This is a genomic window from Rosistilla carotiformis (genome assembly GCF_007753095.1).
Lineage (GTDB): Bacteria > Planctomycetota > Planctomycetia > Pirellulales > Pirellulaceae > Rosistilla > Rosistilla carotiformis.
This window is the reverse complement of record NZ_CP036348.1, coordinates 4,556,049-4,613,719: the sequence shown is the minus strand read 5'-3', so window position 1 is coordinate 4,613,719 and position 57,671 is coordinate 4,556,049. Positions and strand designations below refer to the sequence as shown.

At 57.8% G+C, this 57,671-nt stretch carries 42 protein-coding genes (2 of these 42 cut by a window edge); 21 read left to right on the top strand and 21 right to left on the bottom strand.

The window, feature by feature from the left end; genetic code table 11:
- On the top strand, positions 1-2,213 hold the 3' portion of the coding sequence (rlmKL, locus tag Poly24_RS16685) for a bifunctional 23S rRNA (guanine(2069)-N(7))-methyltransferase RlmK/23S rRNA (guanine(2445)-N(2))-methyltransferase RlmL (RefSeq protein ID WP_145097802.1). The gene continues 43 nt to the left of window position 1, outside the view; 2,213 of the gene's 2,256 nt are visible here — the last part of the coding sequence; its start codon lies off the left edge, out of view; the stop codon is at positions 2,211-2,213.
- A gap of 350 nt (positions 2,214-2,563) precedes the next feature.
- A complete protein-coding gene (locus Poly24_RS16680) occupies positions 2,564-3,571 on the top strand; it encodes a fatty acid desaturase family protein (protein ID WP_197451968.1) in 1,008 nt (335 codons plus the stop codon).
- 22 nt (positions 3,572-3,593) lie between these two features.
- Here Poly24_RS16680 and Poly24_RS16675 read toward each other — a convergent pair whose 3' ends face one another.
- The 3 genes from Poly24_RS16675 to Poly24_RS16665 form a co-directional block, all read right to left on the bottom strand.
- Complete coding sequence (locus Poly24_RS16675; protein ID WP_145097799.1) at positions 3,594-4,556, bottom strand: type II secretion system F family protein; 963 nt, start codon at positions 4,554-4,556, stop codon at positions 3,594-3,596.
- Positions 4,557-4,654: 98 nt separating this feature from the next.
- Positions 4,655-5,623: a type II secretion system F family protein gene (locus tag Poly24_RS16670; RefSeq protein ID WP_145097796.1), complete on the bottom strand. Its 969-nt coding sequence runs from the start codon at positions 5,621-5,623 to the stop codon at positions 4,655-4,657.
- A gap of 20 nt (positions 5,624-5,643) precedes the next feature.
- Complete coding sequence (locus tag Poly24_RS16665; protein ID WP_197451967.1) at positions 5,644-6,969, bottom strand: CpaF family protein; 1,326 nt, start codon at positions 6,967-6,969, stop codon at positions 5,644-5,646.
- A 504-nt stretch (positions 6,970-7,473) separates the two neighbouring features.
- On the opposite strand from Poly24_RS16665, the gene Poly24_RS16660 reads away from it, so the two are divergent.
- The 3 genes from Poly24_RS16660 to Poly24_RS16650 all read left to right on the top strand — a co-directional run bounded on the left by Poly24_RS16660 (position 7,474) and on the right by Poly24_RS16650 (position 10,064).
- The gene (locus tag Poly24_RS16660) at positions 7,474-7,998 is read left to right on the top strand and encodes a hypothetical protein (protein WP_145097793.1); all 525 of its coding nucleotides are present in this window, start codon (positions 7,474-7,476) and stop codon (positions 7,996-7,998) included.
- Positions 7,999-8,363: 365 nt separating this feature from the next.
- A complete protein-coding gene (locus Poly24_RS16655) occupies positions 8,364-8,993 on the top strand; it encodes an RNA polymerase sigma factor (protein ID WP_145097790.1) in 630 nt (209 codons plus the stop codon).
- Positions 8,994-9,050: 57 nt separating this feature from the next.
- The gene (locus Poly24_RS16650) at positions 9,051-10,064 is read left to right on the top strand and encodes a hypothetical protein (protein ID WP_145097787.1); all 1,014 of its coding nucleotides are present in this window, start codon (positions 9,051-9,053) and stop codon (positions 10,062-10,064) included.
- Positions 10,065-10,107: 43 nt separating this feature from the next.
- Here the strand turns inward: Poly24_RS16650 and Poly24_RS16645 are convergent, their stop codons facing one another.
- Genes Poly24_RS16645 through Poly24_RS16635 form a run of 3 tightly spaced genes read right to left on the bottom strand, consistent with a single transcriptional unit; the run spans position 10,108 to position 13,150 of the window.
- Positions 10,108-11,811 carry a hypothetical protein gene (locus tag Poly24_RS16645; RefSeq protein WP_145097784.1) on the bottom strand — a complete coding sequence of 568 codons (1,704 nt, stop codon included), beginning with the start codon at positions 11,809-11,811 and terminating at the stop codon, positions 10,108-10,110.
- Positions 11,808-12,761: an ABC transporter ATP-binding protein gene (locus tag Poly24_RS16640; RefSeq protein WP_145097781.1), complete on the bottom strand. Its 954-nt coding sequence runs from the start codon at positions 12,759-12,761 to the stop codon at positions 11,808-11,810. Before Poly24_RS16640 ends, Poly24_RS16645 begins: the two co-directional genes overlap by 4 nt.
- Positions 12,758-13,150: a GntR family transcriptional regulator gene (locus Poly24_RS16635; RefSeq protein ID WP_145097778.1), complete on the bottom strand. Its 393-nt coding sequence runs from the start codon at positions 13,148-13,150 to the stop codon at positions 12,758-12,760. The genes Poly24_RS16640 and Poly24_RS16635 overlap by 4 nt, the downstream gene beginning before the upstream one ends.
- A 168-nt stretch (positions 13,151-13,318) precedes the next feature.
- Between Poly24_RS16635 and Poly24_RS16630 the strand changes: the two genes are divergently transcribed.
- The 5 genes from Poly24_RS16630 to Poly24_RS16605 all read left to right on the top strand — a co-directional run bounded on the left by Poly24_RS16630 (position 13,319) and on the right by Poly24_RS16605 (position 19,148).
- Positions 13,319-14,737 (top strand): DUF1501 domain-containing protein, encoded by a 1,419-nt coding sequence (locus Poly24_RS16630; RefSeq protein WP_197451966.1) that lies wholly within the window; start codon positions 13,319-13,321, stop codon positions 14,735-14,737.
- Positions 14,738-14,952: 215 nt separating this feature from the next.
- Positions 14,953-15,210, top strand: a complete 258-nt coding sequence (locus Poly24_RS16625; protein ID WP_145097775.1) for a hypothetical protein — start codon at positions 14,953-14,955, stop codon at positions 15,208-15,210.
- A 315-nt stretch (positions 15,211-15,525) separates the two neighbouring features.
- On the top strand, positions 15,526-16,341 hold the full coding sequence (locus Poly24_RS27455; protein ID WP_231753184.1) for a hypothetical protein: 816 nt from the start codon (positions 15,526-15,528) through the stop codon (positions 16,339-16,341).
- A gap of 384 nt (positions 16,342-16,725) precedes the next feature.
- A complete protein-coding gene (locus Poly24_RS16610) occupies positions 16,726-18,138 on the top strand; it encodes an aminotransferase class III-fold pyridoxal phosphate-dependent enzyme (protein ID WP_145097766.1) in 1,413 nt (470 codons plus the stop codon).
- Positions 18,139-18,140: 2 nt separating this feature from the next.
- Entirely contained in the window at positions 18,141-19,148 is a 1,008-nt protein-coding gene (locus Poly24_RS16605) for an arginine N-succinyltransferase (protein WP_145097763.1), read from the top strand.
- Between the two features lie 25 nt (positions 19,149-19,173).
- Here the strand turns inward: Poly24_RS16605 and Poly24_RS16600 are convergent, their stop codons facing one another.
- From Poly24_RS16600 to Poly24_RS16590, 3 genes are all read right to left on the bottom strand, one after another.
- Complete coding sequence (locus Poly24_RS16600) at positions 19,174-19,644, bottom strand: DUF2752 domain-containing protein (RefSeq protein WP_145097759.1); 471 nt, start codon at positions 19,642-19,644, stop codon at positions 19,174-19,176.
- A gap of 200 nt (positions 19,645-19,844) precedes the next feature.
- On the bottom strand, positions 19,845-21,062 hold the full coding sequence (locus Poly24_RS16595; RefSeq protein WP_145097756.1) for a glycosyltransferase: 1,218 nt from the start codon (positions 21,060-21,062) through the stop codon (positions 19,845-19,847).
- 158 nt (positions 21,063-21,220) lie between these two features.
- Positions 21,221-21,904 (bottom strand): redox-sensing transcriptional repressor Rex, encoded by a 684-nt coding sequence (locus Poly24_RS16590; RefSeq protein WP_145097753.1) that lies wholly within the window; start codon positions 21,902-21,904, stop codon positions 21,221-21,223.
- Between the two features lie 448 nt (positions 21,905-22,352).
- Here Poly24_RS16590 and Poly24_RS16585 point away from each other — a divergent pair, with 448 nt between their 5' ends.
- Complete coding sequence (locus Poly24_RS16585; RefSeq protein ID WP_145097750.1) at positions 22,353-23,993, top strand: hypothetical protein; 1,641 nt, start codon at positions 22,353-22,355, stop codon at positions 23,991-23,993.
- Positions 23,994-24,110: 117 nt separating this feature from the next.
- Here the strand turns inward: Poly24_RS16585 and Poly24_RS16580 are convergent, their stop codons facing one another.
- Positions 24,111-24,314, bottom strand: a complete 204-nt coding sequence (locus Poly24_RS16580; RefSeq protein ID WP_145097747.1) for a hypothetical protein — start codon at positions 24,312-24,314, stop codon at positions 24,111-24,113.
- Positions 24,315-24,530: 216 nt separating this feature from the next.
- Between Poly24_RS16580 and Poly24_RS16575 the strand changes: the two genes are divergently transcribed.
- Positions 24,531-25,676, top strand: coding sequence for an aminotransferase class V-fold PLP-dependent enzyme (locus Poly24_RS16575; RefSeq protein WP_231753183.1), 1,146 nt, complete (start codon positions 24,531-24,533; stop codon positions 25,674-25,676).
- An 86-nt stretch (positions 25,677-25,762) separates the two neighbouring features.
- On the opposite strand, the gene Poly24_RS16570 is transcribed toward Poly24_RS16575, so the two are convergent.
- Positions 25,763-26,014 (bottom strand): hypothetical protein, encoded by a 252-nt coding sequence (locus tag Poly24_RS16570; RefSeq protein WP_145097741.1) that lies wholly within the window; start codon positions 26,012-26,014, stop codon positions 25,763-25,765.
- A gap of 301 nt (positions 26,015-26,315) precedes the next feature.
- On the opposite strand from Poly24_RS16570, the gene Poly24_RS16565 reads away from it, so the two are divergent.
- Complete coding sequence (locus Poly24_RS16565; protein ID WP_145097737.1) at positions 26,316-28,130, top strand: peptidylprolyl isomerase; 1,815 nt, start codon at positions 26,316-26,318, stop codon at positions 28,128-28,130.
- A 69-nt stretch (positions 28,131-28,199) separates the two neighbouring features.
- Here Poly24_RS16565 and Poly24_RS16560 read toward each other — a convergent pair whose 3' ends face one another.
- Complete coding sequence (locus tag Poly24_RS16560; RefSeq protein WP_145097734.1) at positions 28,200-29,156, bottom strand: GNAT family N-acetyltransferase; 957 nt, start codon at positions 29,154-29,156, stop codon at positions 28,200-28,202.
- 193 nt (positions 29,157-29,349) lie between these two features.
- Here Poly24_RS16560 and Poly24_RS16555 point away from each other — a divergent pair, with 193 nt between their 5' ends.
- The gene (locus tag Poly24_RS16555; RefSeq protein WP_145097731.1) at positions 29,350-30,633 is read left to right on the top strand and encodes a PDZ domain-containing protein; all 1,284 of its coding nucleotides are present in this window, start codon (positions 29,350-29,352) and stop codon (positions 30,631-30,633) included.
- A 139-nt stretch (positions 30,634-30,772) separates the two neighbouring features.
- Here Poly24_RS16555 and Poly24_RS16550 read toward each other — a convergent pair whose 3' ends face one another.
- The 4 genes from Poly24_RS16550 to Poly24_RS16535 form a co-directional block, all read right to left on the bottom strand.
- Positions 30,773-31,264, bottom strand: a complete 492-nt coding sequence (locus tag Poly24_RS16550; protein ID WP_145097727.1) for a hypothetical protein — start codon at positions 31,262-31,264, stop codon at positions 30,773-30,775.
- On the bottom strand, positions 31,261-34,956 hold the full coding sequence (locus Poly24_RS16545; RefSeq protein ID WP_197451964.1) for a S1 RNA-binding domain-containing protein: 3,696 nt from the start codon (positions 34,954-34,956) through the stop codon (positions 31,261-31,263). The genes Poly24_RS16550 and Poly24_RS16545 overlap by 4 nt, the downstream gene beginning before the upstream one ends.
- A gap of 204 nt (positions 34,957-35,160) precedes the next feature.
- Positions 35,161-36,462, bottom strand: coding sequence for a DUF1552 domain-containing protein (locus tag Poly24_RS16540; protein ID WP_145097719.1), 1,302 nt, complete (start codon positions 36,460-36,462; stop codon positions 35,161-35,163).
- A 28-nt stretch (positions 36,463-36,490) separates the two neighbouring features.
- Positions 36,491-38,866, bottom strand: coding sequence for a DUF1592 domain-containing protein (locus Poly24_RS16535; RefSeq protein ID WP_145097715.1), 2,376 nt, complete (start codon positions 38,864-38,866; stop codon positions 36,491-36,493).
- A gap of 544 nt (positions 38,867-39,410) precedes the next feature.
- Between Poly24_RS16535 and Poly24_RS16530 the strand changes: the two genes are divergently transcribed.
- Positions 39,411-43,448, top strand: a complete 4,038-nt coding sequence (locus Poly24_RS16530; protein ID WP_145097712.1) for a GEVED domain-containing protein — start codon at positions 39,411-39,413, stop codon at positions 43,446-43,448.
- 61 nt (positions 43,449-43,509) lie between these two features.
- Here Poly24_RS16530 and glnA read toward each other — a convergent pair whose 3' ends face one another.
- Positions 43,510-44,934, bottom strand: a complete 1,425-nt coding sequence (gene glnA, locus Poly24_RS16525) for a type I glutamate--ammonia ligase (protein ID WP_145097709.1) — start codon at positions 44,932-44,934, stop codon at positions 43,510-43,512.
- A gap of 166 nt (positions 44,935-45,100) precedes the next feature.
- Positions 45,101-46,321, bottom strand: a complete 1,221-nt coding sequence (locus Poly24_RS16520; RefSeq protein WP_145097706.1) for a trans-sulfuration enzyme family protein — start codon at positions 46,319-46,321, stop codon at positions 45,101-45,103.
- 549 nt (positions 46,322-46,870) lie between these two features.
- On the opposite strand from Poly24_RS16520, the gene Poly24_RS16515 reads away from it, so the two are divergent.
- From Poly24_RS16515 to Poly24_RS16500, 4 genes are all read left to right on the top strand, one after another.
- The gene (locus Poly24_RS16515; RefSeq protein WP_145097701.1) at positions 46,871-48,154 is read left to right on the top strand and encodes a hypothetical protein; all 1,284 of its coding nucleotides are present in this window, start codon (positions 46,871-46,873) and stop codon (positions 48,152-48,154) included.
- A gap of 63 nt (positions 48,155-48,217) precedes the next feature.
- Complete coding sequence (locus Poly24_RS16510) at positions 48,218-49,570, top strand: NAD(P)/FAD-dependent oxidoreductase (RefSeq protein ID WP_231753182.1); 1,353 nt, start codon at positions 48,218-48,220, stop codon at positions 49,568-49,570.
- A 170-nt stretch (positions 49,571-49,740) separates the two neighbouring features.
- Complete coding sequence (locus tag Poly24_RS16505) at positions 49,741-50,661, top strand: DUF1559 domain-containing protein (protein ID WP_145097694.1); 921 nt, start codon at positions 49,741-49,743, stop codon at positions 50,659-50,661.
- 96 nt (positions 50,662-50,757) lie between these two features.
- Complete coding sequence (locus Poly24_RS16500; protein WP_197451963.1) at positions 50,758-51,252, top strand: hypothetical protein; 495 nt, start codon at positions 50,758-50,760, stop codon at positions 51,250-51,252.
- A 316-nt stretch (positions 51,253-51,568) separates the two neighbouring features.
- Here Poly24_RS16500 and Poly24_RS27105 read toward each other — a convergent pair whose 3' ends face one another.
- Positions 51,569-52,168 carry a hypothetical protein gene (locus Poly24_RS27105; protein WP_197451962.1) on the bottom strand — a complete coding sequence of 200 codons (600 nt, stop codon included), beginning with the start codon at positions 52,166-52,168 and terminating at the stop codon, positions 51,569-51,571.
- A gap of 272 nt (positions 52,169-52,440) precedes the next feature.
- Here Poly24_RS27105 and frr point away from each other — a divergent pair, with 272 nt between their 5' ends.
- Positions 52,441-53,001: a ribosome recycling factor gene (frr, locus tag Poly24_RS16490; RefSeq protein ID WP_145097683.1), complete on the top strand. Its 561-nt coding sequence runs from the start codon at positions 52,441-52,443 to the stop codon at positions 52,999-53,001.
- Positions 53,002-53,146: 145 nt separating this feature from the next.
- On the top strand, positions 53,147-54,541 hold the full coding sequence (locus Poly24_RS16485; RefSeq protein WP_145097680.1) for a hypothetical protein: 1,395 nt from the start codon (positions 53,147-53,149) through the stop codon (positions 54,539-54,541).
- 118 nt (positions 54,542-54,659) lie between these two features.
- Here Poly24_RS16485 and Poly24_RS16480 read toward each other — a convergent pair whose 3' ends face one another.
- Both Poly24_RS16480 and Poly24_RS16475 read right to left on the bottom strand, forming a co-directional pair.
- Entirely contained in the window at positions 54,660-57,038 is a 2,379-nt protein-coding gene (locus Poly24_RS16480) for an alpha/beta fold hydrolase (RefSeq protein WP_145097675.1), read from the bottom strand.
- Between the two features lie 380 nt (positions 57,039-57,418).
- On the bottom strand, positions 57,419-57,671 hold the end of the coding sequence (locus Poly24_RS16475; RefSeq protein ID WP_145097670.1) for a PQQ-binding-like beta-propeller repeat protein. 1,019 nt of this gene lie beyond the right edge of the window; 253 of the gene's 1,272 nt are visible here — the last part of the coding sequence; the start codon falls outside the window, past its right edge; the stop codon is at positions 57,419-57,421.

The following is a 57,671-nucleotide window of genomic DNA, read 5'->3' as shown; positions in this document are numbered from 1 at the left end:
TCGAAGCCGTGGTCCGCCGCGAGTTGTCGGACCTCGGTTATGTTGGCAAAGTGATCAGCCCAGGGCGGATCCTGTTTTCGGCGCCTCCCGAAGCGATCTGCCGTGCCAATCTCTGGTTGCGTTCGGCCGACCGCGTCTTGATCCGATTGGCGACGTTCGAAGCTGCCGATTTTGACGCCTTGTTCGATCAAACGCGCGATCTCTCCTGGAGCCAATGGCTGCCGCAGGACGCCTGTTTTCCGGTCTCCGCAAAGTCGCACGATTCGCAGCTTGAAAGTGTCCCCGCGATCCAACGGACGGTGAAGAAAGCCGCCGTGTTGGGGATGCAACGGGAATTCGGGACCGAAGTGCTGGACGAATCGGGGGCCCAGTACAAGATCGAAGCTTCGTTGATCAAGGATGTCGCGACGTTAACAATCGATACAACCGGTCCCGGACTGCACAAACGTCACTATTGCGATCGACCCGCGCTGGTGCTGGTCAAAGAGACGCTTGCCGCCGCGTTGGTGCAATTGAGTTTCTGGAACCGCGACCGCCCGATGGTCGATCCGTTTTGTGGCAGTGGGACGATCGTGATCGAAGCGGCAATGATCGGCCGTCGCATCGCTCCAGGGCTGGGACGCAGCTTTTCCGCCCAACAATGGCCCACACTGTCGCCAGCGATGTGGGAGAACGCGATCGAAGAAGCGATGCAGTTGCAATTGCCCGACTTGGAAGGCCGTATCATCGGCACCGATGTCGACGGGCGATCACTTGCGGCCGCGCGGGAAAGTGCGGTGCGCGCGGGCGTCGAAGGATCGGTCCACTTTCAAACCAAATCGTTTGGTGCCCTCTCCAGCAACAAACAATATGGTTGCGTGATCACGTATACGCCTTACGAAATGGGGGGCCGCCGGAATCCCGAACAGGATGCGCTCTACCGTTCGATCCCGTTGGTGCTGCGTCGTTTGACCACGTGGTCGCATTATGTGCTGACCCCGCACCCGCGGTTTGAACAGATTGTCGGCCGCGATGCCGATCGGCGACGGAAGCTTTATAACGCGCGGACCGAATGCACCTATTATCAATTCCACGGACCTAAGCGTCCCCGCGATGCGGCGGCAACGCGCGCGGCGGAGGCAGACTCTCCAGACGCCGCGGAAACCGAAGGCTCCATTCAGAACCCCCCAACGGAAAGTGTGGGGCCGATGCCAGCTGCGGTTGGCGTCCCCGCGGCGCGGCCCAAGCCAACGATTGCTCCTGCCTTCGGGCATCTCGACGCCAAGGCGCACGAACAAGCGGCGCTGTTCCGCACGCGGTTGACCAAACGGGCCAGGCACCTGCGCCGGTTGCCGACGCGCCAAGGGGTGACCTGTTTTCGGCTGTACGAACGGGACATTCCCGAGATTCCGTTGGTTGTCGACCGCTACGGAGATCACTTACACATTAATGAATACGAACGGCCGCACGATCGCGATCCGGCCCAGCACGCCAATTGGTTAGACCTGATGGCCAAGACGGCGGGGGAAACGCTGGAGATTCCCAAAGGGCAAACCTTTTTAAAGCGACGGTTGCGGCAATCGGGCTCCAGCCAGCACGAACACGTGGCCAGCGATCATTATGAAACGGAGGTCACCGAGGCGGGGCTGCGATTCATCGTCAATCTTTCTGATTACGTCGATACCGGCCTGTTTTTAGATCACCGTCTGACGCGGGGGATGGTTCGCGCTGAAGCTGAGGGCAAGTCGATGCTGAACCTGTTCGCCTACACCGGATCGTTTTCGGTCTACGCCGCCGCTGGCGGGGCCGCGCGGACGACAACCGTCGACTGGTCGAACACTTATTTGGATTGGGCCCGGCGGAACATGGCGCTGAACGGATTCGACGGCTTGGAGCACAAATACCACCGCGAAAGTGCGCTCGACTTCCTGGCCAATCAACCGCTGCAACCCGCCTACGACCTTGCCGTCGTCGACCCGCCGACCTTTTCTAACAGTAAGCGGACCGATGATGTGTGGGATGTCCAACAGGGCTACGTCGACCTGATCAACGCCGTATTGCCGCGGATGCAACCGGGCGGAGTGATCTATTTCAGCAGCAATTTCCGACGTCTAAAGTTCGATCCCGAAGCGATCGACGCAGACGAAATCCGTGAGATCTCCGCGCAAACGGTTCCGCCCGAGTACCGCAACCGACGGATTCACCGCTGCTGGCGGATCGTCAAACCGAAATAATCAGCGAACTTTAAGCCGCTTGTTTGCAGTGGGGACGCGGGTCCCATATTGGGGGTACTGTGGTCGGGTTGCCTCACGAAAGGTTGCCTTGGTGCCTGGTGGGGCTTTCTACAGCGCTGTTAAACCCCGTAATCTCTAGCGATCAGATGGGGAATCGCGAGCGAGCTGCCGCTTTTGGCATGGCTATCTTGGTAAATGCCCTGTGAGGTTTGTGGTCGAAGGGGTATATTCCGGCATCCGCAAACCGTGGAACGAATACCTGCGAGCCGCATGGCGAATGGGATCAGCCCCTTTCATCGCTCCGTTCGATTCGATTTACCAACTATTCTGAAACGACGGCTAGCAATTGAATGACCTGCGCTGACCCGATCGAAAACGGCTCTGCATTGCGAACTCCAAAGCAATTGCTGATCGCCAGCAAAGCGTTTGCAAGCGAACATCGAATGCTCAGCTGGTGGCATCTGTGGTCGTCCCTGGCCGTGATCTTTGTGCTGCTTGGCACATCGGTCAGTAGTCTGCCGCTGTGGATTCGCATTCCGGCCAGTATCACTGCCGGTTTGGTCACGGTGCGGTTGTTTATCATCTATCACGATTACCAACACAGTGCCATTCTTGGCGGTTCTTGGATCGCGCGTTGGATCATGAGCGTCTACGGGATGTGGGTGCTGGCCCCGACGAGCGTTTGGAAGCATTCTCACGATGTCCATCATCGCAAGAATTCACAGACGTTTGGTGACAACGTCGGTTCCTATCCGATCATGACGACGCACGCTTACGCAAACGCTGTCGCATCGGAACGATTTTCGTACGCCGCGTCGCGACATCCGTTAACGATCGTGCTGGGCTATTTCACCGTCTTCATTTGGCGGATGTGCTTGCAGGCGTTTATCTCGAATCCACGCGAGCATCTCGATGGCGGGCTTTCGATCGTTTTGCACATCGCATTGGCGATCGTTTTGGCAATGTTTGGCTTCGACGTCATGATGCTGGGGTTGATCGTGCCGCTGTTTGTGGCGTCGGGCTTGGGCGCGTACCTGTTCTATGCTCAGCACAATTATCCTTCGGCGAAGCTTTACCCAAGCGATGATTGGAGCCACGTCGATGCGGCATTGCAATCGTCCAGCTTCATCCCGATGAACCCTTTGATGAATTGGTTCACTGGCAACATCGGCTACCACCACGTTCACCATTTGAACGCGAGGATCCCGTTCTATCGGTTGCCCGAAGCGATGGCGGCGTTGCCAGAATTGCAAACGCCCGGAATCACGACGCTGAACCCCGGCGACATCGCCGCCTGTTTGCGGCTGAAATTGTGGTGTCCGGAGCAGGAAAAGTTCGTCGGCTTCAACGGCATCTAATCGCCGTCGACGCGATCGTCCGTTAGAACGAATCCTGGGCGATCATCGCGATGGCGGCCGGACCGACAAGCACGACGAAGATGCCAGGGAAAATGAAGATCACCAGCGGGAAGATCAACTTCACCGCACTCTTAGCCGCTTTCTCTTCGGCGATCTGACGTCGCTTGACCCGCATCGAATCGGATTGCACCCGCAACGCCTGGGCGATACTGCTGCCGAATTTATCGGCTTGGATCAGGATCGACGCGAGCGCTTTGAGGTCGTCGACATCGCTGCGGTTGCCGAGCAGTTTGAGGACTTCGTTCCGTGGCCGCCCCAGTTGAAGCTGCGCGTTGGCGACGCCAAACTCTTCGGCGATCACTTTGTAGGTTTTCCCCATTTCGGTCGAAACCTTCCGCATCGCTTGGTCCAACCCCAAACCGGCTTCGACGCAGACGACCATCAGGTCCAACGCATCGGGCAATCCGAGGAAAATGTTCTGTTTGCGGCAGCTGATGATCCACGAAAGGGCCAGTTCGGGCAGGAAGAACATGATCCCGCCGGCAATGACCAACTTCAGTAGGGCGTCTTGGCTGAAACCTTGCGCGATCACCGCGATACCCCCGCCGATCACCAAGCCGACGATCGCCGACAAGACCTTCAGGGTCAGGAACATCGTCGATGCACCTTGGTTGCGGAAACCCGCCTGCATCAATCGCAGCTTCAATTTCCCCTGGCTCACCTCGTCCTTGGGTTGCAGCGAATTCGCCAACGGCGCGGCGCGATTCAATACCGATGCGAGCGCTTCCTTTTTGGTCGCGTCGGGATCGTTGCGGGCCTCGTTCGAACGACGGATTTGTCGCATTTCGTCCAATCGCGATTCGGCGCGATTGGATTCATCGCCACCGCTCACGCGGCCCAGGATCAACCATGCGACAGCGGAAACGCCAACGAAGATGGCCCCGAAAACGATAAAGCCCGTGGTCTGTAGGTCGGCTGCGAACATCGAAAAGTCCTTGTACCAAAATCCAATTTGCAGTGACGCATGGCGGCGACCGAGGCCTGTGGCAGGGCCATCATGCGCTATGCGTTGGTCTCTTATTCTTAAACCCGAATGGTAATGATTTTGCGAATCACGACGGCACCCAACAACTGCATCACCAACGCACCGGCCATCATCTTGCGGCCCATCGGATCCGTAAACAGCATCATCGCGTAGTCGTAGTTCAGATAAAGCATCGTGAGAAACAACGTCGGAGGCATCGCTAACAACACGATACCGCTCATTCGACCTTCGCCGGTCAACGCCGCCACCTGCCCCTGGATCTGCAAACGCTCGCGGACCAGATGGCTGATTTTGTCGAGGATTTCGGCCAAGTCACCACCGGTTTCGCGTTGCAAGATGATCGCCATCGCGAAGAACTTGAGGTCCATGTTGGGGACCCGTTCGGTCATGTCATCCAACGCCTCTTCCAAGGCGATACCCAGATTCTGTTCCTCGAAGCAGCGGGCGAATTCTTTGCGAATCGGATCCCGCATCTCACTGGCGATCAAGCCAAAACCGGCGGCCAACGAGTGGCCGGCACGAAGGCTTCGGGATAGGAGTTCCAAAGCTTCCGGCATCTGATTGCCAAACTTCGACATCCGCCGATTCCGCATGAACATGACGTACAGGAACGGAATCGATGCCAACATGGCGCCCAGGATGGGCCCCAACAGGATCGGAATCGGAGTAACAAAGCAGATACCAATACCGGCAGCGAACAAGCCTCCGACAAGTCCAAAGAACTTGCCCGCGTTGAGGTTCAGGTCGGCCTGTTCCAGGTACAACCCCATCCCAGGGAGCGACTTGAGCAACGCGTCGAGACGGTCTTTGCCTTCGTCGAAACCGCCGGCATAAAGCGCCGACGCTTGAGACGGGTCATCGACGTCCTTGCGGAGTTTGGCCAACGTGTCGAGCCGATTTTCGGCAAGCGATGGGCCGCCGGCTTCGGAGTCGACCATCAGCCAGGCACCGGCGATCAACGCGGCGATGCCGACGCCAACGGCGATTACGATTATCAATGTTATCATGCTTGGTTACCTCAACAGCGCTATGCTTCCATCATCACGCGTTCACGGAAGGCACTGGCTGGCAAGCGAATTCCCTTGCCTTCCAATTTTTCCATAAACGTGGGACGCACACCGGTGCAGATAAAGCGACCTTTCGCTTTACCGTCGGCACCAATGCCTTGTTGATCGTATCGATAGATGTCCTGCATCACGATCGTGTCCTGCTCCATCCCGACGATCTCGGTGATGTACGTGACACGGCGTTTTCCACCCTGCAGACGACTGGCTTGGATCATCACGTCGACGGCACCGGCGATTTGCGAACGAATCGCTTTGACCGGCATTTCAAAGCCAGCCATCATCACCAAGGTTTCCAAACGTGCGATCGCGTCGCGTGGGTTGTTACTGTGAATCGTTGTCAACGATCCGTCGTGACCGGTGTTCATCGCTTGCAACATGTCCAACGTTTCACCACCACGGCATTCGCCGATGATGATCCGTTCTGGACGCATACGCAGCGCATTCTTTACGAGATCGGTCGCCGTCACGGCGCCATTGCCTTCGATGTTTGGCGGGCGAGTTTCCAGACGGACGACGTGGTCCTGTTGCAATTGAAGCTCCGCCGCATCCTCGATCGTCACGATCCGTTCGTCGTGCGGAATGAAGCTGCTGAGTGTATTGAGAAGGGTCGTTTTACCCGAACCGGTACCGCCGGAGATGATCATGTTCATCCGAGCTTTGATGCAGCCTTCCAACAGCATCACCATCTCGGGCGTGAACGCTTTGTAGTTCAACAGATCTTCCAGCTTCAGTGGGTTGCTGCCGAATCGACGAATCGAAACACATGCCCCGTCGAGCGCCAGTGGCGGGATGATCGCATTGACACGACTGCCGTCTTCCAAACGCGCGTCGACCATCGGACAGGTTTCGTCGACCCGACGACCGACTTTCGAAACGATCCGGTCGATGATCTGCAACAAGTGTTTGTTGTCGCGGAATTCGACTTCGCTCTTCTCCAGTTGGCCTTCTTTTTCGACGTAGATGTTTTTGGGGCCGTTGATCAGAATATCGCTGACCTTCTTGTCTTTCAGGATGATTTCCAACGGACCCAGGCCAAAGGTTTCGTCCAACACCTCGTCGACGATCCGTTCGCGCTCTTGGCGATTCAGCAGCGTCTCTTCGGCGTCGCACAAGTGTTCGACGACCATGCGGATTTCACGTTTAAGGGTATCCCCTTTGAGATCTCCGACTTTGGAAAGGTCCAGTTTGTCGACCAGCTTGCTGTGGATACGACCTTTAATCTGCTCAAACTGTTCTTGGCGGCTCAGTTCAGTGCGGCCTGCCGTTGGATTCATCGTGCGTGACATATCAGCTTTCTCAGCAAATTTTTGCTACTTGTTTTCCAGGGTTCCAACGGCTTCAAGCCGTCGCGCCCATTTAAAGTTCCGGTTCGTCGGCACCCTGCCCCGTCGCTAGGTGTCGAACCGAAAATCTTCTCAGGGAAACTTAGCTTACAAATGCTTACACCAGCCCCCGTTGTGGAAAAATTGCAACGTCGCTCAAGGTAACCTCAATTGCCCCAGCCCGGCATTTGGCATCACCGTCACATCCGCTACCGTTTTCCTGTGTTTTGAATCGTTATAATTCGACTCAACCCGCAAATTGAGAATTTATAGCGCCGCCGACAGCCCCAGAATTTCATGGTGTGTTGACCTGTCGCGTCACGTTTTTCCGCTCCGTCGATCCGGCGCATTGGTATTCGTGCCTCCCCTCGTTGTACGCCGCGAAGCGATCTCTTTGGTTTGCCGACGTCCCGCAGATCCGATACGCTCAGCGTCACCCGAGTCCCCCTTCTCACCGGAGCTGTCCCGATGAATCGATCGTTTTGTTGCCTGGTGAATGCGATGCTGATCTGGACGCTTGCCGCGTCGGCGGTCGCGGAGGATTCTGCGGCGACCAAGTCGACCTCCGACACCGATCGATTACAGGGAACGTGGCTGGCCGATTTGGAACCTGGCCTGCAAGGGACGCTGGTGTTCGATGGTCGCGGGTTGCACTACGTCCACGTCCGTGGCGATCGCGAAACCGTGATCTGGAAGGGACACTTTGCGATCGATGAAGGCGTCGATCCGAAACAGATGGATTGGACGCCGATGAACCCAGAGACTAGCAAGGTGCCACCGAATCGAGCGATCTATCGACTGGAGGGGGATTTGTTGCTTGTGATTGGCAATTCCCAAGGCCCACGCCCGACGGCTTTCTTTTCCGGTGGGGGGCCACAGCGGCCCAAGACGATCATTTTCCGACGTGCACCGTCGGATGCCGAACCGCCCAAGATGCCGCTTCGGCTCGACACGGTTCCGCTCAGTCCCACGCCACGGGGAACGGGGCTTTAAGCGACTGGGTTCGCATCGGCGCATCCGAAACGTCTGAAAAGATCTGAATTTATGATGAAGACCAGCCCTGGCGACGCAGACGCTTCGACCGCCGTTGCCCGCTGATTTTGCAGGGGAATTGGCGGTTTATTGCAAGCAAATCAGGTTGCCGGTAGGCCCCGCCGATGGCCAAAGTGATTGACGGAGCGGTTCGCAGTGGATTAAGCTGAAGCCATCTTTTACGTGTCTTTATTGATCCGCTGGCCGGTCGATCGGTCGTCCAGCAACCCGTTTTAAGAACAACGCTTATCTATTTCGTAAGTCTTCATTCCATCTGAGTGTGCCGAACTCCCACCCTCGGTTCGGCGAGAGGCCAAGTGACATCTATGACGGCGACACTTCAGTCCAACGATGCGACGCTCGGCTACGACGACGTATCCGACGAAGAACTGCTGCTGACCTACCGCAGCACGGGACAACGGGTTTTGTTCGAAACCCTGATGCAACGCTACCAACGCGAGATCTACAGCTACCTGCGACGCTACCTGGGCGATGCAGAGCAAGCCGAGGATGCGTTCCAGTTGACGTTCCTGCAGGTTCACCTGCGAGCGGAGACATTTGAAGAGGGGCGAAAATTTCGTCCCTGGTTTTATGCAATTGCAACGAACCAAGCCATCGACTTGCAACGTAAGAACCGTAGACATCGAATGGTTAGTTTGGACCGCACCCGCAATGTCGACGATGACGAATCGAAGTGGACCGAGAAATTGGTCGGCAACGATCCCGATCCGTGGCTGGTGGCGTCCGGGCGTGAAAACCAAGACAGCGTTCAAGGGATTGTCGCCCAGTTGAGCGATTCGATGCAAAAAGTCGTTCAATTGGTTTATTACCAAGGTTTGAAATATCGCGAAGCGGCCGATGTGCTGGGGATTCCCGTGGGCACGGTCAAGAGCCGTTTGAATGCGGCGGTTTCGCGATTGAATCAACTCTGGGAAGAATCTCAGACGGTGAAGTAGCGCAATTCGGCGAAGCTTCATCTGCACGCATGGCAATGTGAAGAGGGTTCGTACGCAATGCGCGAAGATCTGCTTGGATATTTGTTGGGCGCGTTGGAACCCGAAGAGGTCCGCCGTGTCGAAGCACTGCTGGAATCCGATCCCGAGGCACGTGCGGAGCTGAAACGGTTGCAGGCGGCAATGCGTTCGCTGGACGAAGAGCGTGCGTCCGAATCGCCCGCCGACTTTGAACCTCCTGCCGATCTGATCGGCCGCACGATGGATTTCATCGAAGCCTCCAAGCCGCAGCCTGCCGAGACTCCTTCGGTGGCCCCGGTCAATCCGCTCTCAGAAACCGGCCTCTCGCAGCGCGGTGCGACGACGCGACGTTGGCGAATTCCCGACGCCTTGGTCGCGACGATTTCCATGATCGCGCTCGGTGGACTCATGTTTCCCGCGATCCTCGAAGGACGTTTTGAAGCGCGACGCGTCCAGTGCCAAAGCAATCTGCAAGAGCTGGGGACCTCGTTGGCTCAGTTCGCGATCAATGATCCGCAGCAACGCCTGCCGGAGATCGACCTGCGTGGGCCGCTCGCATTTGCCGGCGTGTTTTCGGTGGAACTGAAAGAACACGATCTGTTGGATCGTGAAAACGCGATCTGGTGCCCGTCGCAGAATCCGCCCGCATCGATGGCGACGGTGCCAACCAAGCTGCAGTTGCAAGAAGCTTCGTCGGCGCATCTGTTGCAATTGCAGAACGTCTCGGGCGGCCAGCTGGCCTACACCCTGGGCGTGATGGACGACCAATCCTACGGTGCTCCCCACTACGAATCGCGTTCGACGTTTGCCATCCTGGCCGACGCTCCGATCCGGACCGCCAACGGAACCCAATTGGCCCACGATGGTCGCGGTTTCAATCTTTTATATGAAGATGGTCGAGTCCGATTTGTTTCCAGCACCGCCGTTTTGGAGACGCAAGATCAGCCCTATGTGAACTTCGACAATCGCGTTGAAGCGGGCTTGAATGTCAACGACGCATCGCTGGGCGAGAGCGGCCGCGCTCCGTTCGTTTGGGTCAAGCAATCGTTGTAGGCCCGGTCCCCTCACGGCGCTCGCACGAGCGGTCGCGTATACGTTAGCGGTGTCGATTCCAAGCTACCGCGACCGGCATTGCCAAGATCCTTGCCAGCGGAATGGTCAGCGTGGCGGCCGCGAGCATCCAGGCAAAGCTGAAGCGTGAATCGGGAACCAGCAAGCTCAGCAGGGCCGCGAGGGTTCCGCAGGCCGCGGCCCACGACGCGATAACGGAAACGATTGCCGTTGGCGTTGCGAGCCGGCGATAGCTGAGCAGGAATGCGACGATCGCTACGGCACTCAGCTTGGTTGCGATCCCCACGAACAGAAGCGTCGGCAGCCAGTGCCCGATCCACGGCCCCATCGCTTGCACTGTCGACCAATCGGTCTGCTTCATGAACCACGCGAGGAACAGAGAAAACGGCAGCAGATAGAAAAGAATTGCGACCACCGATGCCGACAGGATGAACCACGATCGCCCCGTCATCCCGATCCACCAGTAGCTAGCGACGCGGCTCAAGAAGGTCGCGGCGAACGCGAGGCAGAACGATCCAGCCAATCGCATTCCAAACAGCGGCGACGCGTCCTGTCCGTCGAACCAGCTGCGATAGCTTTCAGCCCACGCGATCCAGTGCGCGCGATTCGAAGGCCAAATCGCCCAACCGGCAATCGCTGGGGCGATCGAAAGGTAGATGATCGCGGCGACGGCAATTGGCACAAAGGCCCGCGTCCACGCGAGGGTCGCCGAACGGATGGGGCTCGCGATCAAATAGGTCGGCAGGCTGGATGAATTGCCAATCGTTGAACGGGAAAGGTTCCCGCTGGCCGCGAAGATGCCGGCGTACGCAATCAGAACGTTCAGCATTACGAAGGCGGGCCCGCTGAAAGGGACCACAAAAACGGAAAGCAACAGTGCGGGGAACAAGAACAGCACTGCGGTCTTGTACGCCGACCCGCGGATCCGAATCCATTCGTGCCATAACAAGGCGGTGTAGGGACGCATGAAGTGTCGCGGGGCAATGGCAAGCTGGGAATCGTTGACGGCAAGGTCGCGACCCGACGCCAAATGTCGGCGTTCCGTTTCTGGAACCATCCCTCGTGCATTGGTCCTTGCCAAACGGACGGCGTCAAACGACGCAACGACTCCGCCAGCATAAAACACCGCTGCCATCGCAAGTCCCGCTGGCCCGACCGAACCTCTCCAGGAGGCTGCGACCATCGATCGACCTCCAAAAATAAAGGCGATGCAAGCGTAGAAGGCGATCGCGACTATCAGCAGTGCGAGCAACCGGAACCAAGGATTGGCAAACGGGCGCCATGTGATCCCCATGACCCAAATGGCAGCGCCAGCGAGGCACAAGCACGGGGCAAGCCACGGCCACGATTCACGCCCCTGCAGCCACGCCTCGCCTTGCTGGACCAGCGTCCAAAGAACGCTCACCCATAGCGTGCGAAGCGCGACCGGAATGGCGGCGATCTTCCACGATTTGATCGGCATCCGTAACAGCCAATGGTTGCAGCTGCTGGCCGTGAAGTGGAGATCGGATTGATAGCCGTAGTCGAAAACGACAAAGCTGAATAAGGCTGCCGGTAGCAGCGAACAGATCATCGTCATCGGCACGAAGTTCGATTGCAACCATTGCGGATGCAGAACGGCACTTCCCCAAACGACGATCTGTCCGGCAGCAACCAGGGAAATCATCGAGATCAATACGCGACGATGACTCGAAAGAATCAGCCGGAACAAAGCATACGATTCGTTCATCGGACCTCTCCCATTGCGATAACTTGCGGCGCCCCGTCGCTAGAATCGGATGCCGGCGGTCCGCCGGTTGATTTCGCACGCGCGGCAAACCAACGGTCCAGCGTGATCTCTCGGCGGTTGAGGAGCTGCAAATCGCTTCCAATCGCCGACGCGTCGAACTGTTCGGTTTCGACCACCGCCGACCATTCGCCTCCGCTGCGCTGCAAGCCAAACGCGTTTGGAACTTGCGCCGCGCTGTCGGCGTTTCCGCGGAAGATGATTTCACAGTACCTTGACTGCAGTTCTTCGATCGTCCGCGTTTCCACGATCCGGCCATCGGACATCAACGCCACGCTATCGCATACGCGAGCCACTTCGTCCAACAGATGGCTTGAAAACAACACCGTCCGGCCATCTTCACTGACCGTGCGAATGATCGCTTCGAGGATGTCGCTGCGCGCGATTGGATCCAATCCGCTACTGGGTTCGTCCAAAATCAACAGCTCCGGACGGTGGGCAATGGCGACCAATAGACCCGCCCGTGCCCGTTGACCTTTGGACAGCGACTGCAGCCGCGATGAACGTGACAGCGCGAACACCTCACCCAATTCCGCGGCGTAGGCGTCATCCCACGTGGGATATATCGCTCTAGAAAAATCGATCAGATCGCCGACACGAAGCCACTGCGGCAGCGAATCCTCTTCCGTCAGGTAACCGATCCGTTTCAAAACGCCTGCGGGATCTGCGACGGGGTCTTCGCCCAGCACTCGAACACGGCCGTGCTTGGCAACCAGGGCACCGATCAGATGGCGGATCAGTATCGTCTTGCCGGCACCGTTGAGTCCCACCAGTCCAAAGATGGAACCGGTGGGGATCGTTAGGTTCACGTCGCGGAGCGCCTCATTTCCACGAAACGCTCGACTTAAGTTGTGGACTTCGACAGCGGCACCGGCGGATGGGGAAGCGTTCATGATCGGTTCTCGTCGCGAGGAATTTGGTCGTCCCGTTTCTTCAGCTGTTCGACGACTTCATCGATCGAAAAGCCCAACTGACGCGATTGGATGATCAAGCGTTCCAAGTGCGGCTGAAGCAGTCCACGCCGTTGGCTAATCGTTCGTCGTTCGACCTGTTCGGCGACAAACGTTCCCGTCGTCCGCCGTTTCTCCACGAGTCCTTCGTGTTCCAATTCGCGGTAGGCGCGAGCGACCGTGTTGGGGTTCACACGCAACGCCTCAGCCATACCGCGGATCGTCGGCAGCTCCGCCCCGGCGATCAATTGCCCCGAAACGATGCGGTACCGCACTTGATCAACGATCTGTTGAAAGATCGGTACGCCGTCGGTGGTGATGTGTAATTGCATGCCGTTCCTGTTGTGTTAATTCAATGATACAACGGGCGGAGGGGCGGTCAAGAGAATCGAGCGAGAAAACTTAGGCGAATAAAAGTTCGCAATCCCGTTTGTCGCGCGATACAATCCCGAAGTTGTGCTCATCCCGCCTTCAATCTCCCGCCTTGAGGTAAATGCACGATGGACATGGAAAAGGTTCGTATCGATCGCCGCACGGCGATCGTGGCCTCCACGGTTGGATACGCCGGAATGCGGTTGCCGGCAGCGGCGATGGGCAATCCCGGTTCAACCGCGACGCGCGCCACGGGCAAGGCGAAGTCGACGATCCTGTTTTTTTTGTGTGGAGGCGCGTCGCATGTCGACACTTGGGATATGAAGCCCGACGCGGGGAGCGCCTATCGCGGACCGTTTGCTTCGATCGAAACCGCGGCTCCCGGAATTCGGCTGTGCGAGCATCTGCCGATGACCGCAAAGGTGGCCGATCATCTGGCGATCGTCCACGGTGTCAGCGACCGCGGCCGGGCGACGGGAGATCATCACGCCGGGTATTACTACAACCTGACCGGCCACGCCCCGGACAACACTTTCCGCACGCAAGGCAATGACCGGCGGCCGTACGCCGACGACTGGCCCTTCATGGGATCGGTCGTCGCCTCGCGTCGCGAGCCGCACCGATCGTTGCCCCAGGCGATCACGCTGCCTCATAAACCCAGTCGACCTCCGTACACACGTCCGGGACAATTTTCGGCGCGATTGGGTGCCGAATTCGATCCGTTCTATTTGAGCAGCGATCCTGGCCAGCCGCTCACCTTCCAGGCCCCTTCGTTAACGCTGCAAGATGGCGTCTCGCGTGACAGGTTGGGCGATCGCGCTGGATTGCTGAAATCGATCGACGGGGCGCGGCGCACCTTTGAAGCGCACGCGGGTGCAAAGAACTTTGAGATCCAGCATCGCAAAGCGTTTGAGCTGTTGGCATCCTCGGCGACCAGCCGTGCGTTTGATGTCTCCGAGGAACCGCTGGCCGTTCGCGAAAGGTATGGCCAGACGGTCAACGGCACCAGCCTTTTGATGGCTCGCCGTTTGGTGCAGGCGGGCGTGCCGTTTGTGACCGTGTTTTGGAAGGAAGACACAAGCCTCAACGCCAAGTGTAAGAGTGCCGGCGGTTGGGATACGCATGGGAACAATTTTCAGTGCTTGCAAGAAAACCTGTTGCCAGAATTTGATCGCTGTTATTCGGCGCTGATCGAGGACCTGGCGCAAAGCGGATTGATCGACGAGACGTTGGTCTTGGTCTCTAGCGAGATGGGCCGCAAGCCAAAGATCGGCGACGTGCGCTCGGGCGGCACCGTCGGGGCGGGACGCGATCACTGGACCGCTTGTATGAGCAACCTGTTCGCCGGTGGAGGCATCCGCGGCGGCCAAATCTACGGTGGGACCGATAAGCGAGGCGAATACCCGGAACATCAAACGATCGGTCCCGAGGACATCGTCAAAACCGTTTACCACGCGATGGGCGTTCACGATCTCGCGGCGATCGATGCCAGCGGCCAACCGATCAGTTTGTTAGCCGAAGGCGAACCGCTGCACGAACTGTTCTAGGGTCGCAATCGAGATGGATCCGTGCCGTCGCATGAACCCGAGTGTTGATTTCCCGTGTCCCGGCGTTCTGCGACTATCTTTTGCAATCATGGATTGATACCATTTTCGCTTGCGATGTTTCGGTCTCCCGGCGCGACAACGCCGTTCGGTTGCCCGCATCTTTTCCCGTCCCTGCGTTAAATCTTCTGAGTCGCAGACCCCCTGGAATACGAATCATGAAGAAACACGAATGGCGTGAAACCACCGATGAGGGAGAGACACGCATCGCCACCGCGATCCGCCACGGCGGTAAATGGAAGCTTCGGTCACGACTGAAATCCGAACCGGAATGGGTCGAAACAACGGACATCTCGTTGGAGGATCTCGAAACACTCCACGAACTGGTCACGAACAAGTACCAGCGGCGCCGGGCCCCCTACGAACATGTCTTGGAACTGGAAGCTTTGATTAAAGCGGCAAAGCTGCGGAAGTAGTTGGCGAGCGTTTGCGATAAACGTTTCTCGGATCATGCGTCGTCGAACTGCAGACGCCACCGCTTGGCCATGCCGCTGCGTCGACGCAGGGGATCGGGGGGACGCAGGTTGAACATGCTGTTTGCTGGCTGGAAAAGTCGATCGATGGGCGGGTGGAGGTTTGTGCGGTTTCTGTCGAATGCACATTCGAAAGAGTTCAGGCAATGCGAATCCTGCTTCTTATGCCGACAATCCATGTGGTTTCACGATCCAATGGCATTGAAATGATTTCAAATGCGATCGTTGAAGCGGCGGACCTCACGGATGATTTCGACCATGCACAAGAGTTGTGTTTTCTTTATCGCGTTTCAGTTTTGCTCCCTGGCTAGTTTTGCTTACGCAGTCGACAACGACTGCGCCGATTTCGGATCCTCTTCCTCCTGCAGCAGCAATCTCTGTTGCAAATCCAACAGCGGCTTCTTCGCTGGCGCAGAATTGACGTTGTTGACACCACATTCGGGCTCCGTCACGATTGCCCCGCTCAGCAGCACCGCGATCTTACCCGAACGCGACATGGGGGTTGGAGGACGTTATTGGTTGGGATATCGCGCGGAAACCGGCTTAGGGTTTCGTTCGCGATATTGGCATTTCGACCAAGACGCAGCGGGAGGTCCCTTGTTGGATCCAAGTCTGACGGCGCAGACTTGGGATGCTGAATTGACTCAGCTATTCACACGTGGCCGCTACTCATTCGATCTGTCCGGTGGTGTCCGTTGGGGCGAAATCGATGATCAAGTCGCCCCCGTGCTCACCGAATCGTTTAACGGTTGGGGATCCACCGTGGCGTTGTCGGCAAGTCGGCAACTTGGTGACGGTCCCTTTTCGCTGATCGGTGGTGCACGTGGATCGCTCCTTTTTGGTGATCACGTCGTCAACATCTTGGGCGCTCCAATTTCTTCTTCGCAAGAAGTGATGCCCGTGATGGAACTGCAGTTGGGTGGCGAGTACTCCCAGGAATTGTGGGGAACCCATGCTTTTGCACGGGCTGCTTTTGAAACCCAGTTGTGGGAACTTCCTCCATCGGCACTGGGTCTGCTGGATCAAAACATCGGCTTCGTTGGCGTGACCTTCTCGACTGGCGTTCGCTTCTAACGTGAAGTCCGTGTGACTTGCAATTTGAAATGCAACCGGTAGCGCAGCAATGCGTCTACCGGTTTTTTAATGGAGTGATCGGTACGGTGCCGCAATGGCGGTCGGTGGCCGTTTCGATGGCCTGAGCGTTAAGCCGATCGGGACCGACGGCGGACGATCCGAGTTGCTTTTGCGCGATCTTTGTAACTCTGGCGGTTTGCATCCCCTGGGGGCGGAACAATACGGTTTTGGGATCGTTCCATCGCTGTGAGGCGGCAGGCGTTGGTATGTGGTTGATTCCGGCGAATCCAATCTTGGTGCGATTGCGCATGGGTTGCGAGAGACTATATACTTGATATTTCCATCGTCCCGGTTTTCGCGCTTCCGTGTTCAGGTAAACGGTTCATGAACGACGACAACTCTCGTCTTATTGCCGATCGATTTCGTAACGACCCGCGAGTCGCGAAGGCGAAGGCCTTGTTGGCTGAAACGCTCCGCGAATATTCAGGGTCAATGACCGATGTTCGACCTGCCGATCCGCAGCTTGCCGAATCGTACGCGGATCAATTGGCGCGGCTGACCGAGGCCCGTGGCGCGGCCCCCTATTTCCCTTACATTGCCAGTGGGATCGGGAACGGTCCGTGGGTCGAATTGGCCGACGGCAGCGTCAAGTTGGACTTCATCGGTGGGATCGGCGTGCACGGAATGGGGCACAGCCACGAACAGATGTTGGACGCCGCAATCGACGGCGCGTTGGAGGACACGGTGATGCAAGGAAACTTGCAACAGAATCGGCCTTCGATCGCGCTGTGCGAACGTTTGATTTCGATCGCTAATTCCAACGGTTCCGAACTGGCCCACTGCCTGCTGTCGACCAGCGGGGCGATGGCAAACGAGAACGCATTAAAGATCGCGTTTCATGCGCGACGCCCCGCGGACCGGATCATCGCCTTCACGAACTGTTTCGCCGGTCGATCGCTTGCGTTGGCGGCGTTGACCGACCGACCCAGCTACCGCAGCGGGCTACCTGAAACGCTCCTCGTCGACTATTTGCCTTTCTTCGATCCCGCAAAACCCGACGCGAGCACGCAAGCGGCTGTCGATCGATTGCAGGAGCTGTTGACCCGCTATCCGGGACGGCATGCGGCTTTCTGGGCCGAACCGATCGCGGGCGAAGGGGGCTACGTGGCGGGGAGTCCCGAATTTTTCAAGACGCTCCTGAAACCAATCCGCGAAGCGGGAATCTTGACGGTCTTCGACGAAGTGCAATCGTTTGGCCGGACCACCGCGCCGCTTGCCTACCAGTCGTTTGATCTGGATCGGTACGTCGATATCGTCACGATTGGCAAGATCACACAGGTTTGTGCCACGCTGTATCGCAATCAACTGCAGCCGACCGCGCCGATTCTCAGCCAAACCTTCACCGGGGCCTCTGCGTCGATCGCGACCGGTCAACGGATGCTGGACCAATTGGCATCGAGCGGCTGTTTTGGTGTCGACGGCCGCAATCAACGCAACCACGACCATTTCGTCAACGGCTTGCGGTCGCTTGCCCAGCGGTATCCGGGGCAGGTTGAAGGTCCGTACGGCGAGGGGATGATGGTCGCGGTGACGCCGGGTGACGGTAGCTATGAAACTGCCAATCGCTGGGTTCGCGACCTCTACGACGCGGGGCTGATCTGTTTCTTGTGCGGTGGGAATCCGCATCGCGTTCGATTCCTGCCCCCTCCAACGATCACCACGCCTGAACACATCGATCACGCGATCGCGCTCATCGATCGGATGCTTCAGACGACGCAACCAAAGGCGGCTCACTGATTATGGAAGTCGTCCGCGCGGCAACACTCGACGATTGGGAACCTCTGTTCGATCTGATCGAGCGGTCGGGCTTCGGTTTGACTTCGCTGCGGCTGACCAAAGCTCAGCTGCACGAGCGGCTGGAGTGGTCGCATTTTGCGTTTACGCGAAAGTCGGAACGGCCGGGCGGCGAGCCGTACGTGTTTGTGATGGAAGATCTGGCGACCGGCGCGCTGGTCGGAACGTCTTGCATCTTCGCCAAGACCGGCGGTTACGAACCGTTTTATGCGTACGAAGTGGTAACCGAAGCGAAGGCGTCGGAAGAATTAGACGTTCGCGCAAGTGTGCGAACCTTGCAATTGAAACGGATCCACGACGGGCCGACGGAGATCGGCAGCCTGTTCCTGTTACCCGAGTTTCGTGGGCAAGGACGCGGCAGTTTACTGTCGATAGCGCGGTTCTCGATGATCGCACAGCGGCCCGGCCGGTTCGCCAGCGAGGTGATCGCGGAGATGCGTGGTGTTTCGGATGCACAGGGGCACAGTCCGTTTTGGGAGGCGGTGGGCCGCCATTTTTTTCACGTCGATTTCCCGGTTGCCGATGCGCTCTCGACGGTTTCAAAAAAGTTCATCGAAGACCTGATGCCACAACATCCGATCTACTGGGACCTCTTGCCGGCCCCGGTTTGCGCCGTGATTGGTCAGGTGCATGATCAGACGCGGCCGGCCCAAACGATGCTGCAACGGGAAGGCTTTGCGTCGCGCGGACTTGTCGATATTTTCGACGCCGGGCCGATCTTGCATTCGCCTCGCGATGCGATCCGCAGTGTTGCCAGTTGCCGCAATCCGAGCGTCCGCACGGGCGATGTTCCTGCCGATGCGAAGCGGCAGATCGTCACGACATCGGCCGCTCGGTTTCGAGCCGTCCATAGCCAAGTTCACTGGATCGATGACGGCCATGTGATCTTGCCCGAAACGACGCGGCGGGCGCTGCTGTTGAATGCCGCCGATAAGGTTTGGACGCTGGGATAACGCCGGATGCCATACGGCGAATCGATCAGCCAGCCACAGGCGTTTCCACGGCCGAAGCGTCTCTTTCGGGGGGCGCGAGCCAGCTGCGTGATGGCGACGGGACGTTGCGGGCGACAAAATAAACGACCAGCACGACAAGCAATATCTGGCCGAGTGCCGGTCCGGTTGGCTTGTCCGCTGACGGTTGGCGACCTCTTCGCCACAGCAGTATCACGAGGATGGGACCGCCAAGCACCGCCAACGGGTTCATGCGCACGGCGGTCGCTAGGTCGCCATGCACCAGGGCGCTTGCGGATCGGGTGATTCCGCAGCCGGGGCAATGGAGGCCGGTCATCTGATGAAGCGGGCATTTCGGATACCACGACGTAGCGTTGGGTTCAACGTGGTACAGGAGGAACCCGCCGCCAATAACCAAGAGTCCGATGGCGACACCCGCAATCCAGGCGGACGCGCCGCGGAGTTTCGGGGAGATGGGCGTTTCCGATTGAAGATCCATTCAACGCACGTTCGGTCCGTTTGTTCGACGTCGGGGAAACCTCGAGACCGTCGGTTTGGAACATCGTTCCCAAAACGGGGACCCGCTCACGGCAGGACACTGGGCTTTCGGTCGGTTTCTTGTTGCGCAATTTTAGCGGTTCGCCGGACGTCGCGGGAGATGCGATCCGCGGTCGGCGGTTCGATCGCGTGAATGCATCGTTAGCGTTCGAGGACCTTGCGATAGACATCGGCGACGCCACGAGCCATCGCGAGGTCGGAGAATTCTTCGGCGTGGCGTTGGGCGGCTGCTTCAGCCAACGCATGCCAGGAGACTTCCCCGCAAACAAGGCGTTGGATTTGCGCGGCCAAGTCGGTGGCGTTCCCGGCTTCGGCCAACAGGCCTTCCATGTCGTGTCGTATCGCTTCGGGCGTTCCTTCGACTCGAGTGGCAATCACGGGGACCGCGGCAGCCATCGCTTCGAGGACCACCATCGGAAGTCCTTCACCGAACAGGCTAGGCAAAACCATCGCATCAAGCTGACTGAGCGCGGTGGGAATGTCGTTGACGAATCCGGTGAATTCGACGTCGGGCCCCAGTTGTAGATGATCGACTCGCGATCGAATGCTCGCTTCGTAGCTAGGCGTTTCAAAGGGGCCGACGCATCGCACGCGGACATCCAGTCCGGCGTCGCGGACGATCCGTTGAGCGTCCAGCAGCGTCTCCAAGCCCTTGCGAGGTCGGTGCAGTGCGACGATCCCCAGCGTCCAAACACCTCCCACCTGCGGGAACTCACTGCGATCGGGACGGATCGCAGGGACGCCGTTGTGGACCGTGGTAACATTGGCCGGATCAAAGCCCTGACCAATCGTGTGGTTTCTCAAACTGTTCGAGACGGTGATTTGATGGGCGGTCGACAGCAGGCAGAATCGCTCCGTCATTGCGTTGATGCGATTCTGGATCGGCCGCGTTGAATCGGCGGCTGCGGGGCTGTGAACATGGTAGACCCATGGTCGCCGTGCTTGCCGCGATGCGTAGGCGGCGATCATTGCCGATCGGGGCGTGTGAGCGTGCAGCAGTTGATAGTTGCCATCGCGAGCGAGCTTGGCAACGCGCCGCGCCGCCGCGATATCCCAACGGTTCCGCATCTTCATATCGAACAGTTGACTGGATTCGACGTCGAATTGCTTCGGAAAGCGGTCGGGCGTCAAACAGGCAAAATCGACCGAAACCCCACATTCCGGCAGCCGACGGGCAAGGTGGGTCTGAACACGTTCCGCTCCCGAATAATGTTCGCCGTTGACCACGTGAAGGACACGTAACACCCGATTTTCGCGACGTCCCGATGTGCGTGATTGAGGCTGACCCGAGAGATCCAAGTGTGGAGATGCGATCTTGGCTTGTGGGTCATGGTCGTCGATCAGTACTTCGTTGGCCACTTTTGGGCTCCTTGGCTAGCGAAACTAGGTTGGGGTCACTGAAACATAGCACCTCGATAAAATGAGGGGGCGAAATTTTCGCAGTCGGCCAACTTGCCGTCGAAATGGCCGGGCCGTCTGCGACGCGTCAGGAGGGTGCGAACCGTCGGCGGGGCCGTTTATTGCTGGCTGACCACAGCAAACGACAATTGCTGCAATTCGCTCGCCAGATCGACATTCACGACACAGACACCCGGAAATTTTTGCAGCGTGCGTGGGGCGAAATTTAGGATCCCAGCAACCCCCAGCGCGGCGAGCCTTTTCGCTACCGCATCGGCTGCATCGACCGGTACGGCAAGAATCGCCAGCGAGACGCGTTCTGCGGCGATGGTGGTTTCTAGTTGTTCCAGCGGAAGCACCGGAATTCCGGCGATGTTTCGCGAACAGATCGCCGGATCGGTATCGAAGGCCGCAACCAATTGGAAACCCTGTTCATCGAAGCCGCGATAACGCATCAATGCGTGCCCCAGGCTACCCGCCCCAATCAGTGCGACTTTCCATGACCGATTGGTCCCCATCGTCTGGCGGATCTGTTGGATCAGCGGGCCAATTTCGTATCCCACGCCTCGTTGCCCCATCGAACCAAGATGGTTGACATCGCGGCGGACGACGGCGTCGCTGACCGACAGCAACTGACCCAGCAACTTGCTGCTGACATGGGATTCTCCCTCCCGCCGCAAGCGTCCTAATTCGCGTGCGTAGAGGATCAAACGGGCCACGGTCGCGGGCGGAATCGCAGGGTTGATCGCACCGATGTGTGGTGGACCGGTCGATTTTTGCGTTTCGGGAGATTCACCGGCCATAAGGTCTCAGGGTTGGTTGCAGGGGGCGCCTTAGCGTCGTGGCACGCCGTCGGCGACGGATTAGAACAAGCCAATACCTGTAACGATTCTAACGGTTGGGTGATTGCGTTTGAACAACGCCTGTTGGCCTCGAGCAACACTTGGGTTTTTACCTAACCGGAACAACCGGCATAGGTCGCATGGGGTGAACGTGGCAAACTACGCAAACGTTCTATTTTTTCTTTGCATCACTCTTTCTCTATCCCACCATTCTTTCGCAGTCGATGAAATTGTTGCACCGAGAGCGGTCTACCCTGCCTGGCTATTTTGCCACGATTGGGTCGCGTCTCAATGCTGTCGATGGTTTGCTTCATCCCCGCAAATTGTGGCGAGAGCAATCTCGAGCAGACCAGGTTCAAGCGTCTATCCAGCAAGGTTTCCGTTAAGCAAGATCCGAGGAGAGTGGGAAATGAGAAAGCTAATGCTTCTGCCAGCGATCGCAGCCATGTTGGCTGTGGGTTCGGCAAAGTCAGCTGACGCGGCGTATTGTAACGCCATCAGCTACCAAGATTGTGGCGGTTGCGCCAGCGCGTCTGATGTTGCTCCTGCAGCGTCGGGCGGTTGCGGCACGCACACCGTTATGAAGACGGTTCGCGAAACCGTTTACGAACAGGTCCAAGAGACCCGTTACCGCACACGTTACGTCCGCAGCACCGAACAACGCGAAGTTCAAGCGACGCGCATGGTTCCTGTGACGACTCAGAAAGAAGTTCAGTACACGGTCATGAAGCCTGTGTACGAAACACGCACCAAGGTCATCAACTACACGGTCCAAAAGCCTGTGTACGAGACCAAGACTCGCGTCATCAACTACACGGTTCAAAAGCCTGTGTACGAGACCAAGACTCGCGTCATCAATTACACGGTTCAAAAGCCTGTGTACGAGACCAAGACTCGCGTCATCAACTACACGGTTCAACGACCTGTGTACGAAACCAAGACTCGCGTCATCAACTACACGGTTCAAAAGCCTGTGTACGAGACCAAGACTCGCGTCATCAACTACACAGTTCAAAAGCCTGTGTACGAGACGAAGCAACGCACGATCAACTACACCGTTTATCGTAACGTTCAAGAGCAGAAGACACGGACTGTAAACTACACCGTTTACAACACCGTTAAAGAACAACGCAGCCGAACGATCACCAAGAGCCGCATGGTTCCTGAGACCTACACCCGCACGATTCAAGTTCGTGGCGGCCATTGGGACACTCAGTCCTACGAAGTTCCCGGACCAACACGCACCCGCGTGATCCGTGAACCAGGCACATGCACTTGGGATCCTTGCCAATGCAAGAATGTTTACACCCCCGGCTGCTGCCGCACCGAAACCTATCAATGTGCTCCTCGCGTGTGCACCAAGAAGGTTTGGGTTCCAACTTGCGAAACGAAGGAAATCACCTGCACTCGCTATCGTCGCGAATGCTACACGGTGGAATGCCCTTACACCGTTTGCCGTCAAGTACCTGAATGCCGCACGAAGGAAGTTTGCTACACGGTTTGCCGTCGCGTTCCTGAATGCCGCACGAAAGTTTGCAACTACACCGTCTGCCGCATGGTTTGCGAACCACGCCAAAAGACTTGCAACTACACCGTTTGCCGTATGGTTTGCGAACCACGCCAAAAGACCTGCACCTACAAAGTTTGCCGCATGGTTTGCGAACCACGCCAAAAGACTTGCACCTACAAGGTCTGCCGCATGGTTTGTGAGCAACGTCAAAAGACTTGCAACTACACCGTCTGCCGCATGGTTTGCGAACCACGCACCAAGACCTGCAACTACACCGTTTGCCGCATGGTTTGCGAACCACGCACCAAGACCTGCACCTACAAAGTGTGCAAAATGGTTCCTGAGTGCCGAACTCGCACTGTATGCTGCACCACGATGCAGAAGGAATGCTACACCAAGACGATCTGCGTTCCTAAGTGCGAAAAGGTTTGCGAACCTTACACTGTCACTCGCTGCGTTCCACGAACGATCTGCAAGCAAGTTCCAGTTCAAGTTTGCTGCCCAGCACCATCTTGCTGCGACAGCGGCTGCGGATGCTAAGAAGCTGATCAGCCCGCAAAGGGTCTGCTGAAGAAACGCAAAGAGGGCCGGAGCATATGCTTCGGTCCTCTTTCATTTTTTGGGTCGGGCACAATTGGCCCGCACGACCGGGGCCCGTCAGACCTGCTCGCGGAACGTCATCCAGCTGAGCACGCCCAGGGTGATGCTGAGTATCAAAAAGGCGATGTCCATCATCATGCTGGCCCCTTGAAAGGGCGCAACATCGTCCATACCCGCCATGCTCATTCCGAAATCGGCGGCGAATAGGATGAATAACAGAGCAGCCACCACAAGGCTGATTAGGCAAAGTGCCTTGGGCATCAACGATCCTCGGCTTATTATCTCGGGACTGACGTGCATGTTGGAAAGCCAAGTGCATCAGTATAGTTAAAGAAAAGTGTTTCACCCAAGCCGAATGGCACGAATCTTTGTTCGTTCTGTAGGTGGCTCGTATTTTAGTGATTATGCATGTCAGACCAACCGCAATCCACCGATATTTCACTTCAAAGCGACCCTTGGCAATGGTGGCGTTCCCAAATGCCAATCACGTTGCGTTGGGCTTATTTTGACCATGCCGCGGTCGCTCCCTTGTCGGCCCCGGCTCAAACGCGGATGGTCGCCTTCGCCGATGAAGCCGCTCACACCGCTACAACGTTGTGGCCGCAATGGTCCAAAGGGGTGGAGTCGTTCCGCAGCGGGGTCGCCCGTTGGATCGGAGCCTCGCCCGCGGAGATTGCCATGATTCCCAACACTTCCCACGGCGTCAACTTGGTCGCCGAAGGGTTTCCTTGGAAATCGGGGGACAATGTTGTCACGTTCGCCGGGGAATTTCCGTCGAATCGGTTGCCCTGGGACAACCAACAATCCAAAGGGGTGGAAGTTCGCAGTATCGAATGCCCCGGCGGTGAAGTCTGTCTGGACCAAATCGCAGCGCAAATCGATTCCCGCACCCGCATCGTTGCGATCAGTTGGGTCGGATATGCGTCGGGCTATCGCGTCGATCTAGATCAGCTGGCGGAATTGGTGCATTCGCGCGGGGCGCTGCTATTTGTGGACGCCATTCAAGGGATGGGGATCTATCCGATCGATGTCTCACGGACACCGATCGATTTTTTGGCAGCCGACGGCCATAAATGGATGCTGGGGCCCGAAGGGGCTGGGTTCGCATACATCCGCCGCGAGCATATCGACACTTTGCGATGCACGCATGTCGGTTGGCATAGCGTCCGTAACGCAGCCGACTTCGGGAACGCGCGATTGGACCTACGACCGGAGGCTTCGCGTTTCGAAGCGGGATCGGCCAACATGGTGGGGCTGCTGTCGTTGGCTGAGAGCGCCGCGATGTTTTGGAAAGTCATCGAGGTTCATGGTCCCGAAGCGATCGCCCAGAGAGTGCTTCGGACGGCCGAAACCTTGATCGACCGGTTGCAAAAGGCGGGAGCAACCGTTTTAAACCCTTGGCAGGAGCCGCATCGCAGCAGCATCGTGGTGTTTGATGTGCCAGGCGTCTCCCCCGCCGAAGTGCGCGGCATCGGATTGCAGCACGACGTGGTGCTCAGTTGTCGCGGAGGCGGGGTTCGAGCCAGCGTGCATGTCTACAACAACGACGAGGATCTCGATCGATTGATCCACGTGGTCGAAATGGCTTTAGCAGCGGGCGGATCGACCGGTAAGATCGTTTAGCCAACGCGATGGCGACCGATCTTGTACCCAGTACGCGGCGCGTCGCCAGCACGCCACGACGGGTTGTGGTAGGGCGGAGGCTGAACTTAAGCCGTCTTTGCGGAGTCCAGATCGTTCAACGATTTGCCCAGACGTTTGCGAGCACCGCCACGTTGAGGGCGGGCACCCACGCGTTTTGTTTCCGAATCGCCGTCGGCTCGCAGGAACGCGAGGATATCGGGATCCATCGTTTCGGTTTCGGCAGGGGTGCCCATCGTTTCAATCGCATCGCTGACGCCCAGCAGTACCGATTGCTTCACACCCTGACGCATCCAATCAAAAAAGTTTACGTTGACCATTGCCTAATTCCCTTTGGCAAGATTTAGATCGAGCAAGTCAGGCCATACTTCGAGAGCCTGGCAACGACCTGGACGGTAGCGGTCCAACGGGTTGCGTGTCCAGATGGAACTTCGCCACTCCGCCTCTTTTTTTCCGACACCGAATCCCAGCGACAGACGCTGTCGACTTTTTCGAAGTTGGTCTTGAGCCAAAACGGAAAATTTTTCTACTCTGTTCCTGTCGCCTGAGCAGTCCGAGCTTGTGTTCAGCCGAACGAATGGATTCGATTCAATGTCGCTCGATGGTTTAAGGAGAGGCCGGATGACGACCCTGAAAACAAAAACACATCGCCTTGCCGCGGCCCGCGGCTTGGTTTTTACATCGACTTTCGCGATCGCGCTGTCGGTCGCCCAACTCGCCACCGCGCAACAAGCCGCTCCCGCGCCAACGCAAAACGAGGTCGTTGCGGTAGTCAACGGTACGTCGTTGTCGCGGAAGGCATTGGGGGACGAAGCCCTGCGTCGTCACGGCGAAGACGTGCTCGAAAGCATGGTTAATAAGTATCTGATCCTGCAGGCCTGCAAGCAGAACAACATCACGATCACCAACAAAGACGTCGAAGAGGAAATCGGTCGGATCGCGGCCAAGTTTGGTTTGTCGGTCGATCGCTATCTTCAGATGTTGCAACAGGAACGCAAGATCTCCCCGTCAGAGTATCGTCGCGATATCGTTTGGCCGATGATCGCCCTGCAGACCTTGGTCGCTAAAGAGACTGAGGTGAGTGCGGAAGAATTCAATCAAGCGTTCGCCGCTCAGTACGGTGAATCGGTCAAGTGTCGGATGATCATGGTGGGTAAGCAGCAGGTCGCCGAGCAATTGCATGCTCGTTCGACTGCCGATCCATCGCAGTTCGGTCAATTGGCCAAAGACTTCAGTGAAGACGAAGCCAGTGCAAGCGTGCGAGGTATGATCCCTCCCGTTCATCGGCATACCAGCGATCCCAAGTTTGAAGAGGTCGCGTTTTCATTGAAGCCAAACGAAATCTCCGCTCCGTTTCAAATCGCCGATCAATGGATCATGTTGCAATGCGTGAAGCACTTGCCCGCGATGCATCCACCGGCGCAGCAGATCGCTGCGATCCGCCAACAAATCACCGATCGGATCCGCGACCAAAAGATGCGCGTCTCGGGAACGGAGTTGTTCCAGAAGCTGCAGCAACAAGCTCAGGTCGTGAACGTTTTGGCAAACCCTGAACTGAGGAAACAATATCCCGGTGCGGCCGCGTTGATCAACGGTCAACAGCTGACTTTGGCGCAAGTGATTGCTGAAACGCTCAAGCGTCACGGTCTCGAGGTTCTGGACGGCGAAATCAATCGCACGCTGCTGGAGCAAGAGTTGAAGAAGCAGAACCTGCAGGTCACTCAGGAAGAATTGACGGCTGAGGTTGCCCGTGCTGCCGAGAGCTACGGAATGGTCACTGCCGACGGCAAGCCGGACGTTCAGAAATGGTTGGCCAGTGTTACCAGTGAACAGGGCGTCAGCGAAGAACTTTATGTCCAAGATGCCGTTTGGCCATCGGTCGCGTTGAAGAAGATGGTTCAGGCGAGCGTCAAGATCAGCGATGAAGACCTGCGAAAGGGCTTCCAGTCAAACTTTGGCGAACGCGTTGAAGTTTTGGCGATCGTCTTGTCGGACCAAAAGAGTGCTCAACAGGTTTGGGACATGGCCCGAGCCAATCCGACCGAAGAGTTCTTTGGTCAGTTGGCCGAACAGTATTCGATCGAACCGGTTTCGCAAAGCAATCTGGGACGCGTGCCACCGATCCGCCGCCACGGCGGTCAACCAGCGGTTGAAGACGAAGCGTTCCGTTTGCAACCGGGTGAGTTGAGCGGAATCGTAGCGACAGGTGATCGTTACATCATCATGCGTTGTCAGGGCCGCACCAATCCAATCGTTGCGGACATGGACGATCAAATCCGTGAGCAATTGGTTCGCGATTTAACGGAAAAGAAGACGCGGGTTGCGATGGCCGAAAAGTTCGACGAACTGAAGAACGCAAGTCAGATCGACAACTACTTGGCAGGCACGACGCAAGACGGCCGTTTGGCTGCCACGCCATCGGCTGAAAAACGCTAGCCACCGATAGCCCGTCGCCATTCGCGGCGACGGATTGAACCCAGCGGCCGATGCTTCGTCGGTCGCTGATTAGGACTCGGGCTGAGTGTCCGACGGTGGAAGATCTTGGTCGATTCTGCGACCCCACACCGCTTCGCCGAAGAATGCGGTAAAGCCGAATCTTTCGTAGACGCTTTGGGCGGGATCGTTGTTTCGGTCAACGCCCAGGTTGACGGTCTGAAGCGCACGTTGCCTTGCGATCCGGCCTGCTTCGGCAACCAGCGATGCGCCCCATCGGTGTCCACGGGCGCTGGGTACGATGCCCATGTAGGTCAGTTCCAACGCGCTCGAATCGACAAACGGCAGGGTCAGGACGCAGCCGATAGAGACGCCGTCGAGTTGGGCGATTCGCCATGCCGACGGATCGTGTTGCGGCATCGCGCGATACGAGGCAAGCGTTTCTGCGGCGCTGCGGTATTGATTCATCGAGGGGCAGTCTCGCGTATCGATGTAGGTTTGGCGGGTCAATTCTTCGAGTTCGCTCTCGGAAATTGCAGTCGCATCGATAAATGTCAACTGCGGCGACGGTGTATCGGTCATCGCTGCCGCTTCGGCCGAAAGGTATTGCAGGTCGGCAAGATGTTGCATCCCCGCGGCGATGAGTTCCGTCGGTGGTTCCTTGATATCGCAGGTCGCCTGAACAAAGCAAACGTCCAGAGATTGCAGGTACTCGCGTAGACGTTCGAACAATCGGCGGGCGATCGCTTGTCGGTCGAGTGATGTCGAGTTGCCGGATTCGTCGTCGCGAACCCGCAGGCCGACAATCACTCCCGTTCCCCCAGGCAACGCCGATGCAATCGCCGCGGCTTGCAGCGTGTCTTGCTGCTCCACAACGAGGCAGACTGTTTTGGCATCGGGGTTCTTCAGGGCGCCGGCAACCGACGACGTGATCAAGTGTCGTCGCATCTCGGATTCGCCAGTTGTCAGCAACGCGACAATTTGGCTCGATTCAGTGGGCCGAGGGGGCCGGATGGTTAGGTCGTTCAATCGTCTATTCTCCGATTGGCCGTCAGGTGATTCGTCAACGGCAGGGGCGTTGTGCGTTTGATTGTGAGGTCAGCGATCCGTCGATTCGCGAAAGTTGCATCGCCCTGGCTGCAGGATATCGCTTGCGGTGGATGCCCGCCTTTCCGCTACAATGTAGTCGTTCCAATTCAAATCGATCAGAGGGAGGTCTCCGATGTTCAGGCGTTTCGTAAAGTCGGCGTTTTTTGTTACCTGCGAGCTTCCGTTGGTGACCGTTTTGGTCGTCAGCCCCGCCTTCGGTCAACAGCTCCCCGCACCGACGCCTGCCGACCCGGTCGTGATTGGCGAAACACCCGCGGCTGTGCCGCCGGCAACCAAGCCGCGAGCGAAATCGGCCGCGTTGCCTGAACCTTATTTGTTGCCCGGGCAAGATCCGAATCCAGGTGCCGATGCTGTCGCTCCCCGAGATCGACCTTCTTTGGGGATCGTTGCCGAAGAACGCGCCGATCGGACCGGTCTGACCGTGCTTAGCGTTCGCGAGCTCTCGCCAGCGGCGCAAGCCGGGCTTCTGAAGGGGGATGTCTTGACGAAGCTGAACGACCAGCAAACGACGACGATCGAAGATGTCGCTTCGGCCCTCAGCGCATTGCAAGCGGGCGATCCTGTCTCGATTGAAGTCTCCCGGTCGGGACAGTTTTTTGAACTCCGCAGCACAATGTCCGACGCGCCCCCACCCGCGGTCGATGCGGTTCCCGATCGCGGAGCCAGCGAAACGCGGAATCCCCCGATGGAACAGGGACGCGCCGCTTTGGGAGTAACTGTCGAAGACTCGTCTCCGAATCTCAGCGGTGCGCCAGCCCTGCGTGGTGCCCGCGTGGTCGCTGTCGCTGCGAGTTCGCCAGCGGAATCGATCGGCATCCGCCCTGGCGATACGATCGTTTCGATCGATGGCCAAGTGATGTACGGCGCACGCGAGCTGACCGAATACATGCGGTCGGCTCGGGCCGGCGATTCGGTTGAAATCGGGTACTACCAAGATCGTGTTCTGCGCCGAAAAGCGATCACGCTGGGCGGTTCGAGGCAGCCGTTGCCGGAGTCGACGGTCGAGGAACGCATGATGCAGCCGGGGATCGTGATCCGTCCGGGAGCCAATGTGGGCGAGATCCTGCAGGATGTGGGGCGTTCGATCGACAGTTTCCTCGGTCCGCGTGCACCGCGGCAAGTTCCTCGCCCAGCACCGATGGAGTCGTTCGCAACGCCCGCGGCGCCACCTGTCTTGGCACCCCAGCCGATTGAAACGCCTGCGCCGCGTAAGATCCCGACTCCGGATTCGAATCCAACGTCGGAAGGGATTCCACCCGTGGTCACTCCGAACAGCGATGACGCCAGCGAAGTGGTGCGACTGCGAAAACAGGTCCAGGAGTTGATGGAAAGAATGAAGCAACTGGAGAAGCAAGTCCAGCAGGCGGAGCCCAAACCGCCAGCCGATGACGAATAAGAATCGATGAAGCGAAGGCCTGGATGAGGCAACGGCAGTTCGTTCCCTGTCTCCTCCTGGTCTTGCAAGGGCATCGCGACGGCTACAAAGCACAGTCGCGAGCGTTTCGCCGGGCTGCCAGTTTCATTGGGCGGAGACGTTAGTTGCGGGTCGCGAACCGTTCGGCGTATTCCACCACCCAGGCATCGATCAAGCGTTCGAATTCGCTGAGATCCGCTTCGGCCAGTTCCGTGAAGTGGCTGCGGTTGAAGACCTCTTTGTTCGAAACGGTCCCCTTCCCCTTCAGTTCCAGAACCATGTATTCGTTCAGGGGGCGGATTGTCATCTCCAGCCGGCTGAAGCGGTTGGTGCGTCGTCCCCGGTCCATGCTCAGGTCATCGCGACCGCATGCGGCCCCCCAACCCTTCTCGCCGAAAAGCGTTTCGGTTTGGAAGCCGGGAAAGTGGCTGGCCAGTTGCGCAACCGCTTTTTCGATGCGATCCGAAAGTGCCAGCCGGTAGGAACTGTGCAGACGACGCAGTTCCTCTTCGCTCATCGCTTCCTGCTTGGCAGCGGCTTGTTCTTGCAAGCCGCGCTGCCTACCGCGTTGAATGGCGGCGTCCAGACGATTCGAGAAATCGTCGCTACTCATCCGTTCCCCTTGTTCGCATCGGCATTTGCCGTGGTGTCCGCGTCGGAATCTTGATTCGCGATTTCGGCACGTGGCAGTTCAACGCTAGGCGCTTCCGCAGTCTCTTGCGGCTTGGCGGGTTCGCTTTCTTGGGTCGCTGCTTCAGGCTGCGGTGCGTTGGCTTCCTTCTCAGGAGCCGGCTTAGCCGTAACCTCAGGTTTTACAGGTTCCGTCTTTTCTTGATAGAACTGCATCAACGCACCAAACGATCGCAGCGGTTCTTCCCCCGCCTTCATCGAATCGGAGATTTTCTTCTCGGGCTCTTTGGAGCTCGTGACGGTGAAGGTGCGTGGTTGCGGGTCGCGACCGCCACGACCGCGTCCGCGATCGTCACGCCCTCCGCGGCCACCGCCATCACGTCCGCCTCGGCCTCCGCCGTCGCGACGTGGTCCGCCTCGTCCGGCTTGATTGGATCGTTCGCCCTGGCCGCCGCGACCACCTTGGCCACCACGGTTGCCTTGCGAAGGTCCGTTCCCGGCCGATCGATCTTGTCCGCCACGGTTGCCCGCTGGCCGTGCATCACCACCGCGTTGCTGGCCTCGGCCACCGCGATCGTGTTGTCCGCGTTCACCATCGCGTCGGGCACGGGCTTCCGATGCCGCTTGCTCTTCGGCGGGAGACATCACGGAAAGGGCAACGCGTCGGCGTCCCGATTCGATCGCTGTCACGTAGGCGTTGATGACATCGCCCACTTGAACGACTTCATGAGGGTCTTCGACAAAGCCTTTCGACATGCGGCTGACATGGATCAGTCCGCTGCAATCGGGGCCAAGTTCTACGAAGACGCCAAATTTCGCGACGCCAACGACAACGCCCGAAACCAAGTCGCCCGGTTTGAGGTTGTCCAATTTTGGAATCAGCGGCATCAAAGCGACCGGTGCCAGGTCGACCTTGGGTACCGAGAAGGGTTCGCACAACCAGTGCACGATTTGGTTGACGCGGTGACGACCCACCTGCCATTCCTTGATCACCTTGTCGACTGCCGAACGTTCGGGCAGTGGATGCTTGGGCATCGGCAACGCTTCGGGAGCGGGTGCCGTCGGTGTCGCGGCGGCTTTGGGTTCGCTGAAGCCTTCGATTTCCGCAGGGCTTGCTTCGTCGGTCGCTTCGCTCTCGCCGGAGGCAGCTTCTTCGCTGGCTTCCGCCGGTTCGGCGGGGCTTTCCTCGGCAACCGCTTCGGGTTCCGGGGTCGCTTCGGCCGCTGGTTGTTCGTCGGTCACCGTCTCCGCCGATTCAGCGGCTGGTTCGGCCGCAGCTTCTTCCGATGCAGGTGTCGATTCACCGTCGGTTGCGGCTTCCCCTTCGGTTGTCGATTCGGGCAACGCGAAATCGGCAGCTTCTTCGGTGGTTGCGCCGTCGCCGATAACGACGACAGGGGCGGATTCTTCGCTCGCGGGTTCAGCGACTTCCACAACTTCGTAGTTCGGGGCAACGTAGCCAGGAGGTGCCGAATCGGGCATCGGAATGTCGACCGCTTTGCACAGTTTCTCCGCCAACGGGTAGTCGTCGGGATGGATCAGTGTGGCGTCGAGTGCTTGCGATCCGCCAAAGACGCGGAGGAACGGAACCATTTGGCGGCGGTCGGTTTCGGACAGTTCGCCCAGTTCGGTCAATTGGTCGCGCGATGTGAACAGCTCTTCACGACGGCGGCTGTCGATGGACTTGGCAAAGTCACGCGTGACGCCAGGCAATTGAGTCAGCCAGCCGATGTCGTCGCCATTCAGGTCGGCTCCCTTGGCTGCGATTCCGCTGGTCATCACGTTCAACAGCGACTTGGCCAGCGAGTTTTCGTCGAGTTCGCGTTGGTACGAAGCCAAACGCAGGCGTGGGTAGTCGATTTTGGTGTAGGCCGAAATCGGATCCAACAACTGCATTCCGATCCATGCGGCGGCGCGGAAGCGTCGCGGCGTTTGTCGGATCACCGGGTCGATGGCGTCAGCCGAAGCGAACAGGTCGGCTCCCGAGCGGTCGGCGAGCGTCCAGTGCAAGCTGCCCGTTTGGGTTTGCTTCAGCAGTTCAGTCAACGCGATCAAGCAGTTGCGCCGCGCGGGGCCGTTGCTGATTACGATCTTGTCGACATGGAATTGATGGCACAGCTCGCCCAGCTTGGTCACCATCTGTTCCCGCATGGTCTTCGACAGCTGGCAGGGTACGTCTTCGGTGTGCAGCAGTTTGCCGTTACCATCCAACACCGCCAGGGCGGCCGTTCGTGGACCGACCGCGTCGATCGCGATCAAGCCTCGGGCGGAGGTGGGTTCGCGGAGAACCAGTTCGCGGAAGCTGTCGGCGATCACATCGACCAAACGTTCTGCGGCGTAATCGAGCTGGCGATCCCAGAAGGCTTCTTCGGCGGCAGCACACAATGCCGCTTCGACATCGGTCACTGCCGCGGACAAGCGATCCGAGATGTGTGGGTTCAACCGGGCAGCGGCTTTCTGCAGTTGTTGCATCAGTTCGCCACGATTGTAATCGAACGACGCTTCGACAACGCTCGAACGCAAACCGCGAGCGAGCATCAGGATTTGGAAGGCCGACAATTTGTTGGGGGCAAACTTTTTATTCGCCAAGCCCTCCAAGACTCCCACCAGCCAACGACGGCGGCGTTGACGTGGAGAGACCTTTTTCTTGGTCCGTTTGGCAGCTTCTTGTTGCTTGACCTTCGATTCGCCCTTGGAGCCCTTCTTTTTCTTGGGCGGAGCGTCCTTCGACCAGGTTTCCAACGCGGGCGTCTCGTCGGTCGTCTCGGCCGGCGTTTCGCTTGCTTCAGGAGATTCGGTGGACGAATCGTCCGCGGCTTCCGTTTCCGCAGCGTTCTCGGCGACTTCCGCTTTCGCGGTTTCAGCCGCGGCGTCGATCACCGGTTCGGTCGCTGGCGCGGCAGCTTGATCGGACGCTTCGGCGGTTACGGCGTCGACGTCTGTGGGAGCCGGTGCTTCGCTGGGGGCGGCTTCGGCAACCGGTTCACTCGGTGCGGTCGTTTCGGCCGCTGGCTCGGTGGCGGTCGGTTCGGCGCCGGCGGTTCCCGGTTGGCTCGGTTTTGCATCGCCCGAATCAGGCGTTGGATCATCCGATTCGCCGTGAGGATCGAAGACTTTGCCGATCTTGATCTTGGCGTTGCGCAACAACCAGCTGGTGGCGACGCCAATCAATTCTTGATTGTTGGGCAGTTCGCGATGCAGCGCTTCGTCCAAGCGTCCAACGGCAGCGGTGGCTTTGTTGTCTTCGCTACCAAGGACTTCGGTGGCGATCGCTTGCAGGTCGGCCGAATCGTTTTCCTGTGGATTCAGCAAACGGATCGCCAGACGTGAGGCATCGTCCAAGACGCTGTTGCGATTGCGAATCAGGCGGGTCAAACGATCGAAGTGACGGCCTGAATTGGCCATCCGGATCGCTTTGTCCAACGCAGTATCGACGCAGGTTGAACGCTCCGCCAATTGCAGCAATTCGCTGCGGCGATCCTCGATCGATTGTTCGCGCGAAACCGCACCGTGCAATAACCACAGCGCTGATTCGGAAATTCCGCTCAATTCATCCCGGCGATAGCGAGCCAGGAATGGCGGCAAATAGCCTTGGCGAATGAGAGGGAGAGCAATCTTCAAACTTGCGGCATCGCACCCGGTTTCGCGTGCGATGGCTTCAATTTCAACAGTCATGCCTTGGAGGCTCATATGGGGCGTGTGGCGGGGCCCTTCGCCACGGGGAGTTGCATCAACCGAAGGGATTGGAAACCAATCCATCAAGTGGGCTTCTAAAGAGCTTTCGGAATCTAGGGTTTCGCTCGGGAAATGTCAACCGAGCAACTGGAATTGGACCCCATTGTTTACGCAACGGAGGCCTTGTCGAGGAAGGAGGGCAGTTTAGGTATTCTTGAATTCCAGGCCTCGCATCGTCGTGGTGCCGCTGGCGAATTGATCGACCGGCAGCCCTTGGTCTTGCAACAGGCTGACATAAAGATTGGGCAACGGGTAGTTGTTTTTATCATCGAAGGCCAAGTGTTGTCCGTGACGGAAGCCTCCGCCAGCCAACAGGACAGGCATGTTCTGATTGCTGTGGTTCGATGCGTTCCCCAGGTTGCTGGTTAGCAATACCGACGTTTGGTCCAGCAGCGAATGCCCCTGTTCATCGGTTTGGCCCAGCGAACGCAAAAAGTCGCCCCAGGCGGCGATGATCGCTGTTTCCACCACGGCCAATTGCTCCAGCTTCTCTTCGTCCCGTCCGTGGTGGCTGAGCGAGTGGTATCCCTCTTCGACGCCTGGCAACGGAACCACGCCACCGCTGCCACCCAAGTGGTAGACGATGTAGCGGGTCGAATCGGTTTCCAGGGCCAATCGGATCATGTCGCTCATCAGGCGTTGCCGACCGACGAAATCGTTCCCGTTGCCGATGTCGACCGGGCGTTTCGCATCGACCTTCGGTTTCGGCTTTAGCGCCCATTCTTCGGACGCCGCCATCCGAAGTTCGAGATCGCGAACGCTTGTGTAATAAGCGTCCAGGCGGTCACGGTCGGCGGAACCTACCGATTTGGAAAGTCGTTTGGCATCGCTGGAAACCAGGTCCATGATGCTGCGGCCCTCGCGGACGCGTTGGGCTTGTTGGTCTCGAGCTGCCGGTGAATCGTCGACGAACAATTGATCGAACAGTCGCGAAGGGCGATCCTGAGCCGGGATCATCGCCCCGTTTTCGGTGTAGGACGGGCTGTTGCTGCCGCTGCTGCTGAGCACCAATGAGGGGAACCGCGTTTCGCCCCCGAGGTGTTTTGCCAGGTACTGGTCCAACGAGATCGTGTTCCGCCCGCCACCGCTGGCTCCCACATTCCGCGCCGTCAAGATGCTCGCTTCGGCTTTGTGCCCGCCGCCGACTCCGGGATGCGAGCTGCCCGAAATCACGGTGTAGGATGAACGAAGGTCATCGATCGCTTGCAGGTAGCGACTCGGTTTGAAGTCCTTCCCCGCTTCGCTGGGATTGAGATTGGGGCCATGCAGGCCAAGTCCCAGCGTCATCGCGACGAATCGTTTCGGAGGACCTTGGTTTGTCTTGGGATCGGCAAAGGCGGCGTGCATCGCCGACAGGTGCGGGATCGCCAAGGAGACGCCGGTGCCACGCAACATCGTTCGACGCGGGAGGCGTTTGCGAAAATTAAATTCAATCGAACGAAACATCGTTATCGGCCTTGGGGTCAGTGAGCGGTTATTTGCTTAAAAACAGGGAGCTGGTAATGGTTGCTTCGATCAGCGAACGGAAGCCATATTGGCTGCTGGCGGTTTGTTGGACAATTTGTTCAACCGCCTCGCGATCGGCAAAACGCGGTTCACCACCGGTTCCGTAAGCGACCAGTTTATCAACCACGTTTGCCGCCAAACGTTCCGGATCTTCAAGCACCAGATCCTGGAAGCTTTGTAGATCCTGGAACTTCTTTCCGTTGGGCATCGTAAAGCTGGCGTCGATCGGCGGCAACTTCTTTTTGCCCCGCGGCTTCCCGTAACTGGTCCGCCAGCGACCCGACGGGTCAAAGTTTTCCAACGCAAAACCTGGTGGGTCGATGTCGCGATGACACGAAGCGCACGAGGCGTCCGAGGTATGTTTGGCCAACAGGTCTCGAATTGACTTCGCCCCCCGCACGTCCGGTTCGATCGCCGGAATGCTTTCCGGTGGTGGCGGAATCTCTTGCCCCAACAGACGCTCTGAGATCCAAACGCCACGAATCACGGGGGAGGTGGCCGTTCCATTGGCCGTCACTTTCATGATCGATCCATGCGTTAGCAGCCCGCCGCGACGGTCCTTCGGTTGCAGCGCGACCTTCTCCAAGTTATCGCTGGTGGCACCGTCGATCTTATAATAGTGGGCCAGTCGGCTGTTCAGAAACGTGAACTCCGAATCGATCAGGTTGCCAACCGGCAGATCCTCCCGCAACATCTCTTCCAGGAAGCGATGCGTTTCATCGAGCATCGATTGCTGCACGATGACGTCAAATCCAGGATACAGGCGGCGGTCCGGTTCGGTGAAATCGATCAGATGCAGGTCGAGCCATTGATCGGCAAAGTCGCGCACGAATTGTTGTCCGGCGGGGCCCTCCAAGAGGCGATCGATCTGTTGCAAAAGGACCTGCCGGTTCCTCAGTTTCCCCGCCGCAGCCAGCTTCATCAGGGTTTCGTCGGGGGTCGTCGATTGCAACATGTAGCTGAGTCGCGCGGCGATCGCGTGATCGTCCAACGGGCCTGGTTGTTCCTCGAAATACAGGAACCGCGGCGAGCACAGCAGCGCCCGATAGCCGGTTCGTAAGGCGACGATTGGATCGCCCGATTCGTCCAATTTTTCGATCGCCAAATCGACGTAACGCACCACGTCGCTCCAGGGGACGGGGCGACGGAAAGCACGTCGCGCGAAATAGGCCAACAGGCGACCGATATCTTCTTTCGGGTTGTCCAGCGTCACTTCCGCTTTGGCGGGATCGCGGTGGGATTTGACGGGATGTTCGTTAAACAGCAGTTTTCGAACCTCGTCATCGTCGGCATGCGGGTGAAACCGTTCCATTTCGATCCAATCGATCGCCACGCCCGGCACATTCTGCGGTCCGCCTTCGCCAGTCCCCACTTGCCCACCGGCAAAGTTGGCTCCTTTCAAGGTGAGATCCCCGGGGCGAATCTCCAGCATTTCGCCTCGGTTCAGCCAGGCTTCGACGGTGATTTGTTTCGGTTTGTCGGTCGCTTCGAAAGCGCCGACCCAAGCCAATAACGGGGCACTGCTGACCGCCGGCCCGCTGCGGATCGTGCACCACACGCCGGTGCGATCTTCGGGTGTCTTGAGCGCTGATGCCTGCAGCGTGAACCGATACCAACCGTCCTGTTTCGCAGTCGTCGCCGGCAGTCGACCGTAATAGATCAATCGAGAGCTCCAGGTGACCGCTTGCCCATCGATCAATTCCGGTTCGCGGGTCCGTCGCTTCGGGTTGGTTCGAACGATCTCCTTGGCCGGCATGCGTTTGGACCATTCGTCCGGCGGCGTCAACGCGCGACGAAAGGCTTCGTCCAACGCGAGGTCGACAATCCGCAGGTGCTGTTCCAATTGAAAGTGCGAGATCGATTGCGTTTCGGCAATGTTCGTGAAACCTCCGCTGCGCTGTTCGTCGGCCATTGCCATCGTTAGCGGCAGGTCGATTCCCAACAGATCGTGCAGCGATCGTTCCAATTGCAGGTTCGTCAGCTGGCGGGCTGCGACGCGACCGGTCTGTTTTGATTGCAGCCGTTGCTCGTGGCGAATCCAATCGCCCAAGGATTTCGTAAACGCAGAAGCTTCCGCCGCTTCGACTTCGGCATCCTCGGGCGGAGGCATCTCGCCCGCTTCCACTCGGCTAAGGATGCGTTCCCAGCGACTCGCCACGTCGCTGCGATCGACGGCCGCAGGCAACGACTGCAGGTTCAGTCCGCCTTCGGTCGTGTCGGCATTATGGCAATCGAGGCAGTTAGCCGACAGAAACGTGTCGATGGTCGGAGGTAATTCGGCCCGAAGGCAGTGGCCTGCCCAACAGGTAATCAGGATTGCGATGGCGGGGCGTGCAGGAAACATCGGATTCCAGGAGGGGGAGGGTGCGATGGGGTGGAACCATGCAGACGGTAGCCGTAGTGCGCGATTAACTCGCGTAACGCGGCATCTCCATTATACGCGTGTGCAGCAGATCTGAAACCACAAACGCTCTGGCGGCCTGGGGAAAGATTTTTTTCTAGGGCCTCACCGCTTTGTGAATGGCCGCGGTAGGGGACGAGATTTTGGGCACCCAGCTGGGGAACGCTTTGCCAGTTCGAAGCCGCCTTAAAACCACGCGACAGGACGTTCGACGCATCCGCGTTGGAACCGAAGGTTTTCGGTTGCGCTGCTGCGTCTTGAGATTAAGTTCCAAAAAAAATGGGTACAAACAGTTGTAGGGAATTGTTTGACTTTAACAGATAGGGCAACCTATCCGGTCGGTTCATGCCCTCCTGATCGGGTGTTCCCGTGGCGGGCTGTGAATCGGAACTGGGAATCACACAGGCAAGTTTCTCGACAACAGCATTTTGAGCCTTTGTTCAGCGAAGGATGTTTGTTGGTGGATGTCCAATAAGGCGGCGAAGCAATGATGTTTCAGATGGATTCTGGCGCAAAGCGAAGGAAGGCGGTAGGTAAAATAGGACGTCGGCACTCGATTGAACCGCTAGAAGAACGGTGCCTGCTGAATGCCGACGCGGTGATCGAACTGAAACTGGACGTGACACAGGAAGGTCAATCGATTTTGAACGACGCGCGGCAATTCGCCGTTGAGGTGGGGGATCGATTCGACCTGGAGCTGCTTTACGACGACAAGCGACCGATTTTCTTCAACCACATGGGGGCGTTTACCGTCTATGCCGATATCTTGGCCGACAACGCCCATGCCTACCGGCCGGTGCTCAGCGAGACCCAGATTCTTACGATCGACGAGACCTTAAACGATGCCATCGGTGGCAGTTTGCAGCTCTCTTCCAATGGCCGAACGGCAACAATCCCTTTGGTTGGTGCATCGAGTCTGGCGGTCAATCCGGTACTTGCCATTCGGGAGGCGATTGAAGGGCCCGACGGTCTGAATTTTGGCGCCGGTACGGTAACCGTGTTCGAAGCGCTTCGGAGTCCCCGGAACGCCGATGGGGATGTCGGGTCGGGGGATCCGTTCGATTACATCATCCGATTTGTTGCGGACGAATTTGAGTTTGCCGATGCGCCGAACATCCATGTCGATACGTCGGGGCTTGTTATTTCCGGAGGCGGGGCAGCGCCAATTGGTGAGGTGTTGGAGATTCCGGTTTTCACCGACCAAACCACCGAGACAATCAATCCCGAAGCGTTCTATTACAACCTCGACGCCCGCAGCGCCAGCTTGAATGACAAGGTGGTTTACGGGAACGTCCGCTCGGGCACCTTCGATCCCAGTGGTGGTGACGGATCGGAAGTTTTTAATGAATTGGGGGGAACGGGGCCATTGGAATCGACCGGCCTTCGCGCCGTAGCCGAGTCGGTGTTTGGAGCGGATTCACCCGAATATGGTGCGTTTCTGTCTCCCATCTCCAATGTCGAGGTCTTTAGTATCGAATTGGAAGCCATTGCGGTTTCTAACAACGTCAACTTCACCCTCGATCGCGCCGACGACGAACGGAGTGAGTTGTCGGCTTATGGTATCGACACGGCATTGACCGCCGAACAGGTGTTGATCGATCTCGACGATGATCCCAATGTGGCAGGGGACGATCGATTCGGAATGGCCTTTGGTACGATCGTCGATCATCCCAGCGTCATCGTCACTCCGGTAGCCGGACTGCAGACGCGTGAAGATGGCTCATCGCAAACCTTCACGATTGCGTTGGGGGCGCTGCCGTTGGCCGACGTCGTGATCGCCCTCTCCAGTTCGGACACCAGCGAAGGGACCGTTTCGCCACAGCAGATCACGCTGACTCCCGCTAACGCCACCACGCCACGAACGATTACGGTATCGGGCGTCAACGATTTGATCGACGACGGGGACGCCGAGTATTCGATCATTACGGCGCCGATTGTCAGCAACGATCCGTTTTACCACGGCATCGATCCCGACGATGTCGTGGTGCGGAACCTCGATGACGACGGAACGGGAATCCGGCTCTCCAAGACATCGGGGCTCACGACGACCGAAGACGGTGGCACCGACACCTTTACCGTCGTGTTGGATTCTCAACCCACGGCAACCGTGACGATTCCCTTGGTTTCATCCGATCCCAATGAAGCCACGCTCTCGGCGAATTCATTGACCTTTAACACCGCCAATTGGAACACGCCGCAAACCGTCACCGTCACGGGACGCCCCGATCGGGTCGACGATGACGACGCGGCGTTTACGATTATCACCCACGCGGCGATCAGCAGCGATGCTGGCTACAGCGGGTTAGCCGCCGCCGACGTCACCGGAATCAACCGCGATGTTGACGTTGCGGGCATTTCTCTTGTTGGTACGGAGAATTTGGTCGTCAACGAATCGGGCACCCAGACCGCGACGTTTCGCGTTGCCCTGGACACCGTTCCGGTTAGTCCGGTCACTTTAAACTTGTCGGTCAGCGATTCGTCCGAAGCGAGCCTCTCCAATTCGTCGATCGTGTTTACTCCCGCTAACGGAACGGAACCGATTTCGGTAACCGTCACCGGTCTGAACGACGATTTCGATGACGGCGACGTTTTGTTGACGATCGTCACGGTACCGTCTACCGACGATTCTAAGTATCAGAGTATCGACGTCCCCGATATCGCAGTCACCAATTTGGACGACGATACCGCAGAGGTCCTGGTGGCCGCGCCGGCGAGTCCGACCACCAGCGAATCGGGAGGCTCGTTTGAGATCTCGATTGTGCTCAGCACGATCCCGTTTGCGAACGTCGTCATCCCCATCACTTCGTCCGATCCATCCGAAGCGTCGGTCAGCGAGTCGTCGATCACCTTTACGCCGGCAAACGCGTTGACCCCGCAGACGGTGACGGTTAGCGGCGTCGACGATACTGTCTTGGATGGCGACACCACGGTCACGGTTCAATTGGGGCCAAGCGTTTCCAACGACGAGGCCTATGGTGGGAGGGGCAACGAGGTGGTGCTCACCAATTTCGATGATGAACTTCCGCCTCCCGAAATCGATTTCGGCGACGCGCCCGCCGACTATCCCACAACGCTCCAAAGCAACGGGGCACGGCATACTGGCAGCGACCTCTTCTTAGGCTCCGCACCCACCTTGGAACGCGATGGTCGGCCTAGCAACGATGCAGACGCCGACGATGCGGATGACGGAGTTGTCTTTCTGACGGACATCGTCGTTTCGGAAAGCTTTGGATCGACCTCCAGTCTCCGCGTGAACGCGTCGGGCGCGGGCAAGTTGGATGCGTGGATCGACTTCAACCACGATGACGATTGGACCGATCCGGCAGAACAAATCGCAGTGTCGCTCACGCTGCAGGCGGGGGACAACATCGTTCCGATCAGCATCCCTGCAGGTGCGGATCCTGGTCGGACCTTCGGCCGTTTTCGATTCAGTTCCGCTGGGGGATTGGCCAGTTTCGGAGCGGCGGATGATGGAGAGGTCGAAGATTACCAAGTTATGTTGGTCGATGGCGACGCGGGGGCTCAGGTGGGGATCCAGACGGAAACGGGAGAGACGTCGATTCATCGCGACGAAGACTTGATCGTCGTCACGCAGAACGAACGCGTTCTATTCTCGGCGGACCACAGTCTGCTGTTGGGAGTGCGGGTCGATGCGACGCGTGGAGACGACACGCTGAGCTATGGCGATCTGGGATCGGCCACCTTGAACGTTGGCTTCAATGCGGGGGATGGCAATGATGCGATTGTTTGGCCCGATGACAACCAATCGATCGATCTGCGAACACAATCGCAATGGTTTTCAGATGTCGAATCCATCAGCATGATTGGCGAAGGTTCCGACGCGATTGTTTTGGATGCCGCAGCGATAGCTGAGGTGACGGCGTCGGAAAACCGATTGACCCTGCGATTGGACCCGAAGGATGCGCCCTCGTTCCTAGGGGATTGGAAGGTGACGCGTTTCGAATCCGAAGGCGAAGAATTCTTCCACGTGTTAACCCTCGATGGCGTCACGCTGCGGATTACCGGATACGGCGACTGGACCAATCCTTTGCAACACTTAGACGTCAACAACAGTGGCGAGGTCACGGCGATTGACGTCTTGCAAATTCTGAATCAATTGCACCGCAAAGACCTGATGGTCGGTTTGTCGGGGCTGGTTTCGGCGGTTGACCTGGGGCCCGATTTTCCGGGGCGGTTTTACGATACCAACCGCGACACGCTATTGACCCCGATCGACGCGCTTCGCGTGATCAACTATGTCGCCAGGCGAACCGCAGGTTCCGGTGAATTTCCGCAGGACGTGCCGCCGATTCAAGTATCCGTTTCTGCGATTGTCGAAGATGCAACGCTCGAAACCGAATCACGTCTGCAGGAATCCTCGGTCGAGCGCATCAGCGACTTTGGCAGTCCCGCTTCGAGGCAGCGGATCGATCGGACGCCACCTCCCACGGACTCGGAGTCTACGCAAAAGGCTTCGACCCAGAGCGATCCGTTGGAGGAAGCCTTTGCACAATGGTTGCTCTAAGCGAATGATCGCCGCAACCTTTGTGGAACCGCATCGCCATGCATCACAGACGTGTGAACACTTAGACGTCGAAGTACAGGCAGTATTCCAGCGGCGTGGGTTGCGAGCGTGTCGGAAGGATCTCCAACTCACGCTTCGTCCGAATCCAACTACTGATCACATCTTCGCTAAAGACGTCTCCGACGCGTAAGAAATCATTGTCCTCTTCGAGCGCTCGCAAGGCTTCGTCCAACGAAGCCGGCGTCGTACGCAGCCCGGCCAATTCGTCGGCGGGGACCTTGAACAGATCTTTGTCCATCGGTTCGCCGGGGCTGATCCGATTGGAGATACCGTCGATCATTGCCATGACGATCGCGGAGAACGCGAGGTAAGGATTGCTGCTGGGGTCGGGACAGCGGAATTCGAGCCGCTTCGCCTTGGGGTTGGGGCTGTACATCGGCACCCGGCAGGCGACCGATCGGTTGCGGCGCCCGTAAGCCAAGTGGACGGGAGCCTCGTATCCGGGAAGCAAACGCCGATAACTGTTGGTCGTCGGATTGGTAAAGGCGAGCAACGCGGGGGCGTGGTGCAGGATGCCGCCAATCGCATGGACCGCGAGATCGCTGAGGCCAGCATAGCCCGAACCGGCGAACAACGGATCTCCGTCCTTCCAAAGCGACAGGTGGGTGTGCATCCCCGAGCCGAATTCGCCAGCGATCGGTTTGGGCATGAAGGTGGCCGTTTTTCCGTGCCGCCGAGCCACGTTTTTCACAACGTATTTGTACATCATCATCATGTCGGCGGTGCGGATCAATTGATCGAACCGCAGATCGATTTCGCATTGACCGGCCGCGCCCACTTCATGGTGATGGCACTCGACATTCAATCCGATCTCGATCAATGTCTGCATGATTTCGTTGCGAAGGTCGAACAATTGATCCGCTGGCGGGCAGGGGAAATAGCCCGCTTGCGAACGCATCTTGTGTCCCAGGTTGGGCGATTCCTGACGCCCGCGATTCCAGGGGGCTTCGATGCTGTCGATGCTGTAAAACGATCCTTGTGGCGTCAGGTCAAACCGCACGTCGTCGAGGACAAAAAATTCCGCTTCGGCACCAATGTACGCGGTGTCGGCGATTCCGGTCGATGTGAGGTAGCCGGCCGCTTTGCGGGCAATGTATCGCGGATCGCGAGGGTACGCGTCGGCCGTGATCGGATCTTGCACATTGCAGATCAGATTCAAGGTCTGCAAATCATTAAACGGATCCAGGAACGCGGTTTCTGGCTGTGGTACCAAAAGCATGTCGCTCTCATGGACCGATTGCCAGCCGTGTAGGCTCGATCCATCAAAGCCCGTGCCATCTTCGAATAGATCTTCGTTGAGTTCGGAAACGGGAACCGTCTTATGATGCCATACGCCCAGAAAGTCGGTAAATCGAAAGTCGACCGCTTTGACATCGTGTTGTCGACACATCGACAACACGTCTTGCGGGGTCTTTACGCTCGCCATCAGTTTGCTCCGGGCATGCAGGTAACTGCCTCGTTGTGAATTCGTTTCCCTATCGTTGTAGCATCTTTGCCCCCGCGTCGGGAGTCGGAATGACTTCGATGGAAATGGAAAAGGCCAGGCGGGGCAGCCTGGCCTTTGGTTGCTGGACTTCGATCGGCCGCTGTGGCTACGCTTGGAGCGCTTGTTCCAGATCCGCGATCAAATCCTCGGTGTTTTCGATCCCGCACGACATGCGGATCATGTTGTCGGCGATGCCATACGATGCCCGCTGCTCTGGCGTGCACTTGTAATAACTCATGACCAACGGTTGTTCGATCAGCGATTCGACTCCACCCAGACTCGGTGCGATCCGCGGAATTCGTGCCGCATCGACGATGTTGGCCGTTTGACGCATGTCGGCGCCCTTGATCGTAAAGGTCACCAAGCCACCGAAGCCACGCATCGTCTGGGCTGCGATCTCGTGAGTCGGATGCGACTTCAGACCGGGGTAATAAACGCGTTCGACGCGCGGATGCGATTCCAGGAATTCCGCGATCGCTTGACCGTTGGCGTTGTGCCGTTGCATGCGAAGTTCGAAGGTCTTCAGTCCACGTTCCAACAGATACATGTTGTGCGGAGAGTTCACCGCACCCATGATGCCTCGCAAATTGCGAACCGGTTCCAACGCTTCGGCACCGCCCACGATCACGCCCGCCAACAGGTCGTTGTGCCCACCCAAATATTTGGTCGCCGAATGGAGGACGTAATCGACGCCATATTCCAGCGGTTGGATGTTGTACGGAGTGGCCAGTGTCGCGTCGATCAGCGTTTCCACTTCGTGCGCCTTGCCCAACGCCACGAATTGTTCCAGATCGATGCAGGTCAAGTGAGGGTTGGTCGGCGATTCGCTGACCAGCATCCGCGTGTTTTCGTTGATCGCCGCTTCCATCGCGTCGTAATCGCCCGTCGGCACTTGCCGTGTGACGACGCCAAAACGGGCCAGATGCTTGCTGCAGAATTCGCGGCTGCGGTGGTAACATTGATCGAAGAAGACGATCTCGTCGCCGGCGTTCAATTTTGCCATCAACAGGCCGACGATCGCCGCCATCCCGCTGCCGTAGACGATTGCCGCTTCGCCACAATCGAGCGCCGCCAACTTGCGTTCGACACTGCGTTCATTGGGGTTTCCGTAACGACCGTATTCCTCGCGGTCGCTGCGGCCTTCACAGTAATCGATCACGTCGTCGGTGGTTCGGAATGTGAAGGTCGATGAACAGAAGATCGGATCGGCAATCGCGTCCCCCGGTTTTTGCCGGTCTTCGCCTGCGTGAACACTCTTGGTGCTCATGCCCTGATGTTTCGACTGTTCCTGCTTTGCGCTGTTTTGTTCCACTGTGTCGGTAGCCATGCTGAGGTATCGCTTTCCGTAACGCGTGTTTTGAACCGCTGGCGAGCGGCAAGCCGCAGTCGGTGCATCTCAAAATCAGTCTACGAAAAAAGCCGCTCGTCCCATGCAGGGGGATGCGGCTGTGCGAAACTCGACGGCTATCGGGGGCAAACCGTGAACGATTTACCAAGCATTCGAGTGGCTGTTTAGCAGTGAAGGCTGCAAGCGGCCGCAAATCCCTGTACCCTCTCAATCTAGCCACGTCCCCGGTCGACGGCAACCCTTCGCGTCGCGGCTTTACCGAATCTCTGCGGCTGACGCTTCCCGTGCTAAGATTAACTGGTAAAGTTGACGCAGCTTGCCACTGGCCAACCCCAGGCCTCCATGGGGGAACGGTCAAAAGGGGCGTCCCCTGTGTCCGGATTTTGATTTTTGTTGGTCCAATGCGTAAGTTTGGGAAGTGGCTCGCGACCGGCGACGTGATCGCGGCCACCATCGGATCCAAGCGTTCGTGCATCGGATCCTTCGAAACCGTCGAATTTAAAGCACCCCCGATTGAGGCCTGCTTCATTGAATACTCGCGAAATCTTCCATTCGCTTTCACTGCATCGATGGTTGCTGGTGCTGTGTTGTTTGCCAGCGGCGGTCGCCACCGCTCAGCCCGCGGTGAATCCGGCCGCCACGCCAGCGGAAGCTTCCGACGATGCAATCGGCAACGAGACCCAACCCACTGCCAAGCCGCCGGTTGTCCTGACCGCGGCCGACCGGCAACGGATCGACGAACTGATCGCCGACTTGTCCTCGTCGAAGTTTGCGACCCGTGAAGAGGCCGGGGCAGCGTTAATCGAAATTGGCGAACCCGTGATTCCCATGTTGGCCGCCGCGGCGGACACGCCCGACCCCGAGGTCCAGTTGCGAATTCGGATCCTGATGTCGCGATTGAGCAACAACGATTTTGAATCGGCTGTCACCGCGTTCCTGTCCGGGGGCAGCGATGAGATGGACGGCTGGGACTACGCCCGCCGTTTGATCGGCGACAGCAAAGCCTCGCGAGAACTGTTCGTCGACGCGGCGCGATCCCACCGCGAACTGATGGTTGAACTGGAGAAAGGACCGGGACCGCGGATGGTGGCGGCGAACAAAGCAGCCGACTTGGTCGTCCGTCGGATGATGCTGGAGTTTCTGCCCCCCGAACGCGGCGATGCGGTGGCGCTTCTGTTGACCTGTGGCGATCGATCGGCGCCGATCCCACCGGGGGTGGAACGCGTGTTGGTGCGGATCATGAACAGCCAGGTCACCAGCCAGACATTAAAGGATGCGATGTTGGCTCCGGTCTATCAGAAGCTGGTTGGTTTTTGGATGCGCCGGGCAAGCGTTTCGTATCAGCCCCAGGCGATGTATTTTGCCCTGCAACACCGAATCCCCGAAGCGGTCGATTTGGCGCGGGAAGTGATCGCGGATTTTATCGCGACCGGAACCGATCTATCAGGCGAAGAGACCGTCGACCCGAAATACAGCGAATCGTTGGAACAAGCGTTGTTGGTGGTCGCCAAATATGGTGACCCCAGCGATCTGCCAAGATTGCAACCGCTGACGATCGATGCTCGGCGGATGCCGATCGGTGCCGATCAGCCCGACGATACTCGCGACCCGATCGCGGTGCATGTCCGTGACATTGCCGTTGCCGTTTCGATCAAATTGTTGGGGGGCGATTTACGTGAAGCGGGCTATCTGAATCCACGCGAACACGCGACGGTGGTCTTCTTCACCGCATCGTTAGGTTTTCCCGGCGATGGCGATGAATTGCGAGCAAAACCCGCAAAGTATCTGGCCGATCGGCTTGCGAAACCTTAGCCCTATTGGATTGCCCGTCCGCCGGCCCCATCCGTGGCGCACGCGGGCTGTATGGATCGAGGCATGATGTCCCTGAACGCTCCTGGAAAATCGAAGTGGCTTGTCGTTGGTGGCGGGATGGCGGGGTTGACGCTGGCGCATCGCTTATCGCAGCGCGGCCAAGAGGTCAGCGTTTGTGAGGCTGCCCCCAGCTTTGGCGGATTGACCTCCGCATGGGCATTGGGCGATGTCGTCTGGGATCGGTTCTATCATGTGACGCTGCTGTCGGATTCGCATTTGCGCGGGCTGTTGAAAGAACTGGATCTGGAACACGAGATCCGTTGGGTGACGACCAGGACCGGTTTCTTCAGCGGTGGCCGACTGTATTCGATGTCGAATTCTTGGGAATTCCTGAACTTCCCACCGCTGACGCTGATCGAAAAACTGCGGCTCGGAGGCACGATCTTCTACACGTCCAAGCTGCGCAACTGGCGGCGACTGGAACAGATTCACGTCGCCGATTTTCTGAAACGACTCAGCGGCCGTGGGACCTTTGAAAAGATCTGGCTGCCGTTGTTGCGGGCCAAGTTGGGGGAGACCTATCAGAAAGCGTCCGCCGCGTTCATCTGGTCTTACATCTCGCGGATGTACAAAGCACGTCGCAGTGGGATCAAAACCGAGATGTTTGGGTATGTCCCGGGCGGTTACGCGCGGATCATCGACAGGTTTGTCGAGACGTTGCGCGGCAATGGCGTGCGTTTGTTGAGCAGCCATGGGGTTCTATCGATCACCCGGTGTGAGGCGGGCGGATTAACCGTCGATTTTGGCGAAGGCCGGATCGAAACGTTCGACAACGTGATTAGCACGATCCCTTCGCCAATCATCAGCCAGCACTGCCCCGAGCTTACGAAAGACGAACACGATCGTTTGCGGGGCGTCGAGTACATCGGAGTCGTTTGCGCTTCGATGCTGCTGACCGAATCGATCAGTCCTTATTATGTCACCAACATCACCGATGATTGGGTTCCGCTGACGGCGGTGATCGAGATGTCGACGATCGTCGACCGCGAGGAGCTTGGCGGGCGGGCGTTGGTCTATCTACCGAAGTATTTGCCCGATAGCGATCCGGGACTGCAGGAACCCGACGCGGTGATCCAAGAACGGTTTCTCGCGACGCTAGAAAAGATGTATCCCCATTTCAGCCGCGATCAGGTGCAAGCGTTTCAGATCAGCCGGGCCAAATACGTGATGGCCCTTCCCACAATCGACTACTCTCAAAAGCTGCCGCCGATCGTGACATCGCTTCCCGGATTCTATGCGCTCAACGGGGCGCACATCACCAAAGGGAACCTGAACGTCAACGAAACGATCGATTTGGCTGACGAAAAGCTGAACGAGGTCGTCTGGCCCGACTTCCTGGCACGCGACGGAAACTGATCGCGCCGGAGGCATCACGCACATCGAACCCGCTTTGACGATGTCTTCAACGCATCGCAGGGGCTGCGAGAATTTGCGTATTGCGCACCGAAGGCCTTTATGGACCCCTTGGGGTGACTTGGGTACCATAGAGGCATTCTCATATTCGGAATCCTTTAGGGAGCGCAGTTATGAACAGGCGAAGTAAAGGCTTCACGCTGGTGGAATTGCTAGTAGTGATCGCGATCATCGGAATCTTGGTAGGGCTGCTGCTGCCAGCGGTCCAAGCAGCGCGGGAAGCGGCGCGGCGGATGGAGTGTTCCAACAATCTGAAGCAGTTGGGGATTGCGCTTCACAATTACCACGACACCTTTCAAGTCTTTCCGCCGGGGCGGATGAGTTGCGATGGTTGGACCGGAGGGCCGTGTACTGGGAAAACATGGATGGATAAGCCGGGGACCAGCGGATTGGTGATGCTGCTGCCATTCATGGAACTGAATACTCTCTACGATCAGTTTGGCGGCTTCCAAGCGGGTGGGTTGGAGCCATCGGGAGGCCCCGCCGATTGGCGCACGCCCCAGGTCGATGCGGCGATGAAGCAGCGGCCGCCGGTCTTCGTCTGCCCCAGCGAAATCGCCGCCCCGATCTACAACGGCACGGCAACCGGAAATTATGTGTTCGTTCATGGCCGGCGCGGTCCTGGATCGGGAACCGATCAAGTTTCGTTGAAGCATGGCAACACCGGCGTCTTCAATTACCTGTCGACCTACAGCATGTCGGACATCACCGATGGTACGGCTCAGACGCTTGCGTTTGGCGAAGTGTTGGCCGCGGATAAGCCGGAATCGGTGAACCGTTGGACCTTGGCGGGCCGGCATCTCGATTCGTTGCGATCGACCGAAAACCCAATCAACACGCCCCCGGGGACGGGACCGATCACGTTGACGATTTATGGATCGACACTCAACGGTGCCATGGGCAGCCGACACCCAGGCGGATCGATGTTCACCTTCTGCGATGGACACGTCGCATTCATTTCGGAGACGGTCAACATGACGGTCTACCGTGCAATCTCAACGCGCGAAGGGGGCGAAGTCGTTCGACTTCCGTAGCCTTCTTCCGAGTCCGTTCTTCTTCCATTGTTTCGGCCACGGCGTGGATCTCTCGCCGTGCCGCCACGCATCTATCTATGGACAGGCATCTTTATCATGCACCGCTATGCGCATTTTCAACCGGATGGGCCGCCGTCTTGGCGGCCGACGCTCATTCCTCGTACGACGGCCACGATCGCGATTGGGCTGTGTCTTGCGGCCCTGCTTGGCTGCGAAGCGCGAATACCGTTGGTTCCTGTAACTGGCACCGTGACGATCGACGGGGAACCGTTGCCGATGGGCAGTATCATGGTCGCTCCCGCTTCTGGGCCGGTCGCCTACGGGACGATCGATCGCGAAGGACGTTTTACTTTGCAAACCCGCGACGGTGAGGGGTGTGTCGTGGGCACCCACCCGGTCTCGATCACGGCCAGCGAAATGGTCCAAGGTGGGGCAGCGATCCGACGTCTCGTTCCGGAACGCTACAGCGATTTCGCGTCGTCGGAGCTTTCGATCGAAGTGACCGATCCGACGCCGGAGGTGCGGATCGAACTGACGTCTGAAGGGCTATCGGAACGTTTGCTCAGTAATGAAGGCGATCTGCAGTTCTGAATCGTGGTAAAAACGGACGGATAATCCGCAAGATCGTTATTGGTAAGAGAATCCGACTGGAAAAGGGGGGCCGGTTAGAAAAGCAGAACGGTTTAGCTATCAATTGCCCTGCCGCGTCGACGATAGCATTCAGTAAGCACCGCGCGGTGTGACGCACGACAGCGTCTTCAACCGCTCGACGATTTGGCACTAGACAGCTCCTGCCCTCCAGAAGTGTCGCTTAGAATCGTTGTTTGGATTGAACCGTGGTCATGCGTGGGTGAGAAAGATTACGTTCGCTTTTAAATTATGGAGATCGGCGATGCGTCGAATGATCCTACCAGCTTTCCTGGCCGTTGCATTCATCAGTGCAAGTGCCGCCAACGTTCAAGCCTTTGGTTGTTTGGACAAACTGTTCGGTAAAAGCAGCTGTTGCGACAGCCCTTGCGATTCGTGTGAGCCAGTATGTGGCTTCGAACCAGCTTGCGGTTGCGAACCAGTCTGTTGCGAGCCAGTATGTGGCGTTGACCCATGCTGTGCCCCTAAGAAGAAGTGCTGCCTGAGCGGCCTGTTCGGCAAGGTTTTCAAGAAGAACAACTGCTGCGAACCAGCTTGCGGCTTTGAGCCAGCTTGCGGTTGCGAACCAGCTTGTGGTTGCGAACCCGTCTACAGCTGCGAACCAGCTTGCGGTTGCGAACCAGCTTGCGGAATCGACTCGTGCTGTGCTCCTAAGAAGAAGTGCTGCCTGAGCGGTTTGTTCGGCAAGATTTTCAAGAAGAACAACTGCTGCGAACCAGCTTGCGGTTGCGAACCAGTATGTGGCTTCGAGCCAGCATGCGGTTGCGAACCAGCTTGCGGTTGCGGAATGTAAATCGGAATTGAGTGTGCCGCGCGGGCTATGAAACTCACACCGTTGGTGAGCCGATAGGAATCGCATACACACCTCCAATCCAAAAAAGAGCCTCGGTTGCGTCAAGCGACCGAGGCTTTTTCATTTTGCCCATGTCGGGCGGCGATTGCCCGCCCAACCCTGTCAATTGAAATCGTGCGAGCCAACGGCATTTTCGCCGCACTAGTTCCCGCTGCAACGGCGGGCAGCTAAGATAGAACGCTGTTCAAGCTCGCACGATCCGGTGGCATCCGATGCACCGTCGCGCGGTGCCACGATCGAAGAATCAAGATTATGTTCGCAAGGAAAGGTAACGATCGATGTCTGCGGAAGAAATACAACTCGATGCCGAAGAACGCATGGAAAAAGCGGTTGCCCACCTCAAGCACAGCCTGACGGGCATTCGCACCGGTCGCGCAACGCCTGGTCTGGTCGATTCGATTCGTGTAGAGGTTTACGGTTCCCACACTCCGCTCAAACAGCTCGCTTCGATTGGTACTCCCGAACCACAACAGATTGTGATTCGGCCCTACGATCAATCGACGATCAAAGAGATCGAAAAGGCGATCGTGGCGGGCGACCTCGGTCTGAACCCGCAAAACGATGGTCATATCATCCGCTTGAACGTTCCCCCTTTGTCGACCGAAGTTCGTAAAAAGATGGTTGCGCGGATCAAAGAACTTTCCGAAGAAGCGAAGGTTTCGATCCGCAACATCCGCCGCGATGCCAACAAGGCGGCTGATACCGAAGAAAAAGAAAAGACGATGAGTGAAGACGATCGCGATCGCGTGAAGTCGGATATTCAAGACCTGACCAAGAAGTATGAAAGTCAGGTGGGCGATGTAGCCAAGGCACGCGAAAGCGAAGTCATGGAAGGGTAATCACGATTGAGAGGTCGCTGTGAGCGACAGCCCCAAGATTTTAACGTGTCCTAAATGTCAAGCATCCGTGCGCGCCGGCCAGCAGATGGCTGGCGCACGCGTCCGTTGCCCCCGTTGTAACAACACGTTTAAAGTGCCGGGGATCATGCCGACCGCAAGTGATGACGACGATTGGTTCGATCTCAGCGCCCCGCTGGATCGAACCAAGTCGGTGGTCAAGCCAGCTGCCAAACCGGTGTCCAAGCCGCAGCCGGTGGCAAAACCCAAAGCGGCGAACGCTTCCCCAACGCCGCGGCCGTCGGCAACCGATGCGAAGCCGTTCGATGGCTTCGATGACAACGAAGGTCTCGAGCACTTGGCTCAATCGATCCCGCCCGCGGATAATACGTTCGACGATTTTGATGCGGCAAACGAAGGGGATTCTGACCCGTTTTCGATTCCGATGGCGGCCGAACCGCCGCGCCGCAAAAGCGCATCGATCGACGATTGGTTGGGTGTTGACGATGTCGTTCCCGATGTGAAACCGGCGGTTCCCGAATCAGAGTTCCGTTTCCCCTGTCCGGTTTGCGAATCCGCTCACTATGCCAAACCAAGCGATACGGGCAAGCGGATCAAGTGTGGCGATTGCACCTCGACGATCACCGTTCCCGATCCGCCGAAGGTGGTTCCCAAATACAATCCTCCGATCGATAACGCCGCGACCTTTGAACTCCGCGAATCGGTCCATCGCCCCGAACGCAAAGACTCACCGTTTTCGAAATCGGCAGCCGATTTGCTCCGCGACGCCGAATCGACCCAACTGGACGAAGATCTCGACAAGCTGTATGAGAATCCCGACGTTGCCGGTTGGTTCCGCGATGTCTTTTCGGTGTTCGCCGATCCCAGCGCCGTCATGCAATTGGCAATTGTCAGCGGTATTTGCAGTGCGGGTTTGATCGCATGGTCGATGGCGCATCAGGCCGGTATCGCTGTTTCCTCCTTGGTCGGAGCGGCGGCGATCGCTGTGTGTGGCTGTGTCTTGGGGATGCGGTATCTAGCCATCATGCACCGGGCCACGGTGGATGAATCCAATCAAGCGCACTGGCCCTACGGCGATGATGGCGGAACGATGAAGCAAGGGATGTCCGTCCTGGTCGCCGCGCTCGTCGCTTCGGCTCCAGGGCAATTGATCGGATCGATGATCGGTGATCCATTGACGCTCTTCTGGGGCGTTTTTGTGATGTTGAGCGTCTGGGGTCTGATGCCCATCGTTCTTCTGGCGATGCTCGAAAACAAAACGATCTTCGGTATCTATTCTCCAAACGTGATCAAATCGTTCGAACAGTGTATGGAACCGTGGGGCGGGATGTATTTCTCCTCCGGCCTGTTCTTCTTCGCCTACTTCATGCTCCTTGCGGCCCCGCCGTACGACGGTTTCATCAAATCGATCATCACCGCCGTTGGGCTCGTTGGCCTCGCATTCATCCAAGCGCGGATGTTGGGCAAAGTGGTGCAGGCGATCGATGAGTCCAAAGATGTGCCGCAGCCGAAGACGCGTTGATCGAATGCTACGCCCACGCTGGAAATCGAGTTTGATCGCGCTCACACTTGGGTCTTATCGCGCGGGTTTGCCGCTGACGTGTGGACGGTAGGTCGACATGGGATAGGTTTTGCGCGGCTTAGTCCTTGCCTTGCATGACGTCGCGGAGCCATTGGTACGCTTCTTCTCGCACAGCCTCGGGGAATTCGCGACCACAGTCGGGATAGAGGAAACGCAAATCACCCGGCTTTTCATTTTGCCGATACAGTTCCACCACCGGTTTCAAACTCGCCTCGCACTTACGCACGCCAGCGACATCAATAGACGCGTCTCCCACGGGGGCCGAAACGAACAAAGGGCGTGGCACGATGGTGGCCAGAAGCTCGGCGAAATCGAAGGGCAGTTCCGCAGCACTCTGAAAACCACCAATGTCTGCCTTCGATCGATCGTCTGTCCAACCGCTTAAATCGCCGCGGTTGTCTGGCAATGTGGTGAAGCCGCAACTGGTCACGACCGCCCGCACACGGCCATCGAGCGCCGCGGTGAACAAGGCGCTGCTTCCCCCCTGGGAATGCCCAATAACGCCAATTCGATCGCGCTGCACGCAGGGCAAGCTTTCGAGCAAATCGAGTCCCCGCACGTTGTCCCATACCGCTTTGATCGTTCCGCTTGGGTACGCTCCACGATTCGCTGCGAAATCAAATTCGTATTCCCCGAAATTTGGATAATCAGGTGTAAGGCATACGAATCCCCGCTCGGCCAATTCATGCGCATAGAACCGACTTGGCTCTCCTCCCAGCCCACAAATCTCTGCCTTGCCAAGTTTTGCGTTGGAGGGATGCAGGCACAGCATCGCTGGCATCCGTTGCTGGATGTGCATCGGGATAAGAAGATACGCCGGAACGCGACTGACATTGTCGCTTGCGAAAGATACCTTGATCCTCCAGTATTTATCGGTTGTTTCCACACTAGAGACTTGCACATCCAAATCGTGGCGGCGATGAGGTCCGGGCAAAGGGCCGATGATCGATTCAAACGCGGCAAGGATCTGCTGACGGCGAGGTCCAAATGCGACAGGCGTTTCCGCCCGCTGCGATTCTCCGCCGTCGGCATCGATCTGCAACAAATCAAACGCTTCCTCTGGATTTCGACGCGCTCCGTTGGAGGACTTCGCGATCGCATCCCGCTGTCCGCTTTCACGACTTGCCAGATCGCCTTTGGGAACCACTTTTTTACGGGGAATGTCGGCGGATTTTTCCTTCTCTGCGTTCCTGTTCTCCAGCCAATGCAGCCCACTGCGACTTGGGGCCACGATGTCGACGTCCCCATCCCCGTCGAGATCCTCGCAGACCGTGTCCAAGTCAATGGCAACGGTTCCCCCGATGCTCGCGAGATGTTTCTGCCAAGTTCGCGTGCCGGAATCAAAGCCGTACCAGGCGATTTGCAACGGATCACTCTCGCCTGGATCCTTCCCATCGTGACCTAGAAACCGCTTACCAGCGACCAAGTCGTCGTTTCCATCGCCGTCCATGTCCGCCAGTACCAGGGTGTGGGCACAGGACCAACGCGTATCAATCGCATGCGTTATCCACTTCCGGCTGCTGATCAGCGGTTCCACCTCATCGAGATCAACCCCCGGCGTCGCCTGCAACGAAGATTCTGATTCTCCAACTTGTTCGGTCCAGTAGATCCCGTAGTTGTGGCCTCGCGACCAGATCAGATCCGCGTCACCATCGGAATCCACGTCATGAACGAGGATGGGCAAACCGCAGTCGTTGGCGAGGTTGAATTCGGGTTGCCAACGCCATCGCCCCGTGAGTGGATCGGGTGGAGCCAGGGCCCAGCCGCTGGGGCCAACCACGTCGACTCGCCCGTCTCCATTCACATCGCCCGCTCCGATACCATGCCCGATCAGTTCGTCAGGCAAATCATAGCGTTGCCAACGGACATCCGTGGCTGCCTGCGATGACGCTTCTTGCCCCGGCTGTAGGCGATACCAAGCGGCAAAGTTCGTTCCGCTGGGCAAAATGTCCAAATGCCCATCGCCGTCGATATCCACTAGCCGCCCCGTCTCGCTGTTGCCTGGTCGATCGATCTCTATTTGTTGCCAACGCAAATCGGGGTTTGCCCGCATGGCAGCCGGCCCAGGATTGCGGCACCAGTACAAGCTCTTGCTGCGGTAATTGACGCTGATGATATCCAAATCGTTGTCGCCATCGACGTCCATGGCCAAGTTGGAATAATCATCAAAGCGTCCGCGAATCATCGTCACGTCGCGCAGCGTGTGCCTGTCCCAATCCGGAGCTTGATACCAAAACGCCCCGGAGACCACATCCGGGCGACCGTCGCCGTCGATATCAATCACCGTCGCCGCGCTAAACTCGCTATCAGAACTGAGCGTATGGACGCGAAAGGGAGTGTCTGTCAAAGCGTGACGCGCGGGAAGCGAAAACGATGCTGCCATCAACACGACCGCCAGCCCGCTCCACCCGCCGCAATGCGTTTGAAAACTCTTCATAATCCAACCTTCGCTTAGGAACGCTCTACAGAAATTGCGGCCGCTATTCTATCCGATTTTTGAAGGCACTCGTGCAGATGAGCGTCTGCGCGTGGAATCGCTCTCGTTTGTCGCAAATCGCCGGGCACCATTCCCTTGGGTCGATAAACCCGTTCCTGAGCTGCAAAGCGTTCCAGCGAAGCGTGTCGAACCTGTCAAAACGCGTTGTTTCGATCGTTTCCGTACGAGCTTCGCTTCCACGTTTGGCGACTCGGCGCCGCACCGGGCCGTCGGCGCGATCGGCGAAGGGTTGGTTTCACCAAGTGACCGCGCGCTCACACGCAAGCGATTCCGAGCCGCTACGTTTTCCAGCTTCTAAAAGACCGAACAAGCCGTTCGAACTAGGGTTTGCTAACGTCAAAGCTCATCAGCTTGTCTTGCTCTCGCAAGTACAACCGGCCACCACTGATCACCGGATGCGCCCAGCTCTTGCCCTGTTGGAACTCGGGTTTGAACGATGAAACGACATCCATCTTTTTAGGATTCGCACGCACCAAGATCACCGTCCCGTCATCGCGTCGCATCACCAAGTGACCATCGGCGTAGACAAGGCTCGTTTCTCCTTTGCCTTCGCCACGTTCGGGTCCCCATGCG

What these genes read in the sequence shown, in the direction of transcription:
- Poly24_RS16590 (WP_145097753.1), bottom strand. Translation starts at nt 21,904, where the DNA reads ATGGCCGGTGAATCTCCCGAAACGCAAAAATCGACCGGTCCACCACAC.
- Poly24_RS16645 (WP_145097784.1), bottom strand. Translation starts at nt 11,811, where the DNA reads ATGAACGAATCGTATGCTTTGTTCCGGCTGATTCTTTCGAGTCATCGT.
- Poly24_RS16580 (WP_145097747.1), bottom strand. Translation starts at nt 24,314, where the DNA reads ATGCCCAAGGCACTTTGCCTAATCAGCCTTGTGGTGGCTGCTCTGTTA.
- glnA (WP_145097709.1), bottom strand. Translation starts at nt 44,934, where the DNA reads ATGGCGAGCGTAAAGACCCCGCAAGACGTGTTGTCGATGTGTCGACAA.
- frr (WP_145097683.1), top strand. Translation starts at nt 52,441, where the DNA reads ATGTCTGCGGAAGAAATACAACTCGATGCCGAAGAACGCATGGAAAAA.
- Poly24_RS16675 (WP_145097799.1), bottom strand. Translation starts at nt 4,556, where the DNA reads ATGTTCGCAGCCGACCTACAGACCACGGGCTTTATCGTTTTCGGGGCC.
- Poly24_RS16625 (WP_145097775.1), top strand. Translation starts at nt 14,953, where the DNA reads ATGAAGAAACACGAATGGCGTGAAACCACCGATGAGGGAGAGACACGC.
- Poly24_RS16505 (WP_145097694.1), top strand. Translation starts at nt 49,741, where the DNA reads ATGAACAGGCGAAGTAAAGGCTTCACGCTGGTGGAATTGCTAGTAGTG.
- Poly24_RS16535 (WP_145097715.1), bottom strand. Translation starts at nt 38,866, where the DNA reads ATGTTTCCTGCACGCCCCGCCATCGCAATCCTGATTACCTGTTGGGCA.
- Poly24_RS16550 (WP_145097727.1), bottom strand. Translation starts at nt 31,264, where the DNA reads ATGAGTAGCGACGATTTCTCGAATCGTCTGGACGCCGCCATTCAACGC.
- Poly24_RS16680 (WP_197451968.1), top strand. Translation starts at nt 2,564, where the DNA reads ATGACCTGCGCTGACCCGATCGAAAACGGCTCTGCATTGCGAACTCCA.
- Poly24_RS16635 (WP_145097778.1), bottom strand. Translation starts at nt 13,150, where the DNA reads ATGCAATTACACATCACCACCGACGGCGTACCGATCTTTCAACAGATC.
- Poly24_RS16510 (WP_231753182.1), top strand. Translation starts at nt 48,218, where the DNA reads ATGATGTCCCTGAACGCTCCTGGAAAATCGAAGTGGCTTGTCGTTGGT.
- Poly24_RS16610 (WP_145097766.1), top strand. Translation starts at nt 16,726, where the DNA reads ATGAACGACGACAACTCTCGTCTTATTGCCGATCGATTTCGTAACGAC.
- Poly24_RS16555 (WP_145097731.1), top strand. Translation starts at nt 29,350, where the DNA reads ATGTTCAGGCGTTTCGTAAAGTCGGCGTTTTTTGTTACCTGCGAGCTT.
- Poly24_RS27105 (WP_197451962.1), bottom strand. Translation starts at nt 52,168, where the DNA reads ATGCGATTCCTATCGGCTCACCAACGGTGTGAGTTTCATAGCCCGCGC.
- Poly24_RS16545 (WP_197451964.1), bottom strand. Translation starts at nt 34,956, where the DNA reads ATGACTGTTGAAATTGAAGCCATCGCACGCGAAACCGGGTGCGATGCC.
- Poly24_RS27455 (WP_231753184.1), top strand. Translation starts at nt 15,526, where the DNA reads ATGCACAAGAGTTGTGTTTTCTTTATCGCGTTTCAGTTTTGCTCCCTG.
- Poly24_RS16485 (WP_145097680.1), top strand. Translation starts at nt 53,147, where the DNA reads ATGCCGACCGCAAGTGATGACGACGATTGGTTCGATCTCAGCGCCCCG.
- Poly24_RS16670 (WP_145097796.1), bottom strand. Translation starts at nt 5,623, where the DNA reads ATGATAACATTGATAATCGTAATCGCCGTTGGCGTCGGCATCGCCGCG.
- Poly24_RS16530 (WP_145097712.1), top strand. Translation starts at nt 39,411, where the DNA reads ATGATGTTTCAGATGGATTCTGGCGCAAAGCGAAGGAAGGCGGTAGGT.
- Poly24_RS16540 (WP_145097719.1), bottom strand. Translation starts at nt 36,462, where the DNA reads ATGTTTCGTTCGATTGAATTTAATTTTCGCAAACGCCTCCCGCGTCGA.
- Poly24_RS16575 (WP_231753183.1), top strand. Translation starts at nt 24,531, where the DNA reads ATGCCAATCACGTTGCGTTGGGCTTATTTTGACCATGCCGCGGTCGCT.
- Poly24_RS16600 (WP_145097759.1), bottom strand. Translation starts at nt 19,644, where the DNA reads ATGGATCTTCAATCGGAAACGCCCATCTCCCCGAAACTCCGCGGCGCG.
- Poly24_RS16640 (WP_145097781.1), bottom strand. Translation starts at nt 12,761, where the DNA reads ATGAACGCTTCCCCATCCGCCGGTGCCGCTGTCGAAGTCCACAACTTA.
- Poly24_RS16570 (WP_145097741.1), bottom strand. Translation starts at nt 26,014, where the DNA reads ATGGTCAACGTAAACTTTTTTGATTGGATGCGTCAGGGTGTGAAGCAA.
- Poly24_RS16630 (WP_197451966.1), top strand. Translation starts at nt 13,319, where the DNA reads ATGGACATGGAAAAGGTTCGTATCGATCGCCGCACGGCGATCGTGGCC.
- Poly24_RS16660 (WP_145097793.1), top strand. Translation starts at nt 7,474, where the DNA reads ATGAATCGATCGTTTTGTTGCCTGGTGAATGCGATGCTGATCTGGACG.
- Poly24_RS16605 (WP_145097763.1), top strand. Translation starts at nt 18,141, where the DNA reads ATGGAAGTCGTCCGCGCGGCAACACTCGACGATTGGGAACCTCTGTTC.
- Poly24_RS16520 (WP_145097706.1), bottom strand. Translation starts at nt 46,321, where the DNA reads ATGGCTACCGACACAGTGGAACAAAACAGCGCAAAGCAGGAACAGTCG.
- Poly24_RS16480 (WP_145097675.1), bottom strand. Translation starts at nt 57,038, where the DNA reads ATGAAGAGTTTTCAAACGCATTGCGGCGGGTGGAGCGGGCTGGCGGTC.
- Poly24_RS16665 (WP_197451967.1), bottom strand. Translation starts at nt 6,969, where the DNA reads ATGTCACGCACGATGAATCCAACGGCAGGCCGCACTGAACTGAGCCGC.
- Poly24_RS16585 (WP_145097750.1), top strand. Translation starts at nt 22,353, where the DNA reads ATGAGAAAGCTAATGCTTCTGCCAGCGATCGCAGCCATGTTGGCTGTG.
- Poly24_RS16565 (WP_145097737.1), top strand. Translation starts at nt 26,316, where the DNA reads ATGACGACCCTGAAAACAAAAACACATCGCCTTGCCGCGGCCCGCGGC.
- Poly24_RS16500 (WP_197451963.1), top strand. Translation starts at nt 50,758, where the DNA reads ATGCACCGCTATGCGCATTTTCAACCGGATGGGCCGCCGTCTTGGCGG.
- Poly24_RS16650 (WP_145097787.1), top strand. Translation starts at nt 9,051, where the DNA reads ATGCGCGAAGATCTGCTTGGATATTTGTTGGGCGCGTTGGAACCCGAA.
- Poly24_RS16655 (WP_145097790.1), top strand. Translation starts at nt 8,364, where the DNA reads ATGACGGCGACACTTCAGTCCAACGATGCGACGCTCGGCTACGACGAC.